The organism is Rhodococcus sp. 24CO, assembly GCF_050586165.1.
Classification (GTDB): domain Bacteria; phylum Actinomycetota; class Actinomycetes; order Mycobacteriales; family Mycobacteriaceae; genus Rhodococcus_F.
Genome location: NZ_JAZFNF010000009.1, coordinates 346,030 through 387,955, shown reverse-complemented (window position 1 = coordinate 387,955; position 41,926 = coordinate 346,030). Strand labels below are relative to the sequence as shown.

At 61.5% G+C, this 41,926-nt stretch carries 37 protein-coding genes (1 of these 37 cut by a window edge); 14 read left to right on the top strand and 23 right to left on the bottom strand.

What is annotated here, in order from left to right:
- The 3 genes from V2B23_RS24160 to V2B23_RS24150 form a co-directional block, all read right to left on the bottom strand.
- Positions 1-6,104, bottom strand: a 6,104-nt coding sequence (locus V2B23_RS24160; RefSeq protein WP_430952597.1) for an amino acid adenylation domain-containing protein, incomplete at its 3' end; no start/stop codon positions are given.
- Complete coding sequence (locus V2B23_RS24155; RefSeq protein WP_430952596.1) at positions 6,097-6,582, bottom strand: aminoacyl-tRNA deacylase; 486 nt, start codon at positions 6,580-6,582, stop codon at positions 6,097-6,099. The genes V2B23_RS24155 and V2B23_RS24160, both read right to left, overlap by 8 nt.
- A 40-nt stretch (positions 6,583-6,622) precedes the next feature.
- Entirely contained in the window at positions 6,623-7,174 is a 552-nt protein-coding gene (locus tag V2B23_RS24150) for a DUF6875 domain-containing protein (protein WP_430952621.1), read from the bottom strand.
- A gap of 521 nt (positions 7,175-7,695) precedes the next feature.
- Here V2B23_RS24150 and V2B23_RS24145 point away from each other — a divergent pair.
- The 3 genes from V2B23_RS24145 (at position 7,696) to V2B23_RS24135 (ending at position 11,397) form a co-directional block, all read left to right on the top strand.
- On the top strand, positions 7,696-8,400 hold the full coding sequence (locus V2B23_RS24145) for a response regulator (RefSeq protein ID WP_430952595.1): 705 nt from the start codon (positions 7,696-7,698) through the stop codon (positions 8,398-8,400).
- A 296-nt stretch (positions 8,401-8,696) separates the two neighbouring features.
- Positions 8,697-10,145 (top strand): sensor histidine kinase, encoded by a 1,449-nt coding sequence (locus V2B23_RS24140; RefSeq protein WP_430952594.1) that lies wholly within the window; start codon positions 8,697-8,699, stop codon positions 10,143-10,145.
- Positions 10,146-10,269: 124 nt separating this feature from the next.
- Positions 10,270-11,397, top strand: coding sequence for a TIGR03364 family FAD-dependent oxidoreductase (locus V2B23_RS24135; RefSeq protein ID WP_430952593.1), 1,128 nt, complete (start codon positions 10,270-10,272; stop codon positions 11,395-11,397).
- Positions 11,398-11,452: 55 nt separating this feature from the next.
- Here V2B23_RS24135 and V2B23_RS24130 read toward each other — a convergent pair whose 3' ends face one another.
- On the bottom strand, positions 11,453-13,075 hold the full coding sequence (locus V2B23_RS24130) for an AMP-binding protein (protein WP_430952592.1): 1,623 nt from the start codon (positions 13,073-13,075) through the stop codon (positions 11,453-11,455).
- A gap of 176 nt (positions 13,076-13,251) precedes the next feature.
- Between V2B23_RS24130 and V2B23_RS24125 the strand changes: the two genes are divergently transcribed.
- Both V2B23_RS24125 and V2B23_RS24120 read left to right on the top strand, forming a co-directional pair.
- On the top strand, positions 13,252-14,064 hold the full coding sequence (locus V2B23_RS24125; RefSeq protein ID WP_430952591.1) for a LuxR C-terminal-related transcriptional regulator: 813 nt from the start codon (positions 13,252-13,254) through the stop codon (positions 14,062-14,064).
- A gap of 37 nt (positions 14,065-14,101) precedes the next feature.
- Positions 14,102-15,499 (top strand): APC family permease, encoded by a 1,398-nt coding sequence (locus V2B23_RS24120; protein WP_430952590.1) that lies wholly within the window; start codon positions 14,102-14,104, stop codon positions 15,497-15,499.
- A 2-nt stretch (positions 15,500-15,501) separates the two neighbouring features.
- Here V2B23_RS24120 and V2B23_RS24115 read toward each other — a convergent pair whose 3' ends face one another.
- The 5 genes from V2B23_RS24115 to dxr all read right to left on the bottom strand — a co-directional run bounded on the left by V2B23_RS24115 (position 15,502) and on the right by dxr (position 21,985).
- Positions 15,502-17,316 (bottom strand): penicillin-binding transpeptidase domain-containing protein, encoded by a 1,815-nt coding sequence (locus tag V2B23_RS24115; protein WP_430952589.1) that lies wholly within the window; start codon positions 17,314-17,316, stop codon positions 15,502-15,504.
- A 48-nt stretch (positions 17,317-17,364) separates the two neighbouring features.
- Positions 17,365-18,201, bottom strand: coding sequence for a GNAT family N-acetyltransferase (locus tag V2B23_RS24110; protein ID WP_430952588.1), 837 nt, complete (start codon positions 18,199-18,201; stop codon positions 17,365-17,367).
- 151 nt (positions 18,202-18,352) lie between these two features.
- Positions 18,353-19,510 carry a flavodoxin-dependent (E)-4-hydroxy-3-methylbut-2-enyl-diphosphate synthase gene (gene ispG / locus V2B23_RS24105; protein WP_430952620.1) on the bottom strand — a complete coding sequence of 386 codons (1,158 nt, stop codon included), beginning with the start codon at positions 19,508-19,510 and terminating at the stop codon, positions 18,353-18,355.
- A gap of 89 nt (positions 19,511-19,599) precedes the next feature.
- Entirely contained in the window at positions 19,600-20,820 is a 1,221-nt protein-coding gene (locus tag V2B23_RS24100) for a M50 family metallopeptidase (protein WP_430952587.1), read from the bottom strand.
- Positions 20,821-20,827: 7 nt separating this feature from the next.
- Positions 20,828-21,985, bottom strand: a complete 1,158-nt coding sequence (gene dxr, locus V2B23_RS24095) for a 1-deoxy-D-xylulose-5-phosphate reductoisomerase (protein ID WP_430952586.1) — start codon at positions 21,983-21,985, stop codon at positions 20,828-20,830.
- A gap of 120 nt (positions 21,986-22,105) precedes the next feature.
- Between dxr and V2B23_RS24090 the strand changes: the two genes are divergently transcribed.
- Entirely contained in the window at positions 22,106-22,375 is a 270-nt protein-coding gene (locus V2B23_RS24090; protein ID WP_033236516.1) for a DUF2631 domain-containing protein, read from the top strand.
- 61 nt (positions 22,376-22,436) lie between these two features.
- Here V2B23_RS24090 and rlmN read toward each other — a convergent pair whose 3' ends face one another.
- A complete protein-coding gene (gene rlmN, locus V2B23_RS24085; RefSeq protein WP_138873047.1) occupies positions 22,437-23,546 on the bottom strand; it encodes a 23S rRNA (adenine(2503)-C(2))-methyltransferase RlmN in 1,110 nt (369 codons plus the stop codon).
- Between the two features lie 102 nt (positions 23,547-23,648).
- Between rlmN and V2B23_RS24080 the strand changes: the two genes are divergently transcribed.
- Together V2B23_RS24080 and V2B23_RS24075 are read left to right on the top strand one after the other, a co-directional pair.
- Entirely contained in the window at positions 23,649-24,059 is a 411-nt protein-coding gene (locus tag V2B23_RS24080) for a LapA family protein (protein WP_430952585.1), read from the top strand.
- 95 nt (positions 24,060-24,154) lie between these two features.
- Positions 24,155-24,997, top strand: coding sequence for an HpcH/HpaI aldolase/citrate lyase family protein (locus V2B23_RS24075; protein WP_430952619.1), 843 nt, complete (start codon positions 24,155-24,157; stop codon positions 24,995-24,997).
- An 84-nt stretch (positions 24,998-25,081) separates the two neighbouring features.
- On the opposite strand, the gene V2B23_RS24070 is transcribed toward V2B23_RS24075, so the two are convergent.
- From V2B23_RS24070 to rpsB, 6 genes are all read right to left on the bottom strand, one after another.
- Positions 25,082-25,786, bottom strand: coding sequence for a class I SAM-dependent methyltransferase (locus V2B23_RS24070; protein WP_430952584.1), 705 nt, complete (start codon positions 25,784-25,786; stop codon positions 25,082-25,084).
- Between the two features lie 11 nt (positions 25,787-25,797).
- Complete coding sequence (locus V2B23_RS24065; protein ID WP_092808511.1) at positions 25,798-26,694, bottom strand: phosphatidate cytidylyltransferase; 897 nt, start codon at positions 26,692-26,694, stop codon at positions 25,798-25,800.
- A 49-nt stretch (positions 26,695-26,743) separates the two neighbouring features.
- Entirely contained in the window at positions 26,744-27,301 is a 558-nt protein-coding gene (gene frr, locus V2B23_RS24060) for a ribosome recycling factor (RefSeq protein WP_033236520.1), read from the bottom strand.
- Positions 27,302-27,371: 70 nt separating this feature from the next.
- Positions 27,372-28,100: a UMP kinase gene (gene pyrH, locus V2B23_RS24055; protein ID WP_430952583.1), complete on the bottom strand. Its 729-nt coding sequence runs from the start codon at positions 28,098-28,100 to the stop codon at positions 27,372-27,374.
- A gap of 197 nt (positions 28,101-28,297) precedes the next feature.
- The gene (tsf, locus tag V2B23_RS24050; RefSeq protein ID WP_033236522.1) at positions 28,298-29,125 is read right to left on the bottom strand and encodes a translation elongation factor Ts; all 828 of its coding nucleotides are present in this window, start codon (positions 29,123-29,125) and stop codon (positions 28,298-28,300) included.
- A gap of 115 nt (positions 29,126-29,240) precedes the next feature.
- Positions 29,241-30,122: a 30S ribosomal protein S2 gene (gene rpsB, locus V2B23_RS24045; protein WP_430952582.1), complete on the bottom strand. Its 882-nt coding sequence runs from the start codon at positions 30,120-30,122 to the stop codon at positions 29,241-29,243.
- Positions 30,123-30,460: 338 nt separating this feature from the next.
- On the opposite strand from rpsB, the gene V2B23_RS24040 reads away from it, so the two are divergent.
- Positions 30,461-30,937, top strand: coding sequence for a M23 family metallopeptidase (locus V2B23_RS24040; protein WP_430952618.1), 477 nt, complete (start codon positions 30,461-30,463; stop codon positions 30,935-30,937).
- A gap of 7 nt (positions 30,938-30,944) precedes the next feature.
- Here the strand turns inward: V2B23_RS24040 and V2B23_RS24035 are convergent, their stop codons facing one another.
- Together V2B23_RS24035 and V2B23_RS24030 are read right to left on the bottom strand one after the other, a co-directional pair.
- Positions 30,945-32,063, bottom strand: a complete 1,119-nt coding sequence (locus tag V2B23_RS24035) for an AAA family ATPase (RefSeq protein ID WP_430952581.1) — start codon at positions 32,061-32,063, stop codon at positions 30,945-30,947.
- 125 nt (positions 32,064-32,188) lie between these two features.
- On the bottom strand, positions 32,189-33,115 hold the full coding sequence (locus tag V2B23_RS24030) for a tyrosine recombinase XerC (protein ID WP_430952580.1): 927 nt from the start codon (positions 33,113-33,115) through the stop codon (positions 32,189-32,191).
- Positions 33,116-33,199: 84 nt separating this feature from the next.
- Between V2B23_RS24030 and V2B23_RS24025 the strand changes: the two genes are divergently transcribed.
- Entirely contained in the window at positions 33,200-34,372 is a 1,173-nt protein-coding gene (locus V2B23_RS24025; protein WP_430952617.1) for a multidrug effflux MFS transporter, read from the top strand.
- Here V2B23_RS24025 and V2B23_RS24020 read toward each other — a convergent pair.
- The 5 genes from V2B23_RS24020 to V2B23_RS24000 all read right to left on the bottom strand — a co-directional run bounded on the left by V2B23_RS24020 (position 34,369) and on the right by V2B23_RS24000 (position 39,272).
- Complete coding sequence (locus V2B23_RS24020; protein ID WP_430952579.1) at positions 34,369-35,139, bottom strand: siderophore-interacting protein; 771 nt, start codon at positions 35,137-35,139, stop codon at positions 34,369-34,371. The genes V2B23_RS24025 and V2B23_RS24020 overlap by 4 nt on opposite strands.
- Positions 35,140-35,443: 304 nt before the next feature.
- Positions 35,444-35,803: a histone-like nucleoid-structuring protein Lsr2 gene (locus V2B23_RS24015; RefSeq protein WP_033236528.1), complete on the bottom strand. Its 360-nt coding sequence runs from the start codon at positions 35,801-35,803 to the stop codon at positions 35,444-35,446.
- Positions 35,804-36,283: 480 nt separating this feature from the next.
- On the bottom strand, positions 36,284-37,411 hold the full coding sequence (dprA, locus tag V2B23_RS24010) for a DNA-processing protein DprA (RefSeq protein WP_430952578.1): 1,128 nt from the start codon (positions 37,409-37,411) through the stop codon (positions 36,284-36,286).
- Positions 37,408-38,916, bottom strand: coding sequence for a YifB family Mg chelatase-like AAA ATPase (locus V2B23_RS24005; protein ID WP_430952577.1), 1,509 nt, complete (start codon positions 38,914-38,916; stop codon positions 37,408-37,410). Before V2B23_RS24005 ends, dprA begins: the two co-directional genes overlap by 4 nt.
- The gene (locus V2B23_RS24000) at positions 38,916-39,272 is read right to left on the bottom strand and encodes a YraN family protein (protein WP_033236531.1); all 357 of its coding nucleotides are present in this window, start codon (positions 39,270-39,272) and stop codon (positions 38,916-38,918) included. Before V2B23_RS24000 ends, V2B23_RS24005 begins: the two co-directional genes overlap by 1 nt.
- Before the next feature lie 258 nt (positions 39,273-39,530).
- Here V2B23_RS24000 and V2B23_RS23995 point away from each other — a divergent pair, with 258 nt between their 5' ends.
- The 4 genes from V2B23_RS23995 to V2B23_RS23980 form a co-directional block, all read left to right on the top strand.
- A complete protein-coding gene (locus V2B23_RS23995; RefSeq protein ID WP_430952576.1) occupies positions 39,531-40,265 on the top strand; it encodes a hypothetical protein in 735 nt (244 codons plus the stop codon).
- Between the two features lie 142 nt (positions 40,266-40,407).
- Positions 40,408-40,824, top strand: coding sequence for a hypothetical protein (locus V2B23_RS23990; protein ID WP_430952575.1), 417 nt, complete (start codon positions 40,408-40,410; stop codon positions 40,822-40,824).
- Between the two features lie 82 nt (positions 40,825-40,906).
- Positions 40,907-41,125, top strand: a complete 219-nt coding sequence (locus V2B23_RS23985; RefSeq protein WP_095885971.1) for a hypothetical protein — start codon at positions 40,907-40,909, stop codon at positions 41,123-41,125.
- 97 nt (positions 41,126-41,222) lie between these two features.
- A protein-coding gene (locus V2B23_RS23980) for an RtcB family protein (RefSeq protein WP_287163118.1) crosses the window boundary here: on the top strand, positions 41,223-41,926 show its 5' portion. It continues 478 nt past the right edge of the window; the window shows 704 of its 1,182 coding nt (coding positions 1-704); it begins with the start codon at positions 41,223-41,225; its stop codon lies beyond the right edge, outside the window.

Genomic DNA, 41,926 nt, shown 5'->3' with positions numbered 1-41,926 from the left:
TGAGTCACCCCCTCCCGCACCAACAACTCCCGAAGATCATCACCTCCGAACACCTCCGGCGGAGCCACCACCAACCGGCCACCAGAACCCAACGCCCACAGCTGCTCGAGCACCGCAGCATCAAAACTCGGCGACGCGCCGTGCAACACTACTGAGTTGGCGTCTAAACCGAACCGAACACACTGATCGGCAACCAAATTCGCCAAACCCCGATGCGAAACCACCACACCCTTCGGCACCCCCGTCGAACCCGACGTATACACCACATACGCCGCCCCATCCGGAAACAGCACTCCACCCCGATCCGCATCCGTCACAGCAGCACCCGACAGCGTGGACAACTCACCCTCGATCACGGGATCGTCGAGCACCACCCAGTCCACAAATCCAGGTAACCGATCGCGCCAATCCGAATTCGTCATCCCCACCGTCACCATAGAATCGGTGAGCATGTACTCGACCCTGGAGGCCGGATACTCCGGATCAACCGCAACAAACGCCGCCCCCGACTTCGCCACCGCACACAACACCACCACCGACAACACCGACCGCGACAACGCCACCGCAACACACGACCCAGAACCAACACCCCGACCGATCAACAACCGCGCCAACCGATTCGACCGAACCTCCAACTCCCCACCCGACACACGCTCATCACCACACACCACCGCCAGCGAATTCCGATCCCCCGCAGCCGACAAACAGTCCGGCAACACCACCACCCGACCACTCGAAACACCCGACACCGGAACCAACTCACCACATTCCGCCGGCGAAAGGAGTCGCATATCCCCCACTCGGGTTGACGGCGCAGACACGATGTCCTCGAGGATGCGGACAAAACGATCCGCGAAGCCCTGCACGGTATCTCGGTCGAGAATGTCGACGGCAAAGCCGAAGGACGCAGACATCCCGGCGGGAGAACCGTCGCTGGGATCGAATTCCTCGGCGAGGCTCAAGTGCAGGTCGTACCGGGCGACCTCGACGTCGACGTCGAGAAGTTCGACGGTCAAATCCGGAAGCACCAGTTCCGGCAACGCGGCATTCCTGAACTCGAGCATCACTTGAAACAACGGTGAGTGTGCCGTCGAGCGGACTGGATCGATTGCCTCGACCACTTGCTCGAACGGGGTCTGTGCATGCGCGAACGCCCCCAGATCGCTTTCCCGAGCTTTCGCCAGCACCTCCTCGAAAGACGACCCGGATGTTACTGCCGTCCGCAGCACCACGGTGTTGACGAACATGCCCACCAAATTGTCGAGTGCAGCCTCACCACGCCCGGCTACCGGAGTACCCACCGCAATGTCGCCGGTCCCAGTCAACCGGCTGAGAAGGACGGCAAGCGCCGCATGCATGGTCATGAATATCGTGGAATCATGCTTGCGCGCAAGCAGTTGCAGCGCGCGATGCAACTGCGCACCGATCTCGAAGTGCACTGCGCTTCCTCGCATCTGGCGCCATGTCGGGCGGGCTCGATCCGTCGGCAACGGCAGGACGGCCGGTAACCCGGACAGTGCCTGTTGCCAGTACGTGAGCTCCTCGCCGGCAAGCGAACTCGGATCGGATTCGACGCCGTGCACGCGGCGCTGCCACAGGGTGTAATCGGCATAGGTCACGGGAAGCGGCACCCAGTCGGGGATTCGCCGGTTTGCACGCGCGGTGTACGCGGTCATCACATCGCGGGCCAGTGGCGGCATCGAGGAACCGTCCGCCGCGATGTGGTGCACCACAATCACCAGCACATGCTGCTCCGGGTCGAGCCTGAACAACGCTATCCGTACCGGAACTTCGTCGGTGACATCAAAGCCGGACGATGCAAGCCGCTCGATGCGCCCGAGCAATTCGCTCTCACTCGCCACCTCCACCGGACTGAAATCCGGCAGCACGTGCGCTGCCGGAACAACCACCTGGTGGGGACCGTCCGACGATCCGGGGTACACCGTGCGAAGAGTGTCGTGACGCTCGACGACGTCTGTCAGCGCCGCCCGGAAGGCGTCGGTATCCAGTTCTCCGGTCAGGCGGAGCGCGATGGGAATGTTGTACGCGGGCGACGACGTGTCCAATTGATTGACCAGCCACATGCGATGCTGGGCGAGGGACACCGGCACTCTCTCGGGTCGCACACCTGCCCTCAAAGCAGGTCCCGCGGAAGTTCGTCCGTCGGTGCGCTCGATCCAGTCTGCGAGCGCAATCACGGTAGGTGCGTCGAACAGGTCCCGTACACCCACTCCCTCATTCAGCGCTGAATTGATCCGCGCCACAGCTTTGGTCGCGCTCAGGGAATTGCCGCCGAGGTCGAAGAAGTGTGCATCGGCGCCGAGGTGCTCGACGCCCAGCACCTCGCCGAAAACACCGGCAATGGTCTCTTCGATCGGGGTTCGCGGCTGCCGGAACTCGGTATGTGACGTCCCGACATCGGGTTCGGGCAGGGCGCCGCGATCGAGCTTGCCGACCGGGGTCAGAGGGATAGCGTCGAGCACCGTGATTGTTGCCGGCACCATGTAGTCGGGCAGCAATCCCCGGACGTGGGTTCGCAATTGAGTCGGGTCGACGGTGTTGCCATCGGCGGGAAGCACATACGATGCCAGGGTGGTGTTTCCAGTGGATTCGGCGCGTCCGAGTGTGACCGCAAATGTCACACTCGGATGTTCGGTCAATGCCGCGTCGATCTCGCCGAGTTCTATCCGGAAACCGCGGATCTTCACCTGAAAATCGTTGCGGCCCAAGTACTCGATTGTCAGACTTCCCTCCTGATCACGGCGCCATCGCACTATGTCCCCGGTGCGATACATACGGCGCCCCGGAGGTCCGAACGGATCGGCAACAAACCTCGACGCTGTTGTTCCCGTCCGGTTCCGATAGCCGCGCGCCACGCCGACGCCGCCCACATACAGCTCCCCGACCACTCCGACCGGCACCGGCCGCAGCCGATCGTCGAGGACTGCTTCGGCGAGACCGCGGATCGGACCTCCCAATGTCAGTAGCTCACTACCCGTCTCGATCGCCCCGACATTTGCCATGACTGTCGACTCCGTCGGGCCGTAGGCATCGAACATCAACCGGCCGGGCGACCACCGCCCCGCCAATTCCGGTGAACAGGCCTCCCCGGCAACAACAAGGCACTCCAGCGAGGTTCGCCCCGCGGGGTCCAGCGATGCCAGCGCGGATGGTGTGAGGACGGCATGAGTGACCTTCTCACGATCGAGCAGCGCCGTGAGTTCGTCACCGCCGTACGTGGTTGGCGGCGTGATCACCAATCGGGCGCACGACCCCAAGGCCCACATCAATTCGAACACCGACGCGTCGAAACTCGGAGACGCACAGTGCAACACACGCGCGCGCGGCCCCGTCTCGAATCGTGTGCACTGCTCCGTCATCAGATCGAACAACCCTCGGTGCGGCACCACCACCCCTTTCGGAATCCCGGTCGACCCGGATGTGTAGATCACGTATGCCGGGTGGTCGATGTCCAGAGCCGCTGTCCGTTCCGCGTCGGCCACCGGCGCAGCGGAGGAACCCACGATCTCGGCAGCGGTGTCCTGGTCGTCGAGCACCAGCCACGGCACCGTCTGAGGCAGTTTTCGGGCACAGCTGGTGTTCGCCAGACCGAGTACCGCCCCGGAATCGACGAGCATGTGTTCGAGTCGGGCCGACGGGTATCCCGGATCCACTGGAACAAACGCCGCGCCGCTCTTCGTCACGGCCAATAGCGCCATCACCGAGTCGATCGACCGCGGCAGTCCGATAGCCACCACCGACTCGGGACCTATCTCACGGCCGATCAGATAGTGGGCCAGGCGATTCGATCGGCGATCCAGCTCTTCGTACGTCAGTGTGCAATCGCCGTCCGCAAGCGCAATCGCGGTTGGATCAGCAGCGACAGCCTCTGAAAAAATCAGCGGCAAACTCCGTGGTGGCAGTGCGGCCCCGCCCCGTACCGGTGTCAGGTGTTCGCGCTCTGACGGCAGCAGCAAATCAATCTCGTGGATCCGAACCCCAGGATTCGCGACGCCACACTCGAGCACACCCACCAGACGCTCGGCGAGGGCATCGACTGTTTCCGGGTCGTACAGGTCGGCGGCAAAACCGAGATCCACCTGTATGCCCGAAGGTCGACCGGAATCGGTAAACCTTTCGCCTACTATGATGTTCAGGTCGCAGTTCCGTGACGGGTACCAGGCGTCGGGTGCGGTGAGAGCCACATCCGCCGTCGTGGTCGGCTCACTGCCACGGACGCCCAGCATCACGTGGAAGAGGGTCGAACCTAGCGCCTCCGCGACCCGCTCCACTGCCACCTGGCCATGAGCGAATGCATCACGCTCGCATCGGGCTGCCTGATCCACCAGGTCAGCAAAGGACATGTCCGGATCCACCGAGGTCCGCAGGACAACCGCGTCGACGACTGGGTCGGCCGTCTCATCACGCCTGCGAACCGGCGCTCCCACCGCGATATCGTCGGCTGCGGTCAGGCGCGCCAGCAGGACAACCAAACCTGCGTGCATCACCGCATATACGGTCGAACCATGCTCGTGGGCAAGGGATTCAAGGTGGCGATGCACATCGGCACCCAGCTCGACCTGCCGCAAGTCCGACAACGGGGGCCGCTCGGTCGAGCGACGCCGATCCGTCGGTAGGTCCAGCCGCGCCGGTAGACCGGCCAGGGTGCGCCGCCAATAGTCCAGGTGCTGCGCTGATTCCATCCGGTGCTTGCCCACCACCGCACTGGCAGCATGGATTGTGGAGATCGGTGTCGCCGGCCCGGCCGCGGCGAACTCCTCGATGACTGCGGCGCAGCCGCGATGATGGCATTGCAACTCGTCTTCCGTATAGCGACCCTGATTTCCCCGGAACTCGACGAATGTCTTTACTGGAGTCCCACTTTGATAGATATTCACCAGCAGATCTTCGATCGGACCTGAAGTCAGCACGTGGAAGTCACCGCGCACCGATCCGAAGTTGATCTCCTGACGGAACAGCATCACGTTGACTATTGGCCCGGTGGCCATGGAACGCCGCGCACCGGCACTCAAACCACGGGCGATTTCTTCGAGATTGCCACGCTGATGCCGCAGAGCACCGGTCAACTCCAGGCGGACGCGATCGACCAGCTCGCCAACTGTGTCGTCGGGGCGGATGTCAATCCGCAGCGGAACGATGTTGACGAGCATTCCGCCTGATCGGCGGAGCACTGCGGTTGTCCGGCCGGAAACCGGGATCTGCACGCAGACATCGGTTTGCCCCGTCATCCGCGAGAGGTAGCAGGCAAACCCGGCAATGATGGTGGCCGCCGACGTTCCGCTCCCGCGCTTTTCCGAATCCATCAGACGCGCAACAGTATTCTCTCCCAACGTCGACGCCACCAGCGTGTCGGTGGCGACCGGAATCGCATACCGCTCGGCGAGACTCGAGCCTTCCGCCATGCCCGCCAACCGCTCGGTCCAGTAGGCGCGATCGGACTCGAAGCGGGTTGAAGCACGGTATGCGCAGTCGAGTTCGTACAAGGTGCGCAGATCTGCTGTCGGGTTAGGTGGCGGTTCACGGCCCTCCACAGCGGCTGAGTAGATCACGCCCATCCGATTGACCATCGTCACCGCGGCATAGGCGTCGAGCGCGACATGGTGAGCCCGGCCGTACCAGAGGTAATGAGCATCTCCTACTTGCAGGAGCGAGGACGCGATCAGACGCTCACGCATGGGATCCGTCGGCGTTGTGTATTCGTCGCGCATCCAGGCTTGTGCTGCCGCGACCGGATCGCGCTCACCACGAAGGTCGACAAATCCCAGTTCCTTGTCCTGACTGGGATCAAGAATCTGACGTGGCTCGCCGTCGACCTCGATCAGCCGGAGAAACGCCCACTGGACCTCTCGTCCGGCGGTCACCGCCACCGAACGGAACAGCGCAAGATCAAGTTCTCCGTGGAACTCGACGTATTCGGCGATGCAATACGGCAATTCCGGGACGAGTTGCTGCGCCAGCCACACACCGTACTGAGCAGACGACAGTGGAAACGGATCTGAGGGTGAATCGGCGGGAGTAAGTTCCGGATCCGCGTTCGATTCGGGAACGCGGGTGTCGTTGCTACTGAGTCGAATCTCATCCATCAGTTATCTCCACATCCTGTCCATCGCACGCTTCGGCAAGATCCCACGGACTCAGCTCGACCTCGATGCCGACGTTCCCGCCGCCGACCACGACCGATGAGTGGGCCATCAGCGATGCGTCGATGACAACCACAATGTCGCGCGGCAATCCGAGCGGTGACACTCCGAGACGTCGATATCCACATTTCTTCGAGACGCTCTCCTCACCCGCCACTTCCAGCCGACCCAGCCCCAGATGACGGGAAATCGACGCCATGTCGATCCGCCGATCGATCGGGCACACCGCGAGGACAAAACGGGTTCCGGACTGTTGTTGCAACAGGATCGATTTTGTTATCCGCCCCAACGGAATCCCGAGTGTCCTCGACACATCTTTCGGCGATAAAACAGGCAGCTCGAAAGTGGAGTGGTCATGGACGACGACAGGGAGCTGGAATTCTTCGACCGCCGCAGCAACTTGATCGTGCAATTCATTCACGGTGCACTCCTGCCGATTGTTCGCACTCCAGCGCGTCGAGTTAAGACTCCAGTTTCGAGACGATGTACGCGCGAGCAGGCGGCGGAACAGTCGGCGCAAATCGCTTCAAATATGCAGCCATCCATTCGGCACGTTCGGTCAGGAACGGGTAGTCCGTGCTGACCATGTGCCTCACCGCCAGCATCGGAAGCGGCGCATCCAGCGGTTTGAAATCGTCGTTCCATAAACCGGGTCTGGTACACCCTGGATAAAATTGCCCCAGCATGAGGCCTTTGTTGATGAAGGTGGACTTTCCATACGATTGAACTGCGTCGATGATCGAGAAATCGGTCAGGTCCGGAAATATCGCCAGAATCGCCTTGAATATTGCATCTTTCCCGTCACTCGGACTCAGTTCCGGAAAAATGTCGGCCATGTCCTGCGCGATCTTGGTCATCAAAGAACAATCTATGTCGTCACCGCGGACGATTCCTGCCCAGAAAAGGCGTCGTTCCAGCGATGGACCGGTAAACGGGCACACTGGACCTGCTCGCCCCAGATCCTGGTGTGGTTCAGTCAGATACCGGCGTGCCCAGTTTCGAAGAATTCCCATAGTCCGATCCGGATTATCGAATTCTTCCTCATCCAAGATATTGAGGAATTCTATGTTTGATCTGGTGCCTACAGTCCGTTGATACGCCATTCGATTCGTCATTGTCGCAATCCTTATCACTGGCGAGGCTCCGCTTGTCGATAACGAAACTGTGCCTCCTGAGGAAGAACGTCGCGATCACGAGAGACCAATCGTCCGACCACGACCGTCACGCCTGTCGATAGTGCGCTGACGGCACAGGTGCTCCTTGCGATGTGGTCATGTTGCCTCCCGAAATTACTTCTGACTCCCAGAATCGTCGGCACACGTACCGATGTCGTCACCGCTGACGCCCATCTGCGCTACCGACTGCCCCCACCGCGGCCATTCCCGCTACCTTCAATGCCACCACCGAACCGCAATCGGCAACGTCGCCAGCCACGCATATACCTGCAGACCGCAACTCGGTAGGCTCGAAGTTGATCGGCCCGGCGACGTTTGGGTAAACACCCAGTCATGGACCGGGAGTCTCGGAGCCGACGATGACAGATTTCAATTTTGTTGCACCACATCGAGATAGAGACAGCAACGGCCGAAGCACAGTCCGGGTGGTGCTGGCCGAGGACGACGTCCTACTCCGCGAAGGTCTCGCGAGCTTGCTCACCCGCTCGGGCGTCGACGTTGTGGGTCAGGCCGGCGACGCAGCGCAATTGCTGGATTCGGTCCGGGAAACGTCACCCGATCTCGTAGTGGTCGACATCCGAATGCCGCCGACTCATACAACCGAGGGACTCGACGCAGCCAAGGTGATCCGCGATGAACTCCCGGAAACCGGCATTCTGGTCCTGTCGGCGCATGCCGACGTCGAGCGGGCAATGGAATTGCTCGCAAGCGGTCAGGGTATTGGCTATCTGCTCAAGAGCCGCATCACCGACGTGGACGATTTTGTCGAGACCCTCCAGCGAATTGCCAAGGGCGCGGCTGTTATCGACCCTGCTTTGGTTCGGGAGTTGGTGACGGCTCGCCGACGAAACGACCCACTCGCCGCTCTCAGTGCGCGCGAACGGGAAGTGCTGGCATTGATGGCTGAAGGTCGTTCTAATGTGGGGATCGCCCACAGGCTGTGTGTTACTCCGGGCACCGTCGAGAAACACGTCCGGAGCATTCTCACCAAACTGGAACTCACCGAGACCGGTGAAAACCACCGCCGAGTGCTCGCTGTTGTGACCTACCTCGAGGCGCACTGACTGCTCGAGTCTCCAGGCGCACTGACTGCTCGAGTCTCCAAGCGCACTGACTGCTCGAGCTGTTCACGCGCGATGGCTTAGTCCCCTGCCACCGCCGTAGACTGAGGCAGGAAACCAACGCCTCGTCAGTGCTGGGCGGGATAGCGGCGGCAACGTTTGTCGCCAACGGGTTACTCATGGCGATTTTTCGGACGAAAATCACTCCAGGTAGGACGGCCGGATTGTTGGGCCGCCTGAAGGGGTTGCTGCGCGCGAGTCGCGATCGCGAATCGAGCGATCACACATCGACAGTCGGCGTGGGCGATCTGGAGACGTTCTTCGACCTCTCGTCCGACCTGCTCTGCATCGGCGGCATCGACGGTTTCTGCAAGCGCGTCAACCCTGCGTTCGAGAAGGCACTCGGATATACGTCACAGGAAATGCTGGAGCGCCCCTTCCTGGATCTCGTCCATCCCGCCGACAGACCACGAACCATCCAGGCTCTCGCCGATCTGGCCCGAGGTCTTCCAGTCGCGCAATTCGAATCACGACTCATCTGCAAAGACGGCTCCGCGAGATGGATCGAATGGAACACCGTGCCGGCGCGCGATTCGCTCTACGCAGCCGGCCGCGACGTGACAGAGCGCCGCGTGGCCCAACATATGATCGAAGCGAGCCATGCGGAACTCAGGGCACTTGCAGAGCAACAAGCCGCACTTCGACGCGTTGCGACCCTGATTGCGCACGGCGCTTCCCCGTCGGACGTATGTGCTTCCGTGGCAGCGGAATTGACCCGCATATTCGGCGACCGATCGACCGGTCTGTATCGCTTCACTCCTGACGGTATGTCCACGGTGTTCGCCTCCGATTCGGAACCGGTCCGCGAGTCTGCGCGGGGCGCACCCCACCCCGTCGACGGCGAAAGTATTGCGTCACGAGTCTTCCGTTCCGGCCACGCCGCCAGGATCGACTCGGCGCACAAATCGGAGGTCGGCGTGCCGATCGTCGTCGACGGCAACTTGTGGGGCTCGGCGGTAGTCGGTTCTACCGAATCCGATCCCCTACCGCCAGACGCCGAAGCCCGTGTCGGTGACTTCACCGATCTGTTGGCAACCGCAATCGCCAACGCCCAAGCCCACACACAACTCACCGCGTCGCGCGCCCGGATCGTCGCGGCTGCCGACGACGCGCGGCACAAACTCGAACGCGATCTACACGACGGCGCACAACAGCGCCTCGTCTCGCTCGGGCTCGCACTCCGGTCCGCCGAAGCGTCGGCGGATTCCGAACCGGCCGCCCTCAAGGAACGGATCTCCGACATCGCGACAGGACTCAACGATGTCTCCGCCGATCTCCGAGAAATCTCACGCGGAATTTATCCCGCAATACGGTCGAAGGGAGGACTCGGCCCGGCACTGAAAGCCCTTGCACGCCGTTCCGCGATTCCCGTCGATCTGGATCTGCACCTAGAACCGCGAGTGCCTGAATCCACGGAAGTAGCGGCTTACTACGTCGCAGCGGAAGCCCTGACAAATGCAGCCAAGCATGCCCGCGCGTCGGGGGTGCACCTGCAGGCCAGAACCGCCGGCGCACACCTCGAACTCTCGGTCCGCGACGACGGGACCGGAGGAGCCGACCCCGCCAAAGGGTCCGGCCTCACTGGAATCAAAGATCGCGTCGAGGCCCTCGGTGGCCAGTTGGAGATCATTTCGCGAGTCGGAAGCGGTACCGCACTTCTTGCCGAGATACCCATGAATTTCCCGTAAGTGTTGTCAATTCATGGGATCGCCCTCGACCTCCGGTTTCCGCACCCTTGGTCTATACCAACCGTTAACCTGACGTTCGTTTCGATGATCCTTGTTGGTCTAGACCAAAGGTCATGATCTCTTCATGCAAATTTTGATTGTCGGTGGCGGGATACTCGGAACGACGCACGCCGACGAGGCAATCCGCCGCGGACACGACGTCATTCATCTCGAACGTGAACCTGAGGCTCGTGGTGCAACGGTCCGGAACTTCGGATTGGTCTGGGTATCGGGGCGCGCACCTCACGAACTCGAGGCCGCTCTCCGATCACGCGAACTATGGGCTGATCTAGCCGTTCGCGTCCCCGGAATCGGATACCGCGCGGCCGGGTCCATCACACTGATGCGCACGGAGGAAGAAGTTGCGGTAGCCGAAGAGGCGTTTGCCCGAGAAGATGCAGAGCACCGCGGCTTTTCGCTTCTCGACGCCGACGCAGTTCGCACGATCAATCCCGCCCTCCAGGGAAAGTTCCTCGGCGGATTGCACTGCACCCTCGACGCGGCCGTTGAATCGCGCCAAGCACTCCCGGCGATCCGCGGCTATCTCGCCGCCACCGGACGGTACACATTCCACGCCGGCACCGAAGCCCGCGAGATCACCCCCACCGAATCCGGAGTTCATGTTCGCGACGACCACGGACGCAGCTACGACGCAGATCTGGTAATCGTCTGCCCCGGAGCCACATTGGGCGGATTGGCCCGCGACCTGGCCGGAGACCTACCCCTTCGCCGAGTACGACTGCAGATGATGCAAACAGCGCCGCTCGGCGAAAAGTTCACCACCGCAATCGCCGACGGAGACAGCTTCCGCTACTACCCCGGCTTTGCGGGCCCCGCACTGGAGCGCCTCCACAAAGTCCAACCTCAGGAGCCGACTGCCGAACAGCACCGCATGCAACTTCTGTGCGTCCAGCGCCTGCACGGCGGGCTCACGATCGGCGACACCCACGAGTACGAGGAGCCCTTCGACTTCGACGTGGACGAGGCGCCCTATCGACACCTGTCCGGCGTCGTGGAAACCCTTCTCGGACGCGATCTTCCACCGATCGTCAAGCGTTGGGCCGGCGTGTACAGCCAATGCCTCGATCCCACGCAACTGGTTCACCGCGCGCAAGCCGCAGACAACGTCTGGGTGGTTGCCGGCCCCGGCGGGCGCGGAATGACGCTCGGCCCCGCCCTGGCCGAACAAACTGCCGACCAACTCGGACTCTGAAACCTGCTGTGCGCCTTTGTCAACCGCCCGCGGTCAACAAAGGCGCACAGCGGGATTACCCCTTACGCAAGATGTACCGCTGAACCTTGCCACTCGGAGTCTTGGGCAAGCTCGGAACGAAGTGCACCGTACGCGGGTAGGCGTGAGCGGCAAACTTCTTCTTCACCAGGGTCTGCAGTTCCTTCTCCAAATCGTCGTCACCCTCGACGCCTTCGCGCAGAACGACAAACGCCTCGAGAACCTCGCCGCGCAACTCGTCCGGCATACCCACAACGGCAGCCTCGATGACGTGCTCGTGCATGACCAGCACGCTTTCCACGTCGAAGGGGCCGATGCGGTAGCCCGCCATGATGATGACGTCGTCGTCACGCGAGGAGAAGAAGTAGAAGCCGTCCTCGTCCGTCATGCCCGCGTCGCCGGTGATGTACCAGCGTCCGTCTTCGGTGAAACGCTGCTTCGTCTTCTCCGGCGCGTCGACGTACCCGGTGAACCACATGAGCGGACTGTTGTGGGTATCGATCGCCACCCGGCCCGGTGTCCCGGCCGGAGCAATGTCGTCGGAATTGTCTTCCAGCACAGCGGTGGACCAACCCGGCAACGGCAGACCCATGGAGCCGGGGCGTACGTCCTCACGCAGACCGTCGGCCCACGCGTTGACGATGAACATGCCGTGCTCGGTCTGCCCGTAGTGATCACGAACCTCGACACCCAGCGAGTTCTTGGACCAGGCAACAACATCCGGCGTCAACGGCTCACCTGCGGACGACGCGCGTCGCAAGGAGATGCCAGCGGGGACGGGTGTTTTGTCAGCGCGCAGACTGCGGTACACCGTCGGAGCGGCCGCAAAATTGGTGACACCGAACTTCTCGATGATCTGCCACGTCAACGGCGCCGAGAAACCGGCGTGCAGCAGCAGGCTTCGACTACCTGCGGCCAGCGGTCCGAGCAACGCGTAGTACAGACCGTACGCCCAGCCCGGATCAGCGGCGTTCCAGAACACGTCGTCGGCGCGGACGTCGAGACCGAACTCCTGATACGCGTGGAACGACGCCAGCGCACGCACGGGAACCGGCACACCCTTCGGCGTTCCGGTGGTGCCACTGGTGAACAACTGCACCATCGGGCCGTTGCCCCCGACAGCCTGAGCAGCGCCCTTCGGATCCTCGGCGTCCTGCGCCGCGACCAGGGTGCCGAAGTCCAACTCGTCGCCGACAGCGCCACCCGCGACGATGATCCGCCACGAGGCGTCGGCGGGGATGTCTTCACCCGGTGCCAGCTTCTCCAGCTGATTCGCGTCGGAAATAACGACCTTCGCGCCGCTGGCCGTCAGCCGGAACGCAATCGCCGGAGCAGCAAACGCCGTGAACAACGGCACGTGAACTGCGCCGCGGCGCCAGATACCGAGCAACGCGACCACCAGATCAGCGGACTTGCCCATGAGCGTCGCGACGTGGTCACCCGGTTCGACTCCGAGGTCCGACAGCGCCGCGGCAAACCGAGCGGACTGCTCACGTAGGTACCCGTAGGTGAGGTCCACTGAGCTAAGGTCTGCCTCGACAACGGTGAAGGCAACGCCGTCCGCGGGGTGCCGGTCGCACAGCAGTTCTGCGGCGCTGGCCTCGGGGGTGTCGTACTGATCCAAAAGCTCACGCACCCGCGCCGTGGGATCGGTGCTCATCAACATGCTCCTTTGTCATGGTCGTATTGTGGGTCGGCGGGTTTGATCACCGACTCGTCATACGCAGTGTCCACCACTTATGATCTAGCTCACAAGGAAACTTCACTACCCCCGGAAAGGGGTGCGGCGTGACCCGAAGTTCATCGTCACTTCTACGCCCCCGAGACGGGGACGCCATGCGGAGCGAACTCCGTTCGATCGCCGCTCAGGGCGTTGTTCCCGTGCTGTTCGGCGGCGAGGTCCAAGGCGAGACCCTGCACCTGACCGAGTTTGTCGGCACACGCACCAACAACCTCAAGGGCCTCGCCATCCCGCCGCGCTCCGGAATGGGTGGCCGCGCCGTCGCGCAGCGGGCACCGATCCTGGTTCACGACTACGGCAACTCCCAGTCCATCACTCATCACTTCGATCGACCGGTGTTGAGCGAGGGATTGCACTCCATCATCGCCGTTCCGGTCATGGTTGCCGGCAAATCTCGGGCAGTGCTCTATGCCGCAATCCGTGAGAGCGCCCCACTCGGCGACCGCGCCGGCGACGTCATGGTGTCTGCCTCCCGTCGACTGGGTATGGAATTCGCGATCCGCGACGAAGTCGACCGCCGCCTCCAGCTCCTGCAAGCCGCGTCGGCCGTAAGCACCGACGGCATGTCCACTGAAGAGATCCGCGACGTGCACGCCGAACTGCGCAGTGTCGCCAACAGCGTCACGGATACCGATCTGCAGATCAAACTCCGCGGACTCTCACAACGTCTCGCATCGATCCTGCGCCCCGCCGACCGCGACATGGCATCGGCCGTGACCCTGACGCCACGCGAAATCGACGTCCTCTCCCAGGTCGCCCTGGGATGTACCAACATCGAAGCAGCACAGCGTCTCTCAGTCAGCGCGGAAACCGTCAAGAGCTACCTGAGAAGCGCAATGGGCAAGCTCGACGCAAGCTCGCGCCACGAAGCAGTGGTGACGGCACGACGATTGGGCATACTGCCGTAGAGATCGCCGAGAGCGCTCGTGATGAAGGGTGACGCTGATGTCGGAAACCACGGACAACAGGCAATCCTCGGAACAACCGAGCCTCAAACGCGTCATGGGCCCAGGCCTACTTCTCCTGTTCATCGTCGGAGACATTCTGGGTACCGGAATCTACGCACTGACCGGGAAGGTCGCGAATCAAGTAGGCGGCGCAGTCTGGGTACCATTCCTCGTCGCGTTCGTGATCGCGATGATCACCGCGTTCAGCTACCTCGAACTGGTGACCAAATATCCCAAAGCCGCAGGCGCAGCACTGTATACACACAAAGCGTTCGGCATCCACTTTCTGACGTACATGGTCGCCTTTGCCGTCATGTGCTCCGGGATCACGTCGGCGTCCACCGCCTCTCGGGCATTCGCAGCCAATTTTGTCGAGGCCTTCGACCTCGACTTCACCACCGGAATCGGTATCACGCTGCTGGGAATCGCCTTCATTGGCGTAGTCGCGATCGTCAACTTCCGGGGCGTCAGCGAAAGCGTCAAGACAAACGTAGTTCTGACCTGCATCGAATTGTCCGGACTGTTGATCATCATCATGATCGGCATGTGGGCACTCGGCGTCGGTGACGGCGATTTCTCGCGGGTCACCACATTCGACACCGGCGATCGCAGCGCCCTCTCCGCGGTGATCGCCGGCACCGCGCTCGCGTTCTTCGCGATGGTCGGTTTCGAGGACTCGGTGAACATGGCCGAGGAATGCAAGGAACCGACCCGGATCTTCCCGAAAGTTCTCCTCACCGGATTGGTGATCACCGGAATCATCTACATCTTGGTCTCCATCACCGCAATTGCTTTGGTAACCCCGAGCGAACTCGGCGAAGGTGACACCCCACTCCTCAAAGTGGTCCAGGCGGGGGCACCCGGATTCCCCATTGGAATCTTCGCGTTCATCACGATGTTCGCCGTCGCAAACACGGCACTGATCAACATGCTGATGGCATCGCGACTCCTGTACGGAATCAGTCGTGAAGGCATACTCCCGTCGGCGTTCGGCAAAGTCCACCGCACCCGGCGGACACCCTATGTCGCCATCATCTTCACCACGCTTGTCGCATTCGGGTTGATCACCTTTGTCGGCGAGGTTCCGGAACTGGGCGGAACCACCGCACTACTGCTGCTGTGCGTCTTCACGATCGTCAACATCGCAGTTCTGGTGCTGCGCAGACATCCCGTGGAACACAAGCACTTCCGGGTTCCGACAATCTTTCCAATTATCGGAGCCATCACCTCCGGCCTACTGGTCACACCCATCGCCGACCGCCCCGTCGTCCAATACCAGATCGCCGGGATTCTCCTCGGGATCGGAGCAGTTCTCTGGCTCGTCACCTATGCCGTGAACAAGCGATCCGGACGAAGCGGACCCGAGATCGACCCGGAGCATCTCGCAGAACGCTGACGTCAGTACCCTTCCGGGAGGGCTGTGAACATGTCCCGCGTTACGCCGACGGCATTGTCCGAACTTCCGCCGCGCACAACCAAAGTCGCAAAAGCCAAGTCACCCCGATATCCGACGAACCATGCATGCGAGCCACCGTCGACCTCGGCCTCACCGGTCTTGCCGAACACCTCACCCTGATCCTCGACGCGCTCAGCCGTACCGCTCGTCACCACCAAGCGCATCATGCCGCGCAACCCGTCGACCATCTCTGGACTGATGGGTGTGCGATCACCGTCGATGACGGTTTCCCGACCCGAAATCAGTTGCGGCACCGGCGTAGACCCGTGGGCCACCGTCGCTGCAGCCAATGCCATACCGAACGGACTCACGACCACCAAGCCCTGCCCGAAGCCGTCCTCGGTGCGCTGCACCAGGTCAGGCGCGGGCGGGACCGAACCGGAATCGGTCGGCAATCCCACGACCTTGTAATCCGGGCCGATACCGAACTGCGCTGCCGCAGTGGTCAAGGCATCGGGTTCCATCTCACTGGCCAGCTTCGCGAAACTTGTGTTGCACGAACGGGCGAACGCCGTTGCCATCGGTACCGTCCCGAGTGAGAACTCGTTGTAGTTCGGCACACTGCGCTCACCGATCTCGATGCGACCCGGGCACGGCACCATCGTCTCCGGTGTCGCTTGTCCACCCGAAATTGCGGCACCGGCAGTCACGATCTTGAACGTGGAACCGGGCGGGTACAGGCCCGTCGTCGCGACCGGACCGTCGCGGTCCGCCGCCTTGTTCTGGGCTACCGCCAGGATCGCGCCGGTGGACGCCTCGATCACCACCATCATCGCCTGATCCGCATTCACATTGACGGCACGTTGCGCGGCGATCTGAATATTGCGGTCGAGACTGATGGTGAACGACGGAACCGGTTGCGGCGCAGTCTCCGTCAAGATATCGGTGTCGACGCCGTTCTGGTTGACCGTGACCACGCTCCACCCGGCCTTGCCGTCCACCTCGTCGATGATCGTCTTCTTGATCTGCCCCAGCAGGTCCGGTGCGAACTCCGGATCTGTGGACACCAGATCCGATTCATCGGTGACGCTCACCCCGGAAATCCCGGCCAACTGCGCAGCTACCCGCTCGTAGTCGTCGCTACGCAAACGAGTGACCAGGTAGTCACCCTTCACCGCCGTCGACGACTCTGCGATCGACTGGCCCGACAGCGTGGAATCGAACTGAGCCAAGGTCGCGGCCAAGGCGTTTGCCGCGCCGACTACGTCGGCGCTCTTCGAGCGATCGAACTTGACCCGGTACACGATTCCCGGAACCAGAACATCGGTACCCGAATGTTCGTTGACGCGAGCCCGTGGCGCCGGTTTCGACCGCAACGACATGGTCTGCTTGTCGCCAAGCTTCGGATGCACATCGGTGGAACTCCAACGGACGGACCAGCCCCCATCCTTTCGACCCATCTGCATCTCACCGTCGTACGTCCACACACGCTCTTTCGGTAGGTGCCACACGTAGGTGTAGCCGACCGTCGCGGTATCACCGTCGATCTTGACCTTGGTGGTCTCCGCTGACATCGACTCGGCCTGTAACTCGTCCCACGTATCGCTCAACACAGCCCCGGCTGCATCGGGTCGATCCGTCAACTCCGCTGCTTCCTCGATATCCCGGTCCGCAAAGGCACTCAAGAACTGCTGAGCAACAGGTTCCGGCCCCGCCGGCTTCGGGGTACACGAGCTAACCCCCACCGCCAGGAAAACAGCAGTGCAGGACGCCAGGATTTGGGCGGAGCGGCTACGCGCGAAAGTCCGAGTGTTCATCGGACCCCATACTAAGTCGACACAAACTCGAGGCAGCGGAGGCACGACTCAATCGAGGAGAACCGTCGCAAATGTTGCGACCTGCCGGAACCCGACCCGCGCGTACGTGGACCGCGCCACCGTATTGAAGCTGTTGACGTACAGACTCGCGACCCTGCCGGTTGCCATGATCGATTCGGCGACTGCGGCCGTCCCCGTCACTCCGTATCCACGACCACGGAATTCGGGATTGACCCACACGCCTTGGATCTGACCGCACCGTGACGACACGGAACCCACCTCGGCCTTGAAAACAACCTGGCCGTCGTCGATTCTTGCCCACGCCCGCCCCGACGCGATCAGGCTCGCGACACGATGACGGTATCCACGTCCACCGTCGTTCGTCCGGGGATCGATGCCCACTTCTTCGATGAACATGGCAACGGCGGCGGGCAGATAAATGTCGAGTTCGTCGGGCCGGACCTGTCGGACCAACGGGTCGGACAAACATGAAAGGGGTTCGGACACCGCGAGCAAGGGTTGCTCGGCCCGCACCTCTCGTGCGGTCCCCCAATCCAACTCGAGCATCTCCCACAACGGCAAGGCCAATTCGGCCCGGCCGACCACCGACGAACACATCCGCGGAATCCGGCACGCCCGATCCGCGAACGCACGGATGCTGTCGATGTCACCGCGAAGGGGCACAAGATTGGCGCCGGCAAAACACAACGACGACGACGGACCGCCGCGGCTCCACAGTTCGCCGTGGATCATGCGGGGATCAACACCGCATTCCTCGACGCGCGAGGCGATCATGCACGACGCAATGGGGTCGGCGTCGAGGACACGACGAACGTCGTCGAGATCGCGGCCCCCGACCGGCTTGGCTCCGAGGAGTTTCAGCATTGATTGACCCCTCCCCTCTCAGTGCGCCCGCACCGTACAGACTTGTGCACCCAGATTGCCACGAACCGGGAACTTGCGGGAAGGTTTCATCCGGCTATCGCTCAACTCACACTGCCGACAGGTTCATCAACTCACCGAATCCATGGGCTCGTCAACTCACCGTGACAACCGGTGCGCCGTCGGGAGATTCACCTTCCATGGCTTCCGCGATCTTCATAGCCTCCTCGATGAGAGTCTCGACGATCATGGCTTCGGGCACCGTTTTGATGACCTCACCCTTCACGAAAATCTGACCCTTGCCATTGCCGGACGCCACTCCGAGATCGGCTTCGCGGGCTTCTCCTGGACCGTTGACAACGCAGCCCATCACAGCCACGCGCAACGGGATCTCCATGCCTTCGAGACCAGCAGACACCTGATCCGCCAACGTGTAGACATCGACCTGGGCGCGCCCGCAGGACGGGCACGACACGATTTCGAGCTTGCGCGGACGCAGATTCAAGGACTGCAGGATCTGGTTGCCGACCTTGATTTCCTCAGCCGGCGGCGCGGACAGTGACACACGAATGGTGTCGCCGATACCTTCTGCCAGCAAAGCGCCGAACGCCACAGCGGACTTGATGGTTCCCTGGAATGCCGGACCGGCTTCCGTAACACCGAGATGCAGTGGGTAGTCGCATTTTGCGGCGAGCTGACGGTAAGCCTCGACCATCACAACGGGGTCGTTGTGCTTGACGGAGATCTTGATGTCACCGAAACCGTGTTCCTCGAACAGTCCGGCCTCCCACAGCGCGGATTCGACCAGCGCTTCGGGAGTGGCCTTGCCGTACTTCGCCATCAATCGGGGATCCAACGAGCCTGCGTTGACGCCGATACGAATCGGGATTCCCGCGTCACCGGCAGCCTTGGCCACCTCTTTCACGCGGCCGTCGAACTCCTTGATGTTGCCGGGGTTGACGCGGACAGCGGCGCATCCGGCGTCGATGGCGGCAAAGATATAACGCGGCTGGAAATGAATATCCGCGATGACCGGAATCTGGCTCTTCTTCGCGATGGTCGCGAGAGCGTCCGCGTCTTCCTGACGTGGACAGGCAACGCGCACGATGTCACAACCGGAAGCCGTCAGTTCGGCGATCTGCTGCAGCGTCGCATTGATGTCATGCGTCTTCGTGGTGCACATCGACTGCACCGAGATGGGGAAATCGCTACCCACACCCACGTCGCCGACCTTCAACTGACGGGTCTTGCGTCGCGGAGCGAGAATCGCTGCGGGTGCGGAGGGCATTCCCAAACCGATGGGGGTGGTCACGTCTGTGCCTACTTTCATAGCTTCACTGCAAGTTTAGCCGGGCCGTGGCTGTGCCAGCGCCTCGAAACGATTGCGCTGATCACACCGCCTTAGAAAATCTTGATCGGATTGACGATGTCAGCTGTGAGTGTCAGCAACATGAACGCGCCACCGATCACGATGAAGACGTAAGTGATCGGGAGAAGCTTGGTGTAGTCGACCGGTCCCCCGGCAATAAGTCCGCGCCGGGCCCGGAACCAGTCGCGAATCTTCTCGTAGAAGACCACGGCGATGTGCCCACCGTCGAGTGGCAGCAGCGGGAGGATGTTGAAAACGCCGAGGAAGAAGTTGATCGACGCGAGCAGCAGGACAAAGGTTGGCCACGCAGCGCGTTCGGCGGCCTCACCGCCGATGACGCTGGCTCCCACCACACTGATCGGCGTATCCAGCCCGCGCTCACCTCCGGTGATCGACTCCCACAGTGCTCCGACCTTCGACGGAATATCCGCCAAGGCTTTCACTGAATCGACCAGAATTTCGCCGGTGAAGATCGCGGTGCCCGGAATAGCAGAGAAGGCGTTGAACTCGAGGGGTGGGGGCCCGACCGTACCGAGACCCATTCCGATCGCACCGACCGTCACCGAACGATTTTCACCCGTTGACGGGTCCTTGACCACGCGCTGTGCTTGCTCGACTTCAACCGGGATGGTCAGCGATTGTCCGTCGCGATCCACCGACAGCACTGCCGTTCCGGTGACAGGTTGAACAAGCGCCACAACCTCCGCTGACGTCGTTGTCGGGTGACCGTCGACGGCGGTGACGATGTCTCCGGGCTGAAGCCCTGCTTGTTGCGCGGGACCTTCGCCGACACATTGCGCGAGTGAACCGTCCTCCGCCTGGGTCGGCGCTACACAGGAGAGGTTGCCCACCAGGGCTTGCGTGGAGCCGTTGCGATCTGGCAGACCCCAGCCCAGGGCCAACCCGTAGAGAATCGCGAAACCGAGAATGAAGTTCATCGCGATGCCGCCGGACATGACAACGACGCGCTTCCACGCCGCTTTCTTGTACATGGCGTGCGGTTCTTCTTCGGGGGTCATCTCGTCGAGCGCCGTCATTCCGGCGATGTCGCAGAAACCGCCGAGAGGCAAGGCCTTGAGGCCGTACTCCGTTTCACCCCGGCGGAAGGAGAAGATCTTGGGACCGAAGCCGATGTAGTAGCGGCGGACCTTCATGCCCAGCGCCTTTGCCGTCCACATGTGGCCGGCTTCGTGCAGGGCGATGGACACGCCGATTCCGAGGGCGAACAGGATGACGCCCAATGCAAAAACCATGGAAGCTCTAGCCCTCCTGCTTCACGAGCTGACGCGCGCGTGTGCGTGCCCAGCCGTCTGCGGCCAGAACGTCGTCTACCGTAGTCGGTTCTGCCGACCACTCCGACGCGTCGTCGAGAACTGCGGACACTGTCCGGACAATTGTCGGGAACGTGATGACGCCGTCGAGAAATGCCTGCGCGGCAACTTCGTTGGCAGCGTTGTAGATGGCAGTGAAGCAGCCGCCCGCCTTGCCGGCGCTACGGGCCAACGCGACTGCCGGAAAGACCGTCTCGTCGAGGGGTTCGAACTCCCACGTGGATGCCTTCGTGAAATCGCACGCCGATGCCGCGCCGGCAATCCGATCGGGCCACCCCAGGGCGAGCGCGATGGGGAGTTTCATGTCCGGCGGGCTGGCCTGCGCCAAGGTAGAGCCGTCGAAGAACGTCACCATCGAATGCACGATCGACTGCGGATGGACAGTGACGTCGATGCGGTCGTAGTCGATCCCGAACAGAAGATTGGTCTCGATCAGTTCGAGCCCCTTGTTCACCAACGTCGCCGAGTTGAGTGTGTTCATCGGGCCCATCGACCACGTGGGATGGGCACCGGCTTGTTCGGGTGTCACAGATTCGAGAGCGTCGGCGCTCCACCCACGGAACGGACCACCGGACGCAGTGAGAATCAAGCGCGACACTTCGCCCGCGGCGCCTCCACGGAGGCACTGCGCCAATGCCGAGTGTTCGGAGTCCACCGGAACGATCTGACCGGGTGCGGCGGCCTTCGTGACCAGTGCACCACCCGCAACGAGCGATTCCTTGTTGGCCAGCGCCAATCGCGCACAGGACTCGAGTGCTGCCAGTGTCGGCTCCAGACCCAGCGATCCCACCAGCGCATTGAGGACGACGTCGGCTCCACTTGCGCGAACCAGTTCCGCCGCGGCGGACGGCCCGGATCGAGCAGTCACGCCATTGAGCGCAGCGGCGGCGTCCGGGTTCGCCACCGCAACCTCAGTCACCCCGGTTGCCCTGATCTGCTCGGACAACAACGCGACGTTGTTGCCACCCGCAGCCAAGCCGACCACCTCGAACCGTTCGGGGTTGGCTGCGATGACTTCCAAGGCCTGTGTACCGATGGAGCCGGTGCTGCCGAGGAGAAGGACGCGGGTGGGTGTGGTTTCCTGCACGCATCCATTGTTGCTGATAACACCTGAGAACAACCTTATCGACGCCCCACTACGTACGACGGTCGGTCGTATGTCACCATATTGAGCAGTAGTGCAACCTATTGAGCAGGAGGATCGACCGTGGCCGATACCCAGTTGGACGTCAAGTCCAGCGCCCCCGTCGTGGTCTCACATGTCGATGAGGCCGAGGTTCCCTCTGCCGCATGGGGGTGGAGTGGTGAAAGCCTCAAGACTTTCCGTATCGCCGGATGGTTCTTCACGGCATTCCTGCTCCTGATGATCATCGGCAATCACAGTGGCAAGGTCGAAGACCTGTGGCTGATCGGTACCGCCGCTTTGATGGCGATCGTCTTGATCCGCGACGTGATCGTCCGTCGCCACCCGCGATAACCAACGCAGACAAAAAACCTCCACGAACTTCGAGTTCGTGGAGGTTTTTTGTTGCGGTACTTCAGTTTTCGGCAGCCAACTGACCACAGGCAGCAGCGATTTCCTGGCCACGCGTATCGCGGACCGTGCACGACACACCCTGCGCGATGACGCGGCGAACAAACTCCCGCTCGACGTCCTTCGGGCTCGCGTCCCATTCGCTTCCCGGAGTCGGGTTCAGCGGAATCAGGTTGACGTGAACCAGTCCGCCGAGGGCCTTCTTGAGTTTCTTGCCGAGCATGTCCGCGCGCCACGGCTGATCGTTGACGTTCTTGATCATCGCGTATTCGATCGACACACGGCGACCGGTCTGATCTGCGTAGTACCGCGCTGCCTGCAGAACCTCGGCCACCGACCACCGATTGTTGACCGGTACCAAAGTGTCGCGGAGTTCGTCGTCAGGAGTGTGCAAGGACACCGCCAGCGTCACGCTCAGGCCTTCGTCGGCCAGCTTGCGGATCGCTGGAGCCAAGCCGACCGTCGAGACGGTGACGGATCGCTGAGACAGCCCCAGACCGTCCGGTGCCGGTGACGTGATGCGACGCACGGCCGCGACGACGCGCTTGTAGTTGGCCAGCGGTTCACCCATGCCCATGAAGACGACATTGGAGAGACGGCCGGGTCCACCCGCAATTTCACCGTCGCGCATGGCAGCAGCGGCGTCGCGAACCTGGTCGACGATTTCCGCCGTCGACAGATTGCGATCGAGTCCGCCCTGCCCGGTCGCGCAGAACGGGCAGGCCATTCCGCAGCCGGCTTGGCTGGAGATGCACAGCGTCGCGCGGTCCGGGTACCGCATGAGAACGCTCTCGAGAAGCGTGCCGTCGTGCGCCTTCCACAGCGTTTTGCGGGTATCACCGGCATCGCAGGCGAGGTGCTTGACCGGTGTCAGCAACCTCGGGAAGAGCGATTCCCCCACCTTCTCGCGTACCGCCGCCGGCAGATCCGTCATCTTCTCGGGATCAGCTTCGAGGCGGGCGTAGTACTGGCGGGCGATCTGATCGGCCCGGAAAGCCGGTAACCCGAGCTCCTTGACCGCCTCTTTGCGCTCGTCGGAGTCGAGGTCAGCGAGGTGCCGAGGAGGCATTCCGCGCTTGGGTGCATTGAAAACGAGGGGAAGAGAGGCAGCCATAGTTACACCATTCTCCCATTGATTTGGCGTTCACCCCTACTTCGGCCCGATTGAGCGGCGAGAACACGTGCATGTTCGTGCTTCTTGCGTGATGATCGACTCATGTCGAGCACACCAGAGGATCCCTCCAACGCACCCGTGTACGGCCCCGCCGACGGGTTCGGATCCGACCCGCCACTCCCCGCCGCAGATGACGCGGCGGCGGTGGAGAAACACGAACCGGCGCCGGCAGTAGAACCCACCCCGAGTACCACCGGAACTGCCGTCACCGACCGAACTCGCGCGGCAACAACGTGGGTTGGCCTGGTCATCGGTGCAATTGTGCTGATCCTGCTACTTGTCTTCATCCTGCAGAATCTCGAGAACGTGTCGGTCGAAATCCTGGCGTGGCAACTGGATTTCCCACTCGGGATCACCATCCTGCTGGCGGCGATTGCCGGCGCCCTCATCATGGCCCTCGCCGGCGGTGTCCGGATTGTTCAGATTCGCCGCGCGGCCAAACGTCAGCTGTGACTGAAATCTAGTTACGCAATTGGGTCGATCGGTGGTCTGCCAGGCATCATTGATGTCGTACAAATCACCGGAAAGGACCTGCTGTGACCACTCACATGGAGAGACCTGTAACCATGCGGATCGCACCTGAACAAGCGCGATCCTGGCTACTCGTCCCCGCGTCCAAACCGGACACCTTCACCGCCGCGCTGAACAGCGCTGCTGATGCCGTGATTCTCGACGTCGAGGACGCGGTCGCCCCGGCACACAAGCCGAAGGCCCGAGAAGACGTCGTCGCGTTCCTGAGCGGGCATGCCCGTGCCTGGGTACGTATCAACGACGCCACCACACCTTTTTGGGAACAAGACCTCGCCGCACTGTCCGGCCTCCCCGGGCTCGAAGGCGTCATGCTCGCGAAGACCGAAAGCGGTCAGCAGGTAGACGCCACCGCCGAACGCCTCCCAGAGGGCACAAAAATCCTTGCTCTCGTCGAATCGGCAGTCGGCCTGGAGGCAGCCCCGGAAATCGCCCGGACCGAGGGCACGTTCCGGCTGGCATTCGGTAGTGGCGACTTCCGCCGCGACACAGGGATGGACGACTCCCCCACATCCATGTCCTATCCGCGCTCACGGCTCACCATCGCCAGCCGCGCCGCCCGGATCGCAGCTCCCATCGACGGCCCGACGCTGGGTACCGATCTTGATCTGCTGTCGCGCGATTGTGCCATCACACTGTCACTCGGAATGGCAGGCAAGCTCTGCATGACGCCGGCCCAGACAGAACCCGTCAACACCGGTTTGAGCCCCTCCGTTGCCGACGCCGCCTGGGCCCAGGACGTCATAGACGATCTCGGCGAAGACGGCTCACGCGTACGCGACGGCAGCGACCTGCCGAGACTGGCAAAGGCAAAGAAGATTCACGCCCTTGCAACCCTCTTCCACATCCCGACTCACAACTAATTCCGCCTAGTTCTGAATCGGTACAGAATGCGTCAGGCGCTCATGCTCACGAAGAGCGCCTGACGTGCGACTTTCTGAAGAGATTCACAGCAATTCCAACGACCGCGGCTTGAATCGGACGTGCACGCGATAGCGAACCGGGAACGACAAACCCGACACCGTCGAGAACGCGCGCGAGGCAGTTTTCTCAGTGAATTCGATCCCGAGAACCTTGCGCATATCGTCCCGATTCCGAAATTCCCATCGGGTGTCGACCCGGCTCAGTGAAAATCCCTGAGCCTCGAAGAACGCTTCTACTGCGGCCGCGTCGTACTTGGGCAGATCGGCCCGCATCCAGTCCCCGTACGGCGACGCACTGACATCGAGATCGACAATCACCAATGCGCCACCAGGCCTGAGAATGCGCATCGCCTCGGCGATGCCCCGGCCACAGCCCTTCCCGAAGAAGTACGCCGTGCGCGCATGAACCACATCGACGGACGAATCCGCCAACCCAGTCGACTCGGCAGAGCCCACGATTACGTTTATCTTCGCGTCGTCGTGGGTCCGAGCTTGGGCCAATCGCACCAAGGGTGCGTGCGGCTCAACCCCGACCACCCGGCGAGCGGTAAGCGCGAACTCGGGCAGATGAAAACCGGCGCCACAGCCGACGTCGACCACGTCACGATCCGTCCAGTCCACCGCAGCACGCATCGCCGTCCAGATTGCGCCGTCGACGTCCTGCGCGCGATTCTCCACCTCGTACACGTCCGGCCAATGCCAGATGTTCGGACTGGGAATCGGAGTCACGCCGTGTTCGATCACACGAGTGCGTACAGGATCAACCAGGTGACAAATGCGGACGGCAACAGCGAGTCCAGACGGTCCATGATGCCGCCGTGACCGGGCAGGAGCGTGCCCATGTCCTTGATTCCGAGTTCGCGTTTGACCTGCGACTCGATGAGGTCACCGACCGTGGCGACGATGACAAGAACAACGCCGAGCAGGACACCGATCATCGAATTGGCGTCGAGAATCAGCGTCACCGACAGCAAGCTGCCGATTACGCAGAAAATCATCGACCCCGCGAAACCCTCCCAGGATTTCTTCGGGCTGACCGCCGGGACCATGGGGTGCTTCCCGAACAGGACGCCTGCGGCGTAACCACCGACGTCGGAACACACGACGCCGATCATGAGGACGAACACGCGACCGGGTCCGTCGTCTTCGAGCACCATCAGAGCGCCGAACGACGCCAAGAGCGGGATCCACGCCAACACGAACACCGTGATCGACGTGTCCCGCAGGAAATTCTTCGGAGTGGCTTTGAGTCCGTGATCGAAAAGGCGCCACACCATGCACACCAGAACCGTGGCGGTGAAGGCGCTGATTACGCCAACCGGGCCCCATGGCCAGCCGAGCCAGATCGTTGCCTGACCGCCGACAAGCAACGGGATCCGCGGAACTTCGATGTCCGCTTCGCGAAGCCGAGTCGCTACTTCCCACGTCGCGATGAACATCGCAATCGCCACGACGGCAATCCAGCCTGGCGGCAGGAAGATCAGGGTCCCGATGACCAATGCGCCGAGACCAACTCCGACGCCGATGGCGGCAGGAAGATTCCTGCCTGCCTTCGACTTCGGCGGCTGCGCGCCAACAGCGCCCCCCGTCGGCCCGTCCGTGACGGGACCGCCGGCGGTTCCCTCTTGTGCGTGCACCCAAACTCCCTGATCTGCTACCGACTGACAAACACGAAAGCGAGGAGGTCTAGACCTCCATCAACTCCGATTCCTTGTGCTTGACCAGTTCCTCGACAGTGTGCACGTACTTGGCCGTGGTCTTGTCGAGTTCCTTCTCTGCGCGGCCGACCTCGTCCTCGCCGGCGTCGCCGTCCTTCTGGATCCGGCTGAGCTCGTCCATCGCCTTGCGACGAATGTTGCGGAGCGTGACCTTGGAATCCTCGCCCTTCGACTTGGCCTGCTTCACGAGCTCGCGACGACGCTCTTCCGTGAGCTGCGGAACCGAAATGCGAATGATGCTGCCGTCGTTGGAAGGGTTGACGCCGAGGTCCGAGTTGCGGATGGCCGTCTCGATGGCGTTCAGCTGTGAAGACTCGTACGGCTTCACGATCACCATGCGCGCCTCGGGAACGTTGATGCTCGCGAGCTGCGTGATCGGGGTGATCGAACCGTAGTAGTCGATCACGATACGAGAGAACATGCCCGGGTTCGCGCGGCCGGTGCGTACCGAACCGAGATCGTCCTTGGCTACCGCGACAGCCTTTTCCATCTTTTCTTCGGCTTCGAAGAGCGCTTCATCAATCACGGCTGTTCCTCCATGTCGTTCTGATTCATGTCGTTCACTGTCGAATTTTCGAGCGGGTCGCGGGTATTGCTCACGACTTCACCAGTGTTCCGATCTTCTCACCGGACACAGCGCGGGCGATGTTTCCCTCGACAAGCAAGTTGAAGACCATCATGGGCATCGAGTTGTCCATGCACAGGCTGAATGCGGTCGCGTCGGCAACCTTCAGTTCCCGCTCGATAACCTCGCGGTGTGTGATCTGGTCGTACATCGTTGCCGTCGGATCGAGACGCGGGTCTGCGGTGAATACGCCGTCGACGCCCTTTGCCATCAGAACTACCTCGGCGCCGATTTCCAGAGCACGCTGCGCTGCCGTGGTGTCGGTGGAGAAATACGGCATTCCCATGCCTGCACCGAAGATGACAACGCGGCCCTTCTCGAGGTGCCGACGTGCACGCAGGGGAAGGTACGGCTCGGCAACCTGACCCATCGTGATGGCGGTCTGCACGCGAGTATCTACTCCGGCCTTCTCGAGAAAGTCCTGCAACGCCAGCGAGTTCATGACGGTGCCGAGCATGCCCATGTAATCGGAACGCGCGCGGTCGAGACCGCGCTGCTGCAGTTCGGCGCCGCGGAAAAAGTTTCCGCCGCCGATAACCACAGCTACCTGCACGCCCGATCGGACGACCTCCGCGATTTGTTCAGCCACCTTCGTGACCACATCGGGGTCGAGTCCGACCTTGCCGCCTCCGAACATTTCGCCGCCGAGTTTGAGCAGGACCCTCTTGAATCCTGGACGTTCGTTGGCTGGTTCGGACATTGTTCTCCTCAGTTCGATACAAGACCCGTAGGCCATAAGTCCTTATTCGATCGCCGACCTGATCCGGCGACACAACAATCTTCCGGGACTGCTCCCGAAGGCACTCTTATCCTGCCTCATCGGAGGCCATAGGTACACGTAGACCCCGCCGGATGAGCATTGCTCTTCTGGCGGGGTCCAAGTGCACGGGCTCCGGATTAAGCGGAGGCGCCGACCTCGAAACGCACGAAGCGCTTGATGGTCACGCCGTTCTCGTCGAGGATCGCCTTGACGGTCTTCTTGGAATCCGTAACCGAAGACTGCTCGGTCAGTACGACGTCCTTGAAGAAACCGTTGACGCGGCCTTCGATGATCTTCGGCAGAGCCTGCTCGGGCTTGCCTTCTGCGCGGGCGGTCTCTTCGGCGATGTGGCGCTCGGAAGCGACGATCTCCTCGGGAACCTCGTCACGCGTGACGTACTTGGCCTTGAGTGCTGCGACCTGCATTGCAGCGCCGCGAGCGGCCTCAGCAGCAGCGTCGCCTTCACCGGTGTACTCGACGAGAACGCCGACAGCGGGCGGCAAGTCGGAGCTGCGCTTGTGCAGGTACACGGCAACGGGGCCGTCGAATGTTGCGACGCGGCTCAGTTCGAGCTTCTCGCCGATCTTCGCGGACTGCTCGGCGATGACGGTCTCGATGGTCTTGCCGTCGAGCTCGAGTGCCTTGAGAGCAGCGAGGTCAGCAGGCTTACCTGCAGCGGCGACGGTCACGATCTCGTCGGCCAGCTTGATGAACTCTTCGTTCTTGGCAACGAAGTCGGTCTCGCAGTTGATCTCGATCATGACGCCGTCCTTGGCGACAACGAGACCCTCAGCCGTGGTGCGCTCTGCGCGCTTTCCGACATCCTTTGCACCCTTGATGCGCAACTGCTCGACAGCCTTGTCGAAATCGCCATCGGATTCTACGAGTGCGTTCTTGCACGCCATCATTCCGGAGCCGGTGAGCTCACGGAGCCGCTTGACGTCAGCGGCGGTGTAGTTCGCCATGGTTAGCGAGCCTCCTCATATGTCTGTTTCGGACCAGGGACTAAATATGAAGCACGGGCCTAACGGTGAAACGGCCCTGACCACAGGAACTCTGGTCAGGGCCGGTTTCGACGAATCAGGCCTCGGTGGCCGGTGCCTCTGCGGCGGGGGCTTCAGCCTCTGCAGCGGGGGCTTCAGCAGCCGGAGCTGCTTCTGCGGCCGGAGCTGCTTCTGCGGCCGGAGCTGCCTGTGAAAGCAGTTCCTGCTCCCACTCGGCGAGGGGCTCGCCAGCGCCGGTCTCGGGCTTCGCGTCCTTGTCGGCGCTCAGTCCGGCACGCGCCTGCAGGCCTTCGGCCACAGCGGAAGCGACAACCTTGGTGAGCAGCGCTGCGGAGCGGATCGCGTCGTCGTTGCCCGGGATCGGGTAGTCGACGAGGTCAGGATCGCAGTTGGTGTCCAGGATCGCGATGACCGGGATGTTCAGCTTGCGAGCCTCGGCAACTGCCAGGTGCTCCTTGTTGGTGTCGACAACCCACACAGCGGAAGGAACCTTGGCCATGTCGCGGATACCACCGAGGGTGCGATCCAGCTTGGTCATCTCACGCGTGAGCATGAGGATTTCCTTCTTGGTGCGACCTTCGAATCCACCGGTCTGCTCCATTGCCTCGAGCTCCTTGAGGCGGATGAGACGCTTGTGGACGGTGGTGAAGTTGGTGAGCATGCCGCCGAGCCAGCGCTGGTTGACGTAAGGCATCCCGACGCGGGTTGCCTCAGAAGCGATGGATTCCTGCGCCTGCTTCTTGGTGCCGACGAAGAGGACGGTGCCGCCGTGGGCAACGGTCTCCTTGACGAACTCGTACGCCTTGTCGATGTACGTCAGCGTCTGCTGGAGGTCGATGATGTAGATGCCGTTGCGGTCGGTCAAGATGAAACGCTTCATCTTCGGGTTCCAACGACGGGTCTGGTGCCCGAAGTGGGTGCCGCTGTCAAGCATCTGTCGCATAGTTACAACAGGCATTGTTGTTCTCTCTTTCACATTCGGTTGCTGCGCGGTGCCGGTGGCACTGCGCCCTGGCGCCCACACGGCCGTCGGACCCGTATCCGGAAATACAGGACCAGCCGAAGGCCGAAAAAACGTGCGCGGGCGCGCGAAGTCGGACTGTGCGAACACAGACCGCTCGACAAGTGTACGTCCTTGCCTCGCAATGCCATAACCAGCACTACAACGCCAGTGCCGAAACAAACCTGTGGACGGAATCCGAACCTGTGGAAAACTGCCCTGATCTGCACCTTCACGCCGGACGCGCAGTGCAGGCTGAAGTGATGCCCCTACTGAAATCCATCCGTCGGACAATCATGGTGCTGGGCGGAGTTACTGCCGTGACGATCGGAGCCACGCCGGCTCTCGCCGACGCCGCAGACCGATTCGATTGGCCACTCATGCCCAGGCCGAGAGTCGAACGGGCCTTCGACAATCCCGAAAAGAACTGGTTGCCCGGCCATCGCGGGGTCGATCTGGCCAGTTCGACCGGACAGGCCGTGGTTGCCGCCGGACCCGGAGTTGTGGTGTTCGCCGGACACGTCGCCGGCAAACCAGTGGTGTCCATCGACCACATCGGCGGATTGCGCACCACATACGAACCCGTCACCGCAGTGGTATCGGCGGGCGACCGCGTGGGCCTCGGGACAGTGATCGGCACCCTCGAGCCCGGACACGAAGGCTGCACTCTTGCCGCCTGCCTCCACTGGGGGCTACGACGCGATCGCACCTACCTGGATCCGCTTGGCCTTATCCATGACCAGCCGCTGCGACTCAAACCGCTGGGACGCTGAGGAACGCTCAGCGCCACTCGGCCACAGCGTGGCGGCCCGCCGCATCGACAAAATCATCCGCCACCATCGCGGCCAGTTCCATGAAGGCCCGCTTGGTTGCCGGACGGAGCAGTTCCAGGTCCATGACCGACCCCTCGGCGAGGTGCTCGTCGAAGGGCACCACTTTCACGGCTCGGCACCGTCGCATGAAGTAGTCGGTGAGCGCGTCCATGTCGATGACGCTCGAACCCGGCCGCGCGGCACTGATGACAACTACGGTTCGTTCGACCAAATGCCCGTATCCGTGTAGTTGCAGCCAGTCCAGAGTGGCGGCAGCACTGCGTGCACCGTCAACTGCGGGCGAGCTGACCAGTACCAGCGAGTTGGCCAGATCGAGTACGCCGGACATGGCCGAATGCATGATGCCGGTGCCGCAATCGGTGAGGATGATGTTGTAGTACACCTGCAGGATGTCAATGACCTGGCGATAGTCGTCCTCACTGAACGCCTCGGAGATCGCCGGATCCTGTTCACTCGCGAGAACTTCGAGCCGACTGGGCGCTTGGGACGTGTGGGCGCGCACGTCCGAGTAGCTCTTGATATCCGGCCTCGATGCAATCAGATCGCGCACCGTCGAACGGGTTTGGAGCGGAACGCGCTGTCCCAACGTTCCGAAATCCGGATTGGCGTCGACGGCAACAACACAATCTCCGCGCAGAGACGCAAACGTCGATCCAAGACCCACCGTTACTGTCGTCTTTCCGACGCCACCCTTGAGAGAAAGGAGTGCAATGCGGTAGTCGTTCCGTATCGGTTGTTCAATTCGCTCGACCAACGCTCGTTGACGCTGGTCCGAGGTGGACTCCCCCAGGTTTACGTATCCACCGGTCGCGCGATGAACACCACGTCGCCACCCGCCGCGAGGCGTTCGCCGGGGCCGCTTCAGTAATGCTTCAGCTACCAAATCTTGATTGGTAACTTGCTGTTGGCTCATCTGATTCGAAACCGGGGGCGGAGCCGACCAGGAATCCTGCGGCCACACTCGCGGTTCCGGCGGCGCGACGGGCGCGGCTACAACCGGAGCGACTTCGGCAACCCACGCCGGTTCCCCGGTCTGTGGCAGGTGTTCGACATCAGTGCGATTCACAATTCCCCCGGATATTGCGTAGCAACGAGCGGTACAGTGCGATTGTGCCAACCGCGCCGTTGGTCCACCCTTCCGGGTCTCGACGCTACCAAATGGCTCGGAGGAACTCTCGTTCGACGAGCTTTTCAGGCTCGCGGATGCGCCTGATCGTGGACTGCACGGAGACGCTCGACCGAGACGTGGGTGTACAACTGAGTAGTCGCCAGGCTCGCGTGTCCTAGCAACTCCTGCACAACGCGTAGGTCCGCTCCACCTTCCAGCAAATGTGTCGCTGCCGAATGCCGCAAACCGTGCGGCGACAGATCAGGCGCTCCGGGTACGGCTGAAACGGTTTCGTGCACGACCGACCGCGCCTGACGTTGATCGAGTCGCCCGCCGCGCTTTCCCAGCAGCAGCGCACTACCCGATTTTTCCGATGCCAACAGTGGCCTGCCAACCCTGATCCATTGTTCGATGGCCGATTCGGCCGGCACACCGTAGGGCACCGAACGCTCTTTGTTTCCCTTGCCGAGCACTCGCAACAATCGACGGTTCGCATCTACCGATTCGATGTCGAGGCCGCACAGTTCTCCGACTCGAATTCCGGTGGAGTACAACAACTCAACGATGAGCCGATCACGCAGAGCTATCGGATCATGTTGTTGCGCGCCACTTTCCGCCGCTTCCATTGCCTCGATCGCCTGATTCTGACGTAAGACGACTGGCAACGTTCGCCTGGCCGGCGGCGCAGCTAGTCGCACCCCGGGATCAACCTCGATGCGCGCCGTCCGCGCAAGCCACGCAGTGAATCCGCGCGCCGAAGACGCGCGGCGGGCCACCGTTGTCCGCGCAGTCCCGGCAGCGGACTGCTGCGCCAACCAGGACCGAAGCACCCGAAGGTCCAGAGCGTCCAGATCGGTTCCAGTCGACTGCGCAGCAAGGTGTTCCAACAGCGAGCGGGCATCGCCGACGTACGCGCGGATCGTGTGCTCCGACCGTCCACGCCCCAGCCGCAGGTGCTCCGCATACGCGTCGAGGTGGATCGACAACGCTCGCGGTAATTCGTCACTCATCTTAATAACGTTGCCTGCCTCGCGTGAAACTTCAAGCGCCCTCGCCGATAGGGTGGGCCGGTGAACCGAGCAATTCCCTTGAAAATGCTATGCATTCTTGCCCTGATTTCAGCAATCGCGCCACTGTCGACCGACATGTATCTGCCAGGACTTCCCATCATGGCCGAGTCACTCGATACATCTGCCGCCAGTGTCCAATTGACGCTGACAACATTCATGGCAGGACTGGGAATCGGCCAGCTGATTATCGGACCGATCTCCGACGGAATTGGGCGGCGACGCCTTCTGCTCGGCGCCGCGGCGATCACCACGCTGGCAAGCGCTGCCTGCGCTCTTGCACCCAACATCGAATTCCTGATCGGCGCACGCCTGGTCCAGGGCCTCAGCGGCGGAGCTGCCATCGTGCTCGCACGCGCGTGCATCGCCGATCGCGCCCGTGGCAATGGAGCGGCAAAACTGTTCAGCATCATGATGATCATCGGCGGCGTCGCTCCAGTCATTGCCCCACTGCTCGGTGGAGTACTGCTCGGTCCGGTTGGTTGGCGAGGCATCTTCTGGGTGCTGACAGCTGCAGGCGCAGTCATGGTTGCCGGCGTGTTCACCCTCGTTCCGGAAACATTGCCGCCCGAGCGTCGACACGGCGGCGGATTGAAAGCGCTCGTCGCCAACCTAGGCTATGTCACCGGAAACCGTCGTTATCTCGGCTACGCGCTGGCCTTCATATTCGGGTTCGGCGCCCTGTTCTCCTACATCGCCGCTTCACCGTTTGTCGTGCAGAACGTCCTGGGATTGACCCCGTCACAGTTTTCTATGGTCTTTGCGGTCAACGCAGTGGGAATGGTTGTGGCGGCGACAATCACAGCGCGGTTGCTCGGTCGCCTGAACGCACGCACACTCTTGATCTTCGGAGTTGCTCTACTGACAACCTCTGGAGCTGTATTATTTTGTACTGCAGCCCTTTTCGACTCAACCAGTCCGGCCGCGTTACTCATTCCGCTGTTCGTTTCGGTATCCAGCATCGGATTTATCATGGGCAACGCAACAGCACTCGCACAAGGCGAGGTCACCGCTGCCGCCGGTACCGGCTCCGCATTGATGGGCGCGGGTCAGTTCGGATTGGCGGCAGCCGTGTCACCGCTAGTCGGTATTGCGGGCCCGGATACCGCCGTACCGATGGCAATCGCAATACCGACATTCGGGTTACTCGCGGCCCTTGCGTTGGCGCTGTTCGCTCGCAAGGCCGATGCCGCGAACTAACGTTCGGCCGCTGCCAGTTCCGACTTCCACACCCGGAATCCCTCTTCCGTGCGCCCACGCCGCCAGTAGCCCGAGATCGACGCGGAACCTGCTGGCACTCCACGTTCCTTCCGGACGTATGCGCGCAGATTATGCATCACAGCCTGCGCTTCGCCGTGAATGAACACCTGCGGATTTCCCGGCAACCATTCGAGATTTCTCACTGCGCTGACAATCGGCGAATTGTCGCCTGCGGATTCATCGGGAACTGCGTCCGAGGACGCACCTCGATGGACCCACTTCACAGAAACGCCATTCGGTGCATTGATAGCAATCTCGTCGTCGGCACTTCCAACTTCGAGGACCACATACCCGATTGCGTCGCCTGAAAGTCTCTCGACAGACGCTGATATCGCTGGAATGGCAGTTTCATCACCTGCATAGAGGTGCCAATCAGCTGATTCTGCCGGCGCAAAGGCGCCGCCGGGCCCACGGATTGTTATCTTGGCGCCCACTTCCACCGACGCGGCCCACGGTCCGGCGATCCCGATGTCACCGTGAACCACAAAATCAATCGCGATCTCGCGAGTACTACTGTCGTAACTTCGGATGGTATAGGTCCGAAGAGCCTGACCTTCCGGGGTCTCGAATTCGATTTTCACATACGAATCACTGAACTCACTAGGTGTGAAGTTGTCGAATCCCGGACCTCCCAGGAACACGCGGACCATGTGTGGGGTCAGTTTTTGAGTTCGCAAAACTGTCAGGGTTGTCGTCGGCTTGGCCACAGCCACATCCTTCCAAAGTTAGTGTTACCTAACTAGAGTACAGGACGGCGAGCGTGGCGCCGAGAGTCGATTCCCAGACAGCCCCTCTCAGCGAGCGTCGCTCAGTGATACATACCCATTCCGATGACCTTATTAATCGGCTGGAAACCGACCAACCCGAATGAAGAATCATTGCCAAAGAAAGGACAATTCCTCACATTCAGCGATCATGCGCACATTCGGAAGGCACTGCCAGCAAAGAAAGAGTAAAAACAACTCTGGCACTCCACAGATTCCGTGGAGTGCCAGCGAAGGTCAATGTGCTCTAGTGAGCAGCATCAAATGCGTCGATAATCTCTGCCTTGATACGACCGCGCGGTGCGACCTCGTAACCGTTCTTTGCTGCCCAGTCACGAATAGCCTGCAGGGTCTCCTTGGAACGCCCAGAACCCGACGTAGCCTGCGTAGATGGGAGCTGCGCCTTCTTGCCGCGACGTGCGGATACCTTTGCCGCAGCATCAACGAACGGCTTGACTGCTGCGTCGAACTTCTCCGCATTGGTTGCCCGAAGGTCGATCACATAATCGGTTCCCTGGTACGAGAACTCAATTCGATCACCGAAGCCATCGTCGATCGGCTTACCATCAAGGTCGTCAATGAGTTGCCGAATCAGCTTCTCAGCCATTGCACTCCTCTTTCAATGATCGATTTGCTTTCGCTTCACAATACACAGAAATTCATAGCAATAACAAAGATGCCCACAGAACCGAAAAAACAAACCGAACAGACTCAGCGGTTTGGATTAACGATAAGTTAGCGACACCGAGTTACCTCGATCCAGCGCTACAGCATTGGCGCGCAATCTATTTCGACCATCGGGCGCGACATGGAAACCCGCGTCTTTCTGGACGATACTGACTAAACGGCAAATCAGCACATCAACCTGAGACATTCCTGAGACACGCGGAGGGCATTCGTAACCTACCGCACAGTCTGGCCCGACATCGCAACCCTCTCATTCGGTGCAGCGCCCCACCACACCGCTCTGACGTGCCGATAAACAGTCTTTCGAAGAACCAACCGACACGCTACACAACATTGTGCCAACGATCTGGCAAATGACCGATCACACCATCGCGCCGAAAATAGACCCACTGCACAACGCCTATTTCGTACGAAACCACCCGCTGCCGTCAGAGTCGATATAACCCTCCAACTCGAGCAGTGGAAGTGTTGCACGAACCTGGGAAATCAGCAGCCCAGATGCCTCGGACAACTCATTTGTACTTCGTGAACCGCTTCCTGGTAATGCCTCGTACACGAGCCGAGAATTACCGGTCAACGAGTCGATGTCGCGAACCGCAGCAGCGTCCTGCTCTGAATTCAGAACACCGAACGGTCCGGAAACTTCTACGACGTCGACCGCGTTCGCAACAAGATATGCCTCTCCCTCACGAATCATTCTGTGACAACCGGCAGACGACGATGATGTCACCGGTCCTGGCACCGCCATTACCGGGCGACCTAATTTCCGCGCCCAGTTAGCGGTGTTCCTCGCACCACTTCGCCATCCCGCTTCAACCACGACCACCCCGTCGGACAACGCAGCGACCAGTCGATTCCGGGCAAGAAATCTGAACTTGGCCGGAGTAGTCCCCGGCGGGTATTCGCTCACCACTGCTCCGGAACTCACGATCTGACGCAGCAATCGAGCATGACCGGACGGGTAGGCGCGGTCCACTCCGCACGCCAACACAGCAACCGTGGTGCCGCCTACGCCCATTGCCGCTCGATGCGCTGCGCCGTCGATGCCGAAAGCTGCACCCGACGTCACCGTCCACCCGTCCACTGCCAAGTCGCCGGCTATCTCAGCGGTCACGTGTTCACCGTATGCCGTCGACGCTCTCGTACCGACAATCGCGACAGATCTCTCCGTCAGTTCCGTCAAATCACCAGAACCCAAGACCCACAGAACAAATGGTGGGACTTCACCTGCTGCTACGTCGAGATCGCCTAACGGGAGTAGTCGCCACGACGGCCATTCCGGCGAATCCGGCGTCACCAACCTGCCTCCCATCGCCGCCATCAGGTCCAGATCGCGTTGCGCCGTATCGATATGCGCCCGAGCCCGGGTCTTCTCCTCCAACGACGGCGGCAGATCCCTGGATTTCACGGCGCGTGCCGTCTCCTCGACGCCGAGGTGCTCGACCAACGCGGCCAAATGAACGCTCGGCCCTTGCGCAACTGCGGACAGGTACGCCCAGGCGAGTTGTCGCGGATCATGTGTGCTCACTGAAATCCCCTGTCTCGGAAATCGAGTGCCGTTGCAACCTGATCGGGGCCCGGCATTGATTCACCTGCCAAATCGGACACTGTCCAGGCAACTCTCAAAGCCCGATCAGCGCCTCGCGCGGTGATCACGCCTTTGCGAAGCGCACGCTCGACGGGCGCCAGAGCGTCGCGTGAGAGTCGGAACTTCTGTCGCAGCGCCGGGCCGGGAACTTCGGCATTGGTACGCCAGCCGTAGTCACTCCAGCGTTCCGCTGCGGCATCACGCGCCGCGGATACTCGCGTTCGGACGCTTTCGGTGCTCTCGCCCACTTCGTCGATCAACGCACCCGTTGCGACAGCCTGCATCCGCACCCGAATATCGACTCGATCGAGTAGTGGTCCCGACAGTTTGCCCAGATACCGTCGCCTCGCCGCGGGTGCACACACGCAGTCTGCGTCACGCGGTGGTGCGCACGGGCACGGGTTTGCAGCCAAGATCAACTGGAAACGCGCCGGGTACCGAGCGACTCCGTCACGTCGCGCTATCCGAACTTCGCCGTCTTCCAACGGTGTTCGCAAGGCTTCGAGCACTTTGACGCCGATCTCCGCGCACTCGTCGAGGAAGAGCACCCCGCGATGTGCCCTACTCACCGCACCTGGCCTCGCCATCCCGCTACCACCACCGACCAACGCACTCACGGACGAACTGTGATGCGGCGCAATGAACGGCGGCATGTCGATCAACGGATGCTCCGCCGTCAACACACCCGCCACCGAATGAATCGCCGTCACCTCCAGAGCCTCGGACTCCGTCAGCGGTGGCAATATCCCCGGAAGTCGCTGAGCCAGCATCGTCTTCCCAATTCCCGGCGGGCCCGTCAACATCAAATGATGTGCACCGGCGGCAGCCACTTCGATAGCCCAGCGCGCATCCGCCTGCCCGACCACCTCACTGAGATCACGCACACCCACCTCCACCGCCCGCTCGAAAGGCTCCGGAACAGGCAGGAAAATCTCACCCCGCAACCACGAAAGCACCGACGCCAAATCAGCGGCACCGAGCACCTCGATCCCCTTGACCAACCCCGCCTCCGCCATTGTCTGGCGCGGAACAACCACCGTCCCCCAACCCGCCCGCTTCGCCGCCAGAACCGCAGGCAACACACCCCGCACCGACCGCAACCGGCCATCCAACGCCAACTCACCCAAGAAGATGGTCTCGCGTAACTCCTTGCGCGGCAATTTCTTTGCCGCATCCAACACAGCCAAGGAAAGAGCAAGATCGTACACACTTCCCACCTTCGGCAACGTCGCCGGCGACAACGCCAAAATCACCTTGCTGTCCGGCCACTCCTCCCCCGAATTCGTCACTGCCGCCCTAATCCGATCCCGCGACTCGTGCAACGCCGTATCCGGCAACCCCACCAACTGCACACCCGGCAAACCACGCCCGATATCCGCTTCGATCTCCACGATCTGACCGTCGACGCCGCTGACCGCCACCGAATGCGCCCGCCCCAACGCCATCAGAACGCATCCACAAAATGCTCGACCACCGGATCTTGATCGCGGCGAATCAACACCGCCACCACATCAAAACGCACCTTCGACCACGACCGACCCGAATCACCGAGCCACTGCAACGCCAACACCCGAATCCGGCGCCGCTTCGCAAACGTCACAGCCTCCGCCGGCGACCCGTACCCCACCCCACTACGAGTCTTCACCTCGACAAAAACAATCCGATCATCAACCGTCGCAATAACATCCAACTCGCCGTACCGACACCGCCAATTCCGTTCGACAATCTCCAAACCCGCACCAACCAGGAACTCCGCAGCCACATCCTCGCCGCGCGCCCCCAATGCCATGTTCCCCGCCATCACAGCCCCCACCGTTCCGGTCCCGCGCGCCCGCCCATGCAAAACGCGTCCCACCCGTCACAGTGCCCCACCCACACCACACCCCGACAAAAAGAAAACCCACCTGTTGATAACTCGAGACCTGTGGAATTCGGCAGAACAGGCGGCATACCGGCAATATTCCGATTCCCACCAAAACTGGACGGCGGTCCAGTAGAACTGGTTATAGTTTTTGCTCGAACCTATAAGACCGCTGCAACCCGCTGAATGGAGTTCTACATGTCACGCCGCTCACTACGCCACGCAGTAGCGACCACTACGTCTCTCGTCCTCCTCGCCGCCGGCGTCACTGTCGGACTCGGAGCATCGGTGGCACAAGCCGCACCCGCATGCGCGCTCAGCCAGTCGGTCACCGACAACTGGCCCGGCTCCGTCTGGACGGACTACACCGTCAGCAAAGAGGTTGTCGGCGACGGCACCGTCGCACCGGGTCAGACAGTCACCTACATCACGAAGGTGTCCGGCTCGGGAGCACTCGTCAACGAGATCCGCGATTTCCACCCGGCAGGATTCCAGTTGGTCAAGGCTCGCCTTAACGTCAAATGGCTTATCGGAAACCAACAGTGGGAAGATGTCACAGGCACGGCCGTCGTCAACGGTACTTCCGTAGTGGCCAAGGGCGGCGGGTGGACGACGGCCGGCGGCGGCGTCATCGCTCTGGAAACCACCTACAAGGTTCCCGATAATGCCACGGTCGGCAGCAAGCTCGACAGCGGCGCCGGCACCAACATCGTGCTCGCGGCCGGCGACTGGAACATCAACCCGATGGGCGTGTGCGTCACCATCCGGCAGCCGAATCCTGTCGAGGCCGGCGCCGGCAGCCTCGAGGATATGGGCTTCGGTTCAGTGAACACCGGATCGGGCCAGGTATTCGGCTCCCTCACCGATCCGCAGGGATCGATGACCAACGTCCTCGGCGGAGTCCTGGGCAATGTGATCGGCAATTTGAGCTAACTCAGTTCGGGGAAGGAAATGGGCAGAGCCGCCCAGCGCATGCTGGTAGCTCTGCCCATTTCTACGTTGATTGCCCATTTCGACATTGAACTGTGGCCTGGATTCGCCCGGTCATGTGCGGCGTCGCCCCTATTCTCGACAGATGACAAAACCGCGAATGCGCCATTTCGCCCAAGCTGCCGTCGTCGCAGCTTCAGTTGCAGGAGTTTCCCTCGGCGGCGCCGCGCTCGCGCAGGCCCAGGACGAGTGGCCGCCGATTCCTCCGTACCCGAGTCCGTCGGTACCGTTCGAGGCTTCGAACTTCCTGACCCCCGAGAACCCGAATTACTGGAATCCGTTTGTGAATCAAGACCGGCTCACCTCGCCGTTCGGCACCAGCACACGCATTGTGTGCACGGCATTTCACGGAGTTCTGACCGGATGCTGGCAGGCCGATCAGTACGGTAATCCGCACAAATTGATTCGCCTCCAAGCCAATGTGCCCAACGTGTCCGGATCCGGTCTCCCCGGCGGTGGACCAGGCCACTTCGTATACCCGGGCTTCATCCCCGGCAGCTGACGATAAAACTCACCTTCGAATATCTGTTCGAAGAGTGCTAGCCTGAGACCAGGACGTATCGACGAGCACATCGAGGACCGCCATGGACGAAACAACGGACGCAACCTGCGAGTTGGCGCGGCTGGTCGAGGAGTTGACAGTGCTGGACCAGCGCCGCGTCGACATCGGCGAGAGCTTGGTCCACCTCGAGTACGTCTATTCGCACGCGGGGGCAGAGCATCAGGCTGCAGCGGCCCGAAAAGCCTTCCAGGAGAAGTACGTCGGCCGCATCTACGAACTTGCCGACGGCCTTCGGACCTGAAAATAGGTTGCGCACACCGCCTCTCGGCGCGCATGGTTGATCCCGCACACCACAAGGACCAGCAGGTCCTCGACGTGCACTATGTGGGAGAAAACTGATGGAGAAGATCACCGAAAGGCTGTGGAACTGGGCATCGATACTCGACGAGAAAACTCGCGAGCAAGCGTTGCGCACGTCCCAGATGCCTTTTGTCCGTCCACATCTGGCATTGATGCCTGATGCGCACCTCGGTGCGGGTGCGACGGTGGGTTCGGTCATCCCGACGGAAGGCGCGATCATGCCTGCCGCCGTCGGCGTGGATATCGGCTGCGGAATGATCGCAGTCAAAACCCAGTACAACGCTCAGGACCTGACCGGTCGCGATCTGAGCGCACTTCGCCACAGCATCGAACGCTCGGTCCCCCTGTCCGCCGGTGTCTACAACAAGTCACTGACCGCGACGGCGCAAACCCGTATCGCAGAGCTCGAGGCGATGGCCGGCGATCGACTGCCCTTCTACGACAAGTTCAAGAACAACTGGCGTTTCCAGCTGGGAACGCTGGGGTCGGGCAATCACTTCATCGAGGTCACCCTCGACGAAAATGACAACGTGTGGCTGTTCCTGCACTCGGGTAGCCGCGGTGTCGGCAACAAGATCGCACAGCACCACATCAAGGTCGCGCAAGAACTGTGCGCCCGTTGGCACATCGACCTCCCCGACCGGGATCTTGCCTACCTGGTCGAGAAGACACCCGAATTCGACTGCTACATCACCGATCTGAACTGGGCGCAGCATTTTGCTCTGCTGAACCGGGAGGAGAT

What these genes read in the sequence shown, in the direction of transcription:
- V2B23_RS24150 (WP_430952621.1), bottom strand. Translation starts at nt 7,174, where the DNA reads ATGGGAATTCTTCGAAACTGGGCACGCCGGTATCTGACTGAACCACAC.
- V2B23_RS24145 (WP_430952595.1), top strand. Translation starts at nt 7,696, where the DNA reads ATGACAGATTTCAATTTTGTTGCACCACATCGAGATAGAGACAGCAAC.
- V2B23_RS24135 (WP_430952593.1), top strand. Translation starts at nt 10,270, where the DNA reads ATGCAAATTTTGATTGTCGGTGGCGGGATACTCGGAACGACGCACGCC.
- V2B23_RS24130 (WP_430952592.1), bottom strand. Translation starts at nt 13,075, where the DNA reads ATGAGCACCGATCCCACGGCGCGGGTGCGTGAGCTTTTGGATCAGTAC.
- V2B23_RS24125 (WP_430952591.1), top strand. Translation starts at nt 13,252, where the DNA reads ATGCGGAGCGAACTCCGTTCGATCGCCGCTCAGGGCGTTGTTCCCGTG.
- V2B23_RS24120 (WP_430952590.1), top strand. Translation starts at nt 14,102, where the DNA reads ATGTCGGAAACCACGGACAACAGGCAATCCTCGGAACAACCGAGCCTC.
- V2B23_RS24115 (WP_430952589.1), bottom strand. Translation starts at nt 17,316, where the DNA reads ATGAACACTCGGACTTTCGCGCGTAGCCGCTCCGCCCAAATCCTGGCG.
- V2B23_RS24110 (WP_430952588.1), bottom strand. Translation starts at nt 18,201, where the DNA reads ATGCTGAAACTCCTCGGAGCCAAGCCGGTCGGGGGCCGCGATCTCGAC.
- V2B23_RS24100 (WP_430952587.1), bottom strand. Translation starts at nt 20,820, where the DNA reads ATGGTTTTTGCATTGGGCGTCATCCTGTTCGCCCTCGGAATCGGCGTG.
- rlmN (WP_138873047.1), bottom strand. Translation starts at nt 23,546, where the DNA reads ATGGCTGCCTCTCTTCCCCTCGTTTTCAATGCACCCAAGCGCGGAATG.
- V2B23_RS24080 (WP_430952585.1), top strand. Translation starts at nt 23,649, where the DNA reads ATGTCGAGCACACCAGAGGATCCCTCCAACGCACCCGTGTACGGCCCC.
- V2B23_RS24075 (WP_430952619.1), top strand. Translation starts at nt 24,155, where the DNA reads ATGGAGAGACCTGTAACCATGCGGATCGCACCTGAACAAGCGCGATCC.
- pyrH (WP_430952583.1), bottom strand. Translation starts at nt 28,100, where the DNA reads ATGTCCGAACCAGCCAACGAACGTCCAGGATTCAAGAGGGTCCTGCTC.
- tsf (WP_033236522.1), bottom strand. Translation starts at nt 29,125, where the DNA reads ATGGCGAACTACACCGCCGCTGACGTCAAGCGGCTCCGTGAGCTCACC.
- rpsB (WP_430952582.1), bottom strand. Translation starts at nt 30,122, where the DNA reads ATGCCTGTTGTAACTATGCGACAGATGCTTGACAGCGGCACCCACTTC.
- V2B23_RS24040 (WP_430952618.1), top strand. Translation starts at nt 30,461, where the DNA reads ATGGTGCTGGGCGGAGTTACTGCCGTGACGATCGGAGCCACGCCGGCT.
- V2B23_RS24030 (WP_430952580.1), bottom strand. Translation starts at nt 33,115, where the DNA reads ATGAGTGACGAATTACCGCGAGCGTTGTCGATCCACCTCGACGCGTAT.
- V2B23_RS24025 (WP_430952617.1), top strand. Translation starts at nt 33,200, where the DNA reads ATGCTATGCATTCTTGCCCTGATTTCAGCAATCGCGCCACTGTCGACC.
- V2B23_RS24015 (WP_033236528.1), bottom strand. Translation starts at nt 35,803, where the DNA reads ATGGCTGAGAAGCTGATTCGGCAACTCATTGACGACCTTGATGGTAAG.
- V2B23_RS24005 (WP_430952577.1), bottom strand. Translation starts at nt 38,916, where the DNA reads ATGGCGTTGGGGCGGGCGCATTCGGTGGCGGTCAGCGGCGTCGACGGT.
- V2B23_RS24000 (WP_033236531.1), bottom strand. Translation starts at nt 39,272, where the DNA reads ATGGCGGGGAACATGGCATTGGGGGCGCGCGGCGAGGATGTGGCTGCG.
- V2B23_RS23995 (WP_430952576.1), top strand. Translation starts at nt 39,531, where the DNA reads ATGTCACGCCGCTCACTACGCCACGCAGTAGCGACCACTACGTCTCTC.
- V2B23_RS23990 (WP_430952575.1), top strand. Translation starts at nt 40,408, where the DNA reads ATGACAAAACCGCGAATGCGCCATTTCGCCCAAGCTGCCGTCGTCGCA.
- V2B23_RS23985 (WP_095885971.1), top strand. Translation starts at nt 40,907, where the DNA reads ATGGACGAAACAACGGACGCAACCTGCGAGTTGGCGCGGCTGGTCGAG.